This is a genomic window from Candidatus Jidaibacter acanthamoeba (assembly GCF_000815465.1).
Lineage (GTDB): Bacteria > Pseudomonadota > Alphaproteobacteria > Rickettsiales > Midichloriaceae > Jidaibacter > Jidaibacter acanthamoebae.
The window spans coordinates 57,672-115,342 of record NZ_JSWE01000124.1; the positions used below are offsets into that span (position 1 = coordinate 57,672).

Below are 57,671 nucleotides of genomic sequence, written 5' to 3' on the forward strand. Positions count from 1 at the left end.
GGGGAAATATGTACCTCCATAGAAAGGTTGCCCATTGGGAAATAAAAACATAGTAAGTGGCCATCCGCCGTGCTGCCCCATTAAATTTACTGCTTGCATATAAGTATGATCGATATCAGGGCGTTCTTCTCTATCAACCTTAATGTTAATAAACCAATTGTTCATCAGTCGGGCGGTTTCCTTATCCTCAAAACTTTCTCTTGCCATTACATGGCACCAATGACAGGCGGAATAGCCGACCGATAAAAGTATAGGTTTATTTTGTTGTTTAGCTAGATCTAAGGCTTCATCACACCAAGGCCACCAATTGACATAGTTATGTTTATGTTCTAAAAGATAAGGACTGGTTTCTTGCGCTAAACGGTTGCGGTTTTCGGATTCATTCATATAATTCAGTCCTCAAATAAATAAAAATAAACCAGCAAAGCTATTGCTATTGCTCCTAAGATAATATGGGTAATAATTAAAATTTTTGATCTGTTTAACCCTAAAAAGTCTTTATAGGTAACGATCATTCCTCCTATTGAGGTAATTACCAATATCGCGATAACAATTAAATAACTAAAGTGTTGATAAGTATATATTCCTAAAACCGCAATTCCTATTATTGAGAGTAGCCCGTGAAGTAAAACATAAGCTTTGGGGGTTTCTTTATCTTTATAGATATATGCGGTAATTACTAAACCTAAAATTGTTGCGGTAAGTAAAATAAATATTGTTGATATAAGCATTTTTTTTCACCTCTTTTAAGATATTATATTTGTTACTTCTAAACAAGGTGTGTTCTCGTATATATCCCATCCCATACTGCTAATAAGTTGAGATATTTCAAAGGATTAAACCTAGCTTGATTATCCAGCTTAGCAGAGGTAATACCCGTAATGCCGACTCCGATAATAAGCGTACCGACAATTATATCAGTATCAAAAGTGTTAAATTGAGTATTAACATTAGAATTAAAATCCCAAAGAGAGCTTTTGCTCATTATATTCCTCTCCATTATAATTTTCTCTATTAAGAAAATATTTCATTTTTTATTGTAAGCACTAAAATTACCTTTAATTTATGTTTTAATCTAACGTGAAATTAATATTATTTTAACTTTATTAAATATCTGACAATTTTTAAATTATACGATAAGGTATTGATCTATGTAGTTTAAAATTTCTCCCTCAATATCTTTCTCTGCCTCAGATAATTCATGTCCCGTATTTTTAAATAGTCTTAGTTTTTTTGGCTCATGAGCTAAAGTATAAGCATAAATTGAACAATTTTCAGGTAATATGGTATCTAAGGTTCCATGAATAAAAAGCGATGCAACGCCGGATTTAATATTAGAAATAACATCTGCGCCGTAGCTTTGTGTTGCAAGAGTAATTATGACTTTTACATGGGGCGAATTTGCTGCTGCTCTTATGATTACCGCGCCACCGAATGAGTGACCAACTAATGCAATATTACTAATTTTTTCTTGTTTAAGAAAAGATATACCTGCTTCCACATCTTTGACTGAGCTATCTAAAGAGTGAGTATCACAGAACTTTATTCGTAGTGCCGAGATAGCTTTAGAATTAAGGATGCTACATAGCCTTGGATAAAGCCCGCCACTGCACGGACTATCAAACCCACCTCCTATGCCGCCGACAAGAATAATACTGCAAGTTGCATTATCAGCCTTGTAATATTGCATTTCAACATTACCTCTTTCGGTGCTGACCGATAAGGATTGATAGCTACTCATTAAGATTCCTCTAATAAAGTAATTTTATTTTGCTTCATCTTTCATAGTATCTTTTTCCTGCTGAAATCTTTTGTGCATTTCTTGCGCTTCGGCTTGAGAAATATGATTCTTAGCTAGTATAAACATCTCCTTTTCTTCTTTCTCAATATGTTCAATAATACTTCTTCTTAATAAAGAAAATATTGTGTTTCGGTCATCTTTGTTTATGGCACTATTTATATATATAATAAAATACTTTTTCTTCAGCCTGATTATGCAATAACATTTCATTTTGCAGCTTATGCCAATGTTTTCAAATCTGAAGAACTTTTCTCTAACTGTGCTAAGAAGTCTCTGATTTCAGTGTGATCTTCTTGTAATGATGCATATATACCCGTCATAATATATTTCCAAATTTAGGTTTTGAGTCTGGCTGCTTATACTTAGCTATTTAAATTATATAACTGCACTATATTTAATCCTGACTTCTTTTCTTACCACCGACTTCTCCTCCTGCACCCGCAGGGAAAGGTGCCGTAGTATCAATACCGTTTAGCGGGTCTTCTTGGCCTCCCGCAGGTATTTGGTCATCTTCATTAGTATCTAGAAGTTGTGAGGAAAGCTGCATATCTTTATAAATGTCCATCTCTTTATTTTTCGCAAATTCCTGATAGAAAACTTTTCTTGGTTTTATGTTATTTTTTTTATCATTATTATGTTGGGTTTTGATTTTTTGATTACCGTTATTGGTGCTCATAACAAACCTTTCAATTAATTATTTGGAATACTTAATATAAACATAAACTCTTATAATCAGATTAGATAAGTGAAATTATTACCCATTTTTACTTTTTGCATATTAACAAATATTTGATACAAAATTACAAAATATAAGCTATATTTACCATGCATGGTAATAAATATTGCGCTTATATTCAAAATTAGATATTATTTATGTATAACCTTTAATCACAAAATGAAGTTATATGAAAAGAAAATATATAGTTATAATTGCAAGCATCACATTAATTTATACAGTCTTTTGGGGAGTGTGCGCAAATAATTTTAAGCACCATTTAGAAAGTGAATTAAAAAAGAATGATATTACATATGAATCGATTTCAATTACCGGTACGCCTATTTCCATCGGATCTAAAGTACATAAGCCAAGCATTGAAATTAATAAAAATCTTAGCTTGAAAAGTAATGATATAGCGACTGTTAAAGCCGATTTATTCGGGCAAAAATATACATTATTACTGCCTAAGCTAGTAGAGATTATTCATATCAAAAATGAAGAAATATCCAATAATTTAATCGACTTTAAAAATGCCGAGTTTACTATCGGGTTTAAAAATAAACCGATTAAAAATTATAAGGTAGATTACTTTGAACAATTTGAATTACCGGCAAGCAAAGAGTTTGAAGCGCTTAAACTAGTAGCTTTTAAAGCCGATGAGGTTGCGGTTTTTAATAATGAAAACAAACTACTACTGAAAAACCACGGGTTTTCTTTTAAAACTGATTTTGAAAAAATAAAGCTTCCTGTAATTAAAGCGGATACCGAGCTTACTTATAATGGCATAAAATATGAAGATGAATTTTTTTCTGTTGAAAATGATCCTAATATAAAAGATTTTTCTCAAATGGTTAAATTTATCTTAACCAGTAATTTATATGATAATTTAAAGTATAAACTCAACTTTAAAACTAATATTCTTCATGATGACAATATAGGTAAATATAAATATGGCTTTGATATTATAAGCAATACGAATATAAAAGATATAGCAAATAGTCAACAAACTTCTACTGTAAACATTAATGCTGAAAAAAACAAAGTAATAAATATCACTACTAACTATCACTTAACTTCTAACTATACTCCTAAATGGTTTGATGCATCTTTAGAATATAACAAGAAAATATATGATATAAATCCATATATAAAATCAATAAATATTAAGGATATTCACAATATAATTCCTAAGATGCATGAATTTAAATATATTAATTTTGATTTAAATACAGAGTTTAGTTTCTTATTGAATTCTACCGATCTTGCCCCTACGGTTAAAATAAATAAACTTGGTTTTGAGACAGAGCAGTATGCAGCTTATGTAGAAGGGATAATAGCCGAAGCAACCGATAAACCGGTGGAGATGTTTTTATATATAAATAATTATAATCAACTTTTTAATGATTATATTAATTACGGAAATAAAATATTGGAAGCTATGCAAGTTAAGGATATTGACATAGATTCGAGGAAAGCCATAGTTATAGATACTTTAATAGGCATAGCCGAAGAAAAAGACAATAGCAAAATGAAAATTAGAGTTTCTTATGATAAAACTAATAATGAATTACTTATAGGGGGAAAAAATTTGTTTGAAATAGTTATGCTATTTGAGCCATGGAATAAGGACTTACCTTTATTATTTTGAATAATTATTCCAATTACAAAATGGAGCCTTAAGTTAAAATTCTGGGCTCATTTTTTTATTAATATTCTTAAGTACCTTAAGCATGCTTATAAACAAATAAAAAAAGTAACTCTCTATCATATTAACAACATATTAAGAATTTTACATTAAACCTTATTTTATGTTTGCTTTTTAAAGTTTTTTTAATTAGCTTAAATATTAGCTATTTCAGCATGTAGCTTTTTAGCATTTAGTTGTATTTTGCAAAAAATATTTCAACCTTTTTAATTTTTTTTAAATAAGGGAGGTCTAAATGGCACACATTTCTTTAATCGATAAAACAATGCATAAAACTTATTCATGGCTCTATGAGATTGAAGAACACATGGGCTGGGATGAAGGTAATGAAGGAAGAGCATTATCATTACTCAAATCCACACTCCATAGACTAAGAGATAATTTACTTATAAATGATTTAGCACATTTCGCCGCTCAGCTTCCCGTCTTAGTCAGAGGATTGTTATTTGAAGCCTGGAACCCTGATCATACTCCTGTCAAAGATAGAAAGCACGGAGAATTTTTGGCAGCTGTATTACACGGGTTACCGGAAACACATAAAAATATCGACATTGAAGAAGGAGTAAAAGCCATTTTCAAAACATTATATTATAAAATTGATCCTTTTGAGGTTGAAAAGTTAAAAAAAGTGCTCCCTGACAGTATCAAGGTCTTGTTTCCTTGAGACGCATGGTAAGAGCAAATTATTATAAGAATTAAAAAACTAATATTGAGGAAACTATGATTACAACAACTGATAAGGGATATAAACAAGATTTAAACAAAGATTTAACAAATGGTGAATTCGAAGCCGTAAAAAATGATAGTCATAGCGAAGATGAAATGTCTGAACATTTAAATAATATTGACGGCGGTTCTATACAAATTAATGAGCCGATCAATGATAACTTTCCCGGAGAATTAGACAACGGTTTTGCGACAACTAATGATAATAGCAGATCACCATATTATAGCCTTGGCGACGGGGGAGATTAATCGTTACCTAACTTAACCTTCATAATAAAAATATCTCATTTAATTAATTCGCGTCGTAAAAGTTTTAAAGGCGCGTTTTATAATTTCATCTTACCTTGCTTCTTAAGAACATATCCGTATTTAACAAGTTTATTTACTATGTTCATTATTACAACTTTTCAGCTAGCCGATAATATAAATTCAAATATATTAACTTTCTGTAAATATGATTAAAAATGAAATCCATAACCTTGCGAGAGGAATCATAGTTCAAGATAATCATATATTACTGGTTTCTCATCCTGAATATTGGGACGGAAATACATTTTATCTTCCGGGTGGTCATATAGAACATAGAGAAACTGCCGTTTCGGCATTAATAAGGGAATTACGTGAAGAAGTAGGGTATGAATTTGGAGTGGGGAGGTTTTTAGGTTGTCTGGAGCATATTTTTAACCCTACTATTGATATTACTGTTTGCCATTCACATGAATTTTATTTTCTCTTTTTAGCGCACTCGAGAAATATCCTGGATATTTCTCCTATTATTCAACAAGAAGCAAAAGTTAAATTAACTTGGGTCAATATGGATAATTTAAATAAAATTAACCTTCTTCCCAATCCTTTAATTAAGCTTATCCCTATATGGCTTAAATTAAATTTTAAAAACTCTTTCGTCGGTTGTTAATAATATTGCTATAATGTTAAAATTAAGTATAACATAATGATATTACTAATTTATATCGTGTAGCCACTATGACAGGGATACTAAGTAGAAGTCGAGAGGGAAATAGAGGGAACAATGCAAATTGTAATATAAATAAGATGATAGGAGAAGAGAGCAAGGAAGAATTATTAGGACTGACAAAGATTTATAATGCTCAAAATTTATCAAAAATCATAGATAAAAAACAAAGTTTTATAAATTATAAATTTATTGAAGAAGTAGCTTTGTCTATATGTTTATATTCACCGTTAATTGCAATCCCCTTTGCTTATCTTCCAATTACTTTTAATAATGTTACTTTAGTTTGTCTTTCAGCAATAGCATTAGCTGCTAATACTGTAATGGGCATAAATTTACTAAAAAAATATTTTTTACCGGCAAAGAGCTTTGTAGCCGAAATATCTGAAGAGAATAATAGTAGAGGCTTTCAAAAATTACTAAATCTCAGTAGTGATGAAAATGATTATACAGATGAAGAACCAACAACGCCTAGAATTTATGATATTAACGAAGAAAACCCAAACTCTAAAAGAGAAAATATCATATCAAGCCTTCGAAGAAACAGTAGTTTTAGTGAAACAGTTATTCACAGGAGCCTTGAAAAACGGTTAGTTTTTGAACTTTAATTTAGTTATGGAAAATCTTTCCTTCTAAAGGTCTATTTTCCTTGCTTATAATAAATAAACTAATATATTGATAATAAAAAAACTTATCAAATTATGAGTATTTTAATTTCCACCGAACTTAAGAGTATAGTTAAGGATTGGATCAGTTATCTTTCTAATATAAAGAAGTATTCTAAGCACACGTGTAATGCATATGTTACGGATCTCTTTTACTTTATTTCATTTATTTCAAGCTATAACGGCGGGGAACAAGTAGATTTAAAGCTAATTTCAGCCCTTGAAGTACAAGATTTTCGTGCATGGCTTGCCGGCAGAAAAAATAAAGATTTAAAAGCTACCTCAAATGCTCGCGCACTCTCAACCTTAAGAGCATTTTATAAATATTTAAGTAACCAAAAAATTATTGATAATAAAAATATATTTAATATAAAAATTAACAAGGTGAATAAGCCGCTTCCTAAAGCCCTACTCCCTAAATCCGCCGTTGAAGCAACTAAAATAATTGAAATTTTAGCCAAAAAAGATTGGGTAGGAGCAAGAGATACTGCTATTTTACTTCTCTTATATGGCGCCGGGCTTAGAATCAGCGAAGTATTATCACTCAAGCTTTGTAATATACCTAAAAATTCAAATGAAATGCTTTTTATTAAAGGTAAAGGTAAAAAAGAACGGCTTGTCCCCCTACTCCCTAAAATTTTAGATGCAATAAACCATTATATAAAACATTGCCCGTATGACACATCGGAAAATGAGATTTTCAGAGGGGCAAACGGTGGGGTATTAAACCCTGATGTCTTCAGAGAAACAATCAGAAGCTTAAAAAACACCTTAGGTCTACCACACTATACCAGCCCACATGCATTCAGGCATAGTTTTGCCACACATTTACTGGGGAGCGGCGGCGACTTAAGAACAATCCAGGAACTGCTCGGCCATCAAAGTTTATCAACTACCCAAAGATATACTAAAGTTGATGCTGAAAATATGATAAACGCCTATAAAATGTTCCATCCCAGAAGTAAAGAAGTCAAGGGCAGTTAGCCCTTTTTTCTATAACTCGTCGGTGTGTTGAGAAGATGTTGCATTAAATAACTCGTTTATTATTTCTTCCCCATTAGTTTGTAATTTTGCTTCTTCTACAAGATTTTGAACTAAATTATGCTGCTCAAGATCTGAAGCACTACTAAATATTTTATTAAAAAGCTCTTTATCATTATTATTTTTTTCTAACATTACATCTATAGCTTTTTCAATTTTAGGATAATATTCTTCATTTAAGCATCCATTATTTTTAAAATATTTATTATAAGCATTTATTTTATTATCTTCTGAATCTGCTTTTAGACATACACTACTGAAAATATTATAAATATAAGGCACCTCTTTACCTTCATCAATTTTCTCAAAAAAGGTATCTAAAATCTTCTCAATTTTAGAGTAGTATATTTTATCAAAGTATCCTTCTTTTTTAAAATTTTCCCCACATAATTGCAGTGTATCAAACTCAAATCTTTCTTCTGTAAAAGCTGATTCTATACACATACCTTTTAAAATATCATAATAATTAATTTTATTTGAAACTTCTTTACATGTATCAACTTTTTCTTGTAGAGAAATTTTATATTTATACACAGAAGTTTTTTCCTCAGCTATATTTTGAAAGTAGGTAATAAAAGCTTCCTCTTCAATTTTACCAAAATTTTTACTTTGAGGTCTACAACTTATACTAATTTTTTCTTTAATAAGATTTATATCTTTCAATGTTAAAAAATTAATATCATTCTTGAGTAGTGGAAATGGTTGTTTAAGAGGATCATATTCCCCTAAATTTATGAGTAAGGCTTTAAATATAATATTGCCATATTTGTATATATTAGCATCTGACTCTGGATTTGTAGCAGCTACATTACAATTAAAATTATTTACCTTTTGAGAAAATTCATCATATAACATATCGATATTCTCAATTACCCTATCTAAACTTTTTTTGCAATTTAATATATCAATTTTGCTTATTAAACTTTCTTTTTTCATATACTTTACCATTAATATTTAGAAATTATAAATATATTAGTGCATGACAATGTTGACAATGTATAAAAATTTCATTTCAGTCAATTAGAAGCATATTAATAATCTGGTAATAACCGATAAGCAAATTTTTAATTATTAGAATATATAATTAACTACTTCTTACCAAACTTCTTCCCTCTCAGGCGCATTACATAGGTAATTACTTCCGCTACCGCCTTATAATGCTCAAACGGAACATACTGATCAATCTCGGTGGAGCTATAAAGTGCTCGAGCGAGTGGAGCATCTTCAATGACGGGAATCATATTTTCAATAGCAACTTCCTTAATTCTAAGTGCAATATTATCCTGCCCCTTAGCAATAACCTGTGGTGCCGGCATGTTATCCTGATCATATTTTAAAGCGACCGCAAAGTGGGTCGGGTTGGTGATTATCACATCAGCGCTCGGCACCGAGGCCATCATACGTTTCTGCGCCCTTTCCATTCTAATTGACTTCAACTTGGATTTAATTTCAGGGCTTCCTTCAGTTTGCTTATACTCCTCTTTTATCTCCTCTTTAGTCATCCTTAAGTTTTTATAAAACTCGTACCTTTGATAAAAATAATCGATGGCCGCAATTGCTCCCATTACAATGCAAACCGCTATCATCATTTTAGTTATAAACTTTAAAGTGAGTGCTAAAAACCCGTAAAAGCTTAAAGTATGAATCATAGGCAGAACCTTGAGCTCTGAAGAGATTGCCAGGTATATTGCCATTGAAATCGCGATCATTTTAAAGATCCCTTTAATAAGCTCAACAACCGACTTCATTGAAAAGATTCTTCCGAAACCCTTCATCGGGGAAATTTTACTTAGGTCAAACTTAAGCACCTCAGCAGACAACACAAAACCATGCTGTGCGAAATTACTGAATATAATTGTAATTACCGCAATTACTAAAGGGATAGATAATATAAAAAGAAAATCAAAGATCAACCTCTTAACAAGATGCATTATGCTTATCCAGTTATCACCTATAACCAGCTGATGAGCCGAATAAATATAAAAAGAAATTTTATTTTGAATCATTTTTAAGAGATAGGGGTAAACCCAACTTAGCAAAATGGTAAATGCAAGCAGAGTAATAAAATTATTTACTTCTTTAGAAGTGATCACCTGCCCTTTTTTAAATGCTTCATCTATCCGCCGCTGGGTAGGTTCTTCAGTTTTTTGATCCGTATCTTTATCATCCGACATATTTTAACTACCGTAAATTTGTGACAATTGCTCTTGGTAATAATCTACAAACCACATACTTAGGCTTGATAGTATAAATATAAATACCAAAACGTTTATTATAATTTGTATAGGGAAAATCAATGAAAATACTTGGAGTTGCGGTATCAGCTTTGCTAATATCCCCACCCCTAAAAAGAGCATCAAACTTACTACCAGAAAGGGTAATGACATTTTAACCCCTGTTATAAAAGCACTTGATGCGCTCCTGATAATCAGCTCGGAAAAACTCTCAAAATGTTGGGCGAATCCACCGATCGGTAAGTGTTTATAAGTATCGGCAAGGCCGGAAATTATTACTAAATGCAAATCAAGACTTAAAATAAGCATTATAGCAAGTATTGTAAAAAAATTACCGAATAAGCTACCTTGGGTAGCTTGAGCAGGATCAAAAAGCATGGCGGAAGCCAAGCCGGATTGGGTTGCCATCACTAACCCGAATACATGCACAGCACTAATAATAAATTTAGTTGTAAGCCCGATCATTATCCCGATACTTATTTCCCCGAACAGTAACGCTGCTATTGAAATTACCGAATCAGGGAATAAAATATTATTTGGCATTGACGAAAAAATTAGTAGACTTACAGCTCCGGCAAAGATTACTTTTACCATGGTAGGAACACTTGTTTCACCGATAGCCGGAATGAACATAAATGCTGACCCCACCCTACTGAAGACAAGAAAAACCGAAAACAACCCTGAATTGGAAAATTCAACTAATGTCATATAAAAAATTAAAATTTAACTCAATGATAACAAATAACAAATTGCATTTATTTGCAATATTAAGTTAACATAAACATTAAATAATATTAGCAGTTAAAAAAGTCTATATGTTATATTTAGTAAGAAAGCCAGAAGAATCCATTATTATAAATAATAATATTGAGATTAAAGTTATTGAAATAACAAGGAAACATGTAAAATTAGGGCTTAGTTTTCCAAATTCTTGTTCGGTTTTAAGAAAAGAAGTATATGATAGAATGCAAAAAGAGAACTTGGAAGCTCTTGTCGCTTTCGATGTTGAGCAAGATGACAGTAATGATGATAAAGTAAAATAACTATGAAAGAAAAATTAAAAGAAATATTACTAAGTAAAAAATTTCAGGTTGCAGCCGTAATAACTTTAGCAATTGTATTAACTGCCGTAATTACCTATCTCATCAGTTATACTTCACTTACCCGACATGCAAAAGATGTGGTTTTAGTTGAAACTAAGTATGAGTTCCCACTGCTCGTAAACAGTCATGATGAATATCAGGGCAAAGCTCTTATTGAGCACGGCACATACAAAGAACATTTGACGCCTATTATTAAGAAGATAGTTAAAAATGACGGCACATGTATTGATATAGGTGCAGGCTACGGGTATCATACCGTTTTAATGTCTAAACTTGCAGCAGATGGAGAAGTTTATAGCTTTGAAGCTATTCCTAATGTGTATAAACTGCTTCGTTATTCGGTTAATATGAATGAAATAAAAAACACTAAAGTATTTAATAATTTACTTTCTTCGGAAAATACTAAAAGTTTCTTAGAAACTTATCCGGAATACCCTACGCTTTCTTCAACCATAGTAAGCTCTAAAGCAACCCATATTAAAAAAGATCATTATATTGAAAAGAATGCAGAAGCACTTGATTATTTACTTCCTGATTTAAGTGATGTTTCCTTAATTAAAATAGATACCAACGGAAGCGAACTTGCAATCATTAAAGGAGCTAAAGGAATTATAAGCAGATCTCCTAAATTAAATATTATATTACGTTGGAACTATAAAAAGTTTGCCTATTATGGAGATATTTACCCAAGATTAATTGATAATTTTGTTAATGCAAAATTTGAATTCTGGATAATTAACCAAGATGGAAGCATGAAGTTGATTACTAAAGACCAATTGCTTATCTTAGAAAATGCCGATGTATTAATCACTAAAGACTATATCGGTTAAGAAGATTTAGATAAAACAAGAAAAATAACTACAAAGTTATATTTAACTTTTTATGGTATTTTATTGAATTATAAGTTAAATTAAAAAGAATATGAGCTTTTATATTTTGAGGGGATTATGAAATTCGGGGATAAAAACAGCACCGGTGCAAAAAGCAAGTTAAAAATCGGGAGTAAGGAATATACTTATTTTAATCTGAATAAAGCAGCTCAAAGCTTAAATATTGATGCTAAACGACTCCCTATTTCGATGAAAATTATTTTAGAAAATCTTTTAAGATTTGAAGATAACCGAGTTGTTAAAAGAAAAGATCTTGAAGCTGTTGCTGAATGGTTAAAAACCAAAAAATCCGATCATGAAATAGCCTTTTTGCCGGCTAGAGTTCTAATGCAGGATTTCACCGGAGTTCCAGCTGTGGTTGATCTTGCTGCCATGCGTGATGCAATAAATAAATTGGGCGGGGATGCGAACAAAGTTAATCCTCTAATTCCCGTTGATCTGGTAATTGACCACTCTGTGCAGGTAGATAAATACGCCACACCTGATTCTTTAAAAGTGAATGTAAAATATGAAATGGAAAGGAACCTGGAAAGATATGAATTCCTAAGGTGGGGTCAGGACGCTTTCAACAACTTCAGAGTTGTGCCTCCGGGCACCGGGATATGCCACCAGGTGAATTTAGAGTATTTAGCTCAAGTAGTTTGGACAATGTCGATGAGAGGTGAAACTTTCGCCTACCCTGATACTTTAGTCGGGACGGATAGCCACACAACCATGATTAACGGTTTATCAGTTCTTGGTTGGGGAGTCGGAGGTATTGAAGCAGAAGCTGCAATGCTCGGGCAGCCTATTTCAATGTTACTGCCGGAAGTAATCGGGTTTAAAATGACCGGCAACTTAAGAGAAGGAGTAACAGCGACCGACTTAGTGTTAACGGTTACTAATATGCTTCGTAAAAAAGGGGTGGTGGGTAAATTTGTCGAGTTTTACGGCGAAGGTTTAAAACATTTACCGCTGGCAGATCGTTCCACAATTGCTAATATGGCACCGGAATATGGTGCAACGTGCGGATTCTTCCCAATTGACGAAGAAACTGTAAAATATCTAGAGTTGTCGGCAAGACCTAAAGAGGTGATTGATTTAGTTGAAACGTATGCTAAAGAACAAGGTTTATGGCGTGATGACTCAATGAGCATGGAATTTACCGATACCTTAGAGTTAAACTTAAGCGAAGTAGAACCAAGTTTAGCTGGTCCGAAAAGACCGCAAGATAAAATAAATCTTTCTGCAATACCTCAAAATTTTCAAAAAGAGTTACCAAGCTTAAATAAAGATAGCTCTAATACGGATAAAGAATTTCATGTTCAGGGCAAAAGCTTTACACTAGGCAACGGTAATGTAGTTATTGCTGCAATCACAAGTTGTACTAATACCTCAAACCCAAGCGTAATGATCGGTGCAGGATTATTAGCTAAAAAAGCTATAGAAAAAGGCTTAAATGTTAAACCATGGGTCAAAACTTCACTTGCGCCGGGATCAAAAGTTGTTAGCGAGTATTTGAGTAAATCCGGATTGCAATACTATCTTGATGAATTGGGGTTTTATCTGGTCGGTTACGGGTGCACTACATGCATAGGTAACTCAGGGCCTTTACTTGAAGAAATTGAAAAAACTATAGTGGATAACAACCTGGTAGTTGCAGCCGTTCTTTCAGGGAATAGAAACTTTGAAGGAAGAGTACACCCTTATGTAAGAGCTAACTATCTTGCTTCGCCACCGCTTTGTGTAGCTTATGCGATTGCAGGAACGATGGAAATCAATCTAAGCTCCGAGCCGATCGGTAAAGACAAGCATGGGAACAACGTTTTCTTAAAAGATATTTGGCCGAGTAATGAAGAGATTAGAGAAGTCATGAGCAGTGTAATTACGCCTCAGATGTTTGCGAGCAAATATGCCGAAGTTTTTGAAGGCGAAGAAGAATGGAAACAAATTACCATTTCAACCGGGCTGAATTATACATGGAATGATAAGAGTACTTATATCAAACAACCACCATACTTTGAAAATATGAGCATTAATCCGAGCGGAACGGATGATATATCAAATGCTCGAATACTTGCTCTTCTTAGCGACAGCATTACAACCGATCATATCAGCCCGGCGGGAAATATTGCTAAAACCAGTCCGGCTGCTAAATACTTACTTAGCCATAATATTCCCGTCGATGAATTTAACTCTTACGGGTCAAGACGCGGGAATCATGAAGTTATGATGCGTGGAACTTTTGCCAATACCAGAATTAAAAACGAGATGGCCGGCGGAGCTGAAGGCGGCTTAACCAGATATATGGATGAAGGTGAGGTTGAAAGCATTTATGATGCTGCAATGAAATACAGAGAAGAAAATATTCCGCTGGTAATTTTTGCCGGTAAGGAATACGGAACTGGTTCATCCAGAGACTGGGCAGCTAAAGGAACTAATCTTTTAGGGGTAAAAGCGGTTATTGCTGAAAGCTTTGAAAGGATCCATAGATCAAACTTAGTCGGAATGGGAGTTATGCCTTTAGTATTCCAAAACGGTTTAACCTGGAAAGATTTAAAGCTTTCCGGCAAGGAAACTGTGAGTATTACAGGTTTGGAAAATATTACCCCGCTTAAACCGGTTAAATGTACTATTTCATTAGACGGTATGATTATTAATGAAATTACTTTAACTCTAAGAGTTGATACTGAAGTTGAAGTGGAATATGTGAATAATGGCGGTATTTTACAATATGTGCTTAGAAAATTAGTTTAATTATTTAATTAATATTTGCTTGAAAGAGCAGACGAAGAAAGATACAAAAGGTTCTATGAAGTAACCACAATAACAAAGTAGAACCTTATGTCTTTACCTCCCGTTGCGAAAAAAATTCCTTATATATTTGAGATCCATAGTGAAAAACTAACCGATGATTATGCTTGGTTAAGAGATAAAAACTGGCCGGATGTTAAAGATGAAGAAGTTCTAAATTACCTTAAGGAAGAAAATAAATACTTTGAAAGTATTATGGCTTCTCAAAAAGATATGGAAGAGGCCATATATAAGGAGCTTAAGAACCGTATAAAGCTCACTGATACCACCTACCCTATAAAGCGCAATGAATATTATTATTACTCCAGAACAACTGAACATTCCAATTACCAGATTTTTTGCAGGAAGAAAAATTCCTTGGATAATCCTGAAGAAATTATTCTTGACTGTGATGAGCTTGGAAAAGATCTTTGCTTTTTTGATTTAGGTGCAATTGCAATAAGCCCTGATCACTCTATGTTAGCATATTCTACTGATACTACGGGCGGTGAAAGATATAATATATACGTTAAAAACTTAAATAGTAACGCATTATTAAGAGATGAGATTAGTGATAGTATAGGAAGCATAGTTTGGCATAAGAACGGAAAAGGGTTCTTTTATACTAAACTAAATGAATTTTGGAGAACGGATAAAGTTTATTACCATGAACTCGGCACTTCAAGCGAGCAAGATAAGTTGATATTCAAGGAAAATGACCAAATATTCAGGGTCAGCATTAGCAAATCAAAGAGCGAACAATTCTTAATTATTGATTCTGAAAGTAAAGATTATAATGAAATTTTGGTGCTGGATTTTAACTCCGATAACTTGGAACCAAAGTTAATTGAGCCAAGGAAAGATAATCATCTTTATTACATTGAACACAGAGATGGATATTTTTATATAAAAACTAATTCAGGCGGCAAAAATTTTAGGTTGGTAAAAGCTCCCCTAACTAGTCCTGAATCGGCTAATTGGCAGGAAGTTATCCCGCATAGCAATGAAAATTACTTAACTGATTTCTTTACTTTTAAAGATACCATAGTGGTGCAGTCTCAGCATAAAGGCTTAAGTTGTTTAAAAGTATATGATTATGATTTTAAAAACTTCCATAAAATAAATTTTCCCGACCCCAGCTATTTTATTTCACCGATCTTCACAACTTTTGATGATGTGAATATTCGGTTTTCTTATTCCTCATTAAACTCCCCTGAGATGATTATGGAAAATAGCTTCTTTGACAACCATATAGAAACCTTGAAAACTAAGGAAGTATTAGGTGGGTATGATAAATCTTACTATGCTTCGGAAAGAATATTTGCTAAAGGTAAGGATGGTGTAGAAATACCGATTTCTTTAGTTTACAGGAAAGATAGATTTAAGCATGACGGCTCCAATCCGTTATACCTTTACGGATACGGTTCATATGGCTATCCTACCCATGCAAGATTCCGTTCTGACATAGTTTCCCTACTGGATAGAGGGTTTGTATATGCGATAGCTCATATTAGAGGCGGTGATGAAATGGGACAAGAATGGTATCTGGATGGTAAGTTATTAAATAAAAAAAATACTTTTGATGATTTTATTGTTTGTGCGGAATACTTAATTGCTAATAATTATACTCGTAAACAAAATATTGTAATAGTCGGCGGCAGTGCAGGAGGTTTGCTGGTTGGGGTTTGCGTGAATGAAAGGCCTGATTTATTTAAAATGGCCGTTGCGGATGTTCCTTATGTCGATGCACTAAACACTATGCTTGACGAAAGTTTACCTTTAACTCCGGGGGAATATTCCGAATGGGGTAATCCTAAAAATGAAGAATATTACCGCTATATTAAATCTTATTCACCTTATGATAATATAAAGAGACAAGATTACCCGGCATTATATGTAACTGCCGGATTAACCGATCCGAGAGTAACTTATTGGGAACCGGCAAAATGGGTAGCAAAACTTAGAGATTATAAAACGGATAATAATCTGCTTGTGCTTAAAACTAATATGGATGCCGGCCACTGCGGAGCTTCAGGCAGGTTCGAATACTTGAAGGATAGCGCACAGGAATATAGCTTTATACTTAAAATATTCGGGGTTTAATTAATCTCAAACCCTAAAAGTTTAATATTTATAAACTTGAATTACGCGGTAGAATTTTATTTAGCGTGAATTCTCCAATTATTCTTTCTGCCCATGGCTTAACTTCAAATTTATTTAAAAAACTCACAACAGCAGCTTTTCCTTCGGAAAATGCACAATCCGCCGGAGTTTCACCTCGCTTATTTTTTAAATTAGTTTTCAATCCTTTTTTTATAAGAAACTTAGCCGTATGAAGTTGCCCGCCGCGTGCGGCAAAATGCATAGCTGTTTCTCCATCCTCAGCCACAGCATTAATATCTGCTCCTTTGTCTACAAGAAGCTCAATTATATGGTTATGCCCGTCTTGTGCTGCATAATGGAGCGGGGTTTCACCTTCCTCTGTTCTTGTATCTACTTCAAGCCCATTATTTATAAGAAATTCTATAGTATTTTGATACCCGCCTTCAGCGGCAAAATGCATAGCCGTTTCATAGTCTATGGTTACAGCATTAATATTGGCACCGAATCTTTGAAGAAACTCAATTATATGGTTACACCCTTTTTGTGCAGCATAGTGAATCGGGGTTTTACCCTCTTCCGTTCTAGCATTAACTTCGAGTCCTTTTTTTAATAAAAATTCAACTGTATCTTGATGTCCGCTTTCAGCGGCAAAATGCATAGCCGTTTCACAGTCTTTAGTCTTTACATGAATATCAGCCCCGTTTTTTATTAGTTCATCTACCCTTTTTAAATTTCCTGCCTTTACCGCTTCTATGAATTGCTCATTAATTTTATCTTTCATTCTAATTTTCCTTTAATAATATTTCTTTTGTACTGTACTAACTTAGTAATTAATTATTATACTTAGTACACACAGTAACCACAAAGTTATTTAATAAATAATTATTACAAGGAATCTATATAGCAATAAACAAAAGAATATACAAAGGGTGTTTAAGTATGATTTATAATAAATGTTCAAGGAATGTATTCGGATATTGCAGCCGAAAAACCCAAAATCACCAGAAGGGTTAATCCTCTTTAATATCCCAATTATACCGCTTAGTTTTGCCCGGCTGATAAAAAACAGGTAACATCTTCAATGAAGTCCTGAAAGTCCTAGTTTTCTTCAACCAGCCTATTTACATTATCCCAATCAATTTCAATACGCTCTTTAGCAGGAATTAATACCTGACTCTCTACAGGAGTTTTATTATCAAACAAGATAAAGCCGGGTTCCATGTAGTGCAGAAAAAATCAGCAATTCACGCTTGATGTCGGAACCTTCCAATTCCGCCGCTACCAAATAGCCATAGTTAGCCCAGAAAGAATTAGATACCGCCTGAAAGGATACTCGGCGAACATTTGAACGGTTGATGAGCAGCTTAAACTTCAAATAACCACAATTTGTTTTTTTATCTGAATATTGCCGGACACAATTTCTTACTTTCTGATCCCAATCAGCCGTTAAATCTTCCATGGCAACAAGATCAGGGTAAAACCATTTATTGCAGTTTGTACCGTGATTGTTTAATTAGCGTTTCTCATCAATGCGTTTACTGTAAATGCTATATTCAGCTCAAAGAAAACTTGAAAGCATCAGGTAAAGATCATGTTCCGATAAACGTGCCGCATCCCTTTGAGTTATTGATGCAGAGAGGAGACCAGACTCTGCTTCTTCTATTTCGGCCTGATCGCTTTGAGTCGTGTAGTAATATTTGTGGGGTCGCTCTTCCGTGGTTTTCAGTTTTGTGTTTCGTTTCTGCAAGTGCTTACGCCGCGCCCCAATTTCTGCGATAATTTGCTGAACTAATGCTTGATCATTATCAAGCTTATTAGCAGTTGCTTTACTGCATTCCCGTTTGGCCTCGCACTCATCAGGGTAGATTTCAAATATCCACTCTGCGATCTCGCGGGCAGTAAACTTCTGCCCAGGGCGCTTCGATAGGTATTCGATAATTTTTTTACTTAAATCCAGATTTATATTCTTACTTTTTAGGGTTCAAGGACAAGTGATCCTACCAATTTATCAAAAACTAACAATAGAAAGCAAAAGTTTATGCGTCATATCACACAAAATGGTATGAATCTGATTTGATGTTACCCTCTAGCTTATTCGGTCGGCAGAGCTTTTCGGCATGAGCATGAAACTAAACCGGTAATTGTATAAATGATATTCACTATATTTAATTCTGATTCAAAATCGACTTTAATAAAAATCTTAACATTAAAATTTAAGGATAGAAGCCAAGTAGACCAATGTAATCTTATTTAAATGCATAGAATATACTTATTGTAGTTTTTTACACTTAAGATTAGCACTAATAAATCTCTGAATTTTACATATATCGCTGAAAGCCGGATTCTATGTGGTGGAGACAAACGGATTCGAACCGATGACCCCCTGCTTGCAAAGCAGGTGCTCTACCAACTGAGCTATGTCCCCATATGCTTTAAACTGCTTACTTGCTTATAAATATATTTTTATAAAAAAGCAAGCACTAAATGGAGCGGGAGAAGGGATTCGAACCCTCGACCCCAACCTTGGCAAGGTTGTGCTCTACCCCTGAGCTACACCCGCATGTTTTAAGCAAATGCCAATATAATTGTAAAATTAATAATTGCAATACTATTTTTAAAATTTCTCATCCTGAATTGTTTCTCCGGGAGCTATAGCTTAAGAACCGCTAAAAAAGTTAGGGTTTCTAAATATAAATTCAGATTTATTAATCTCAGTATTAGTTTTTATATTACTAAATATAATTTCTATCTCCTGCCCGCTTTCATCAACGACATCAACTTCAGCTAACTTTATTTTATGATTATCATCACGTTCAAACTTAAGTGTCAACCCGGCTATAGCTGATTTTTCATAATCTCTGTTCTTCTCGGAGATAACAAGTTCGGAATAATGTTTGCCTGCTATATATTTCTCAACAAGCACATCTTTTGCAAGGTTGATTTTTTCTTTACTTAAAAAGTGAGCAAGTACGGCTTTGGTTGAAATATAACTAGCCTCCTCCAGTTCATAATCATAATATACTATATTTTTTCCGTTACTGATAACAAGCGCTTTTTTTGGCTTTAAGTATTCCCATTTCATCTTGCCGGGCTTTGATAATAAAAACTTACCTTCTTTAATTGTACCGTCACTGCTATATTGCTTAAAATCAGCGCTAAGCGTTGTAATTGAGTTTAAATAGTTTTCAACTTCAATAACAGAATCAGCAGCTGCAAACATTATATTCGGGATTAGCAAAAAAAAGATAAAAAGTAGTGATTTATTATACATATAATTTTCCTTATATTTCTTATATTTTAAGACGTTAAAAATTTATTATTTTATGTTATAGTAGTATAATAAGTGAACCCAACTCAAATATTCAAGTGCTTATTAGGGCTTTTAAGATATTAAGTAAAATTATTTTCAGCTTAGTTGCTTTAGCGGCAATATTGTTGTTTTCAATTTATATTTGGCTTGCAACCGGTTCAAAATCCATACCATTCGCTGCAAAATATGTTTCCAATCAAGCGACCGAACTAGTACCTAATGCAAAATTTAACATAAAAGAGTTAAAAGCCGGCCTTAATAAAAAAGATTATAGCATATATTTTGATATTAATAATCTAAACATTACCCTATCAAATTATGACCCTTTAATTTTAACTAATACAAAGATAAAATTTTATCCGGCCGGTTTAATCCCCTTCACCAAGCAACCCCTGGTGAATTTAGAACTTTCACTTGATAAAATTAACTTTGCTCCTTTAAAGGGCGGTAATCGGGAGTTAACTAAGGATATACCGGTAGACTTAATTGATAACTTTATTTTAAAAAATAAGAAGAGATTAAAAAGATTTAATTTCATACTTCTTAATACCAGCTTTACATTTATAAAAAATAATAACCCGATTACATTCAAGGTTGAAAAAGCTTCATTTAGTCCGGTAAAAAGTGGTAACACTCTATTACTTAGAGCAAAAGTACAAGCAAAAATAAATGAGGAAAATATTACCATTAATTCTGTATTTAATACTTCTTCTAAAAAAGAACTTGTTATTTCAGGGGTGGTTAAAGGGATAAGTTATAAATCTCTTAATGAGCTTGGCTTTGGTACAAAGATACTTAATAATGCAGATATTAAATTAGACTTAAATTTTAAAGCAATAACTACAAAGTTTAATACCTTTGATCAGCTCAACTTTAATATTAATAGCACTAGAGGTTTAATCAACCCTAATCAGGATTTTACCACACCGGTAATAATAGATAATTTAACAATCTTAGGAAAGTGTTTAAACGGTTGCAGCACTATTGAATTTGAAAGGCTTAAGATTCTCTTCCAAGGCAATCAGATTTTAATAAGCGGGAAATTTACAGATAACATATTAAGTATAAATGCAAGCACCAGTAAAATTAACTTAGAACAAATATTAAAACTCTGGCCGAGAACCTTATCTCCTAAGTCATATACTTGGATAAACGAGTACTTAAAAGCGGCAGAAATAAAGGGAGTTAGCGCACACTTACATTTTAACCTCGAGGATTTGGCAAGCGGAAAGGATTTAAAAGATGATAGTTTATATGTAACATTTCCGATTGAAAATGCAGCTTTACAATACCCTAAAAATTCACCCTTAATAAGCAATATTAATGGCATAATAGATATTTATCCTAATAAAATTAATATAAAAATTAAGAATGGAAAAATACTTTCCTCTGAACTTAAAGATTTTGATATTAATATTAATGATCTTATCGGCAAAAATACTATGCTTAATATTAAAGGTAAATTAATCGGTTCAGTTCAGGATTCTATTGATCTAGCTTATATATACTCTGAAAAACAAAACTTAGAGTTTAAGAGTTTACAAGGCAATACAGCTTCTGAATTAGAGATATCAGTCCCGCTTACAGGAGAAGAAAATAATAAAAATTTCAACCTTAACGTGGCTTCTCAAATATCCGATCTTAAAACTGAGGTATTTAATAAATACCCGATCTCTAACGGGTCATTAAAAGTAAATTTAAAAGATAATATTTTACTTATAAACGGCACAGCAAATTTTGTTGAGAATCTTCCGCTTACAATCAATCACGAAGAATTTTTAAGCCCGGAAGATACTAACAAATATATTAGTAAAACTAAGGTAGAGCTGGCACTAACTAAGGATTTTATTAATAAACAGGGACATAGTATCGGTAATATTATTGTAAGCAATAATAAAATTCCTGCTAATTTAGTTATCACTAAGGATTTAAACCAGGAAACCGGCATAGAAATTGAAATCAATTTAAAAAATAACAGCTTAAATATTAGTAAAATAGGAGTTAAGAAAGGAATCGGAGAACCCGGCTTTTTAAAATTAAAATTGGATAACGTAAATGGCGAATATAAAATTAAAGATTACAAACTGAGTATTCCGAACCTTACTAGTGAAGGGACAATTGAAACTGACCAAAACCTTAACATTGCAAGCGTAAATTCCAATAAAACAATTGTAAAAGGCAGCTCATTCGGCTTTACCTATAAAAGCTCGGCAAAATCCGATTACTTACTTTTAAGAGGTAATGAGGTAAATTTAAGCACCTTAGATTTTTCTAAACTTTCCGAAACATCAAACACTAAGCGAGATAAACCATTTGTATTTGAAAGTAAAATAAAGAGGTTGGTGCTTAAAAACGGAGTGGTTATTAATTCTCCGGTATTGAATGCAAAATGCAACCAAAGCAGCTGTAACTTCTTTAGTCTCAACGGAAGCTTAGGAAATAATGAAACAATAGAAGCAAGCCTCAATTATCCCACTCTTAATATACAAACCTCTAATGCGGGTAAAATTATTGCTGCTTTCGGTATTTCACCTAATATAGAACGAGGTTTATTGAAATTAACCGGAACTTATTCACAAAAAGATAACCTTACGGGTAGTTTGAATATAACTGATTTTAATTTAAAAAATGCTCCTATTTTTACTAAACTACTTTCAATATCCTCACTTACGACCGCATCAGGAATTATTAATATGATGCAAGGTAAAGGCGTATCTTTTGATAAGCTAAGCTGCCCGTTTACCTTTAAATCCGGGATTATAACCATAAATAATTGCGTTCAGAAAGGTGCGGTCTTAACTATTGTTACTGATGGCACTATAGACTTAAATAAAAAATATATTGATATTTCAGGCACATTAGTTCCTGCAAATATTATTAACTCTATTGTTGATAACATTCCACTAATCGGTAGTACCATCTCAGGCGGCAAAAACTCAGGAATTATTGGCACTAAATTTGCTTTAAAGGGTAGTTTAGAGGGTGAAGGCCCCTCTCCTTCCGTAAATCCGCTTTCTATATTAACTCCCGGATTTTTAAGAAATATATTTTAAAATTTGCACTTTAATTATTGATTTAACATGATATATTGCTTACGCGAAAATAAAATATATGAGTAATTCATGAAAAATAATAAACTGAGTGATGACAGGAAAAACAAAGCTATAAATGAAGCGCTTTATGCAATGGCACCTTTGCATAGAGATGTACAAGAAAAATATGAAGTTTCTACTGCACTTATCTCTCAGGCTATCCTGACATCTGTAGATGATATACTCACAGTTATTTCAAACCAGGTTAGCTTAACTTCAAGCTTTGTTAATAGTTTTGTACTTAATTCAGCTGATCTATTAAGCGGGATTAGTAAATAAATGATACTATAAAATTTTAAAATGCTGCTTAAAATTTATTTAAAAAACTAAGCAGCATATCACAACTACTCATTAGTCTTTTGTTCTAAGCTTTTAGCCTCTTCCTGATACTTCTTTAGTTCCTTTAAATTTTGAGGCATTGGCGGCACATCTTTTAAATCAGGATTAATCTTTTTATTTTCTTCCATATCCTGGTCGGTAATTATCGGAGTGTTTAACTTACTTAGCTCATTAATTTCATCATTGGAATCAGCTTTATTATCTTCAATTTCGGCTGCATTTGCTTCATTGAATTTAAAAATGCCTGATGCTTTCTTAGCATACTTTTTAAAAAATCCTTTAAATGAAGAAGTTGGCTTATTTTGCTGCAAGCAATACTCATCAAATTCAGTCTTTTCCGGGTGTGGATAAAATATCACCTCTCTGTCATCTATTCCTTTATTAATAGGAACCTCTCTGGTTTCTTTATATCCGACATTATTAATAGTTACATCATTATTAACAACTTTAGGTTTTCTAAACTCTGAGCTAGAGACATTAGGTTTTGTTGTTACTGCGGCAGCAGGAGGGGTCGGCAAATCATCCGCAAAGTCATAATAGCTATAACCCAAACTCGAGCTACCTCCCTGCTCCGTTATATTTAAATCATCATCGGGTAATGATTGATTGCTTGTATCATAATTTCCCTTCGGTACTCTCTTAATTTCCGTTGGTGCTTGCTCTATAGCATTTTGCTGTGAAGAGGGGCTATTATCTTCACCGCTAAAAAAGCTTTTTGTTTTTCCTACCCCGCCCTTAAAGAAGCTCATAATAGAAGATTCCTCACCTTTCTTCTTAGTTTCTGTATTTCGGTGCTGTATAACCTCGTTATTTCTTTCTACCTCAGCACTATAGGATCCGCCTAGAGGATTCTTATATACCCCGGTAGTTTTATTAATAGGCTTAATTCCGGGATTAGTGGAATAAAATCCGTTTGCTCCGATATCAGTAGTAAAAGGATTGTTTTTGGATTTTTTAGATAAGCCGCCGTTTTCAACAAACATATTATCCCTAACCGGATGGCGTTTTATAAATGATTGTTTTCTTTGCGGGTGCTTATTATTATACCATGGATTAATCGCGCTAGAGCAACCCAAAAGCGAAAGTGTGCATGATAGCACTACCAACTTCGGCAACAACTTTATTATAGCGTGACTCATAGTAAAAACCCCTGTAACAAATGATAACAAATAATATCCAAGATACTAATATGATTTATTTCTGTTATCAATTAATTTTACTTTAATACTTACTTATAAATAATTGACTAATGGTTGCTTAACGCTTATATGTAATAAAACTTCTTATATAAGTATATATTTCTAATATTTAAGAGTAATTCTATGGCTTTAATGCAAGTTATAAAAGAACCAGATCCTTTACTAAGAAAAGTTTCAAAACCCGTCCAAAAATTTGATGCGGAGCTTACAAATTTTATTGATGATTTAATTGAAACTATGTATGAGGAAAAAGGCATGGGAATTGCGGCAATTCAGGTAGGCAAGCCAATAAGAGCATTAGTTGTAGATATCCCGATTAAAGAAGAAAAGAACCCTCTTGTTATAATAAATCCTAAGATTAAATTTTTTTCAAATGAAACGGTAATTTTAGATGAAGGGTGCTTATCAGTAAAAAGCGACAATGGTACTTTAGTGAACGGTAAAGTTGAAAGACCTATCAGTATAACGATCGAATACCGGGATATACAAGGTAACTTTAAAGAGCTGTCAATCGACGGCACAAAATCAGAATATGACTTATGGTTTGCAAGGTGCTTGCAGCATGAGCTCGATCATCTGGACGGCATTTTGTTTATAGATAAGCTTTGTACCATGCAGGATATTAATACGATAAATAAAAAAGAATGCATGAAATCTTAAGAATTATGCGGATTATTAAACCTCTTAAGCCGATTGCGCTTGAATAAATAGAAGTTTTAAAATACTATGCAAACAAAAAAGTAGTTTATGTCATTTAGTGAAAAGTTAGATAAAATTATTGGCCGCTTTGATGAATTGAATCAAAGATTCTTAAACCCGGATGCTATTCCGTCTGCTGAATTTTCTAAAATAGCTAAAGAGCGATCTGATCTTGAGCAGATCGTTCCCTTAGCACAAAAATACAGAAAAACCGAGGATGCAAAGCAGGAGCTCGAGCAAATGCTCAAAGATCCTAATCTTGACCCTGATTTTAAAGAAGTTGTTCAACAGGAAATCAAAGATAGCGCTAAACAAATCGAAGATCTTACGCAAGAACTTAAAGTTGCTTTGATTCCGAAAGATGAATACGATGAGAAAAATGCTATTATAGAAATTAGAGCAGGAACCGGTGGGGATGAAGCTGCACTTTTTGCAGCAGTACTTTTTAGAATGTATCAAAGATATGCTGAAAAAAACCGATGGAAAGTTGAGATATTATCAGCATCGGAAACCGGTTTAGACGGATATAAAGAGATCTCCGTTTCTATTACCGGTCGAGGCGTATTTGCAAGACTTAAGTTTGAATCAGGCGTGCATAGGGTGCAGAGGGTTCCGGAAACCGAGTCAAGCGGAAGAATTCATACTTCAGCTGCAACAGTTGCCGTTTTACCTGAAGCCGAAGAGGTTGATATTCATATCGAAGAAAAAGATTTAAAAATTGACGTCTTTAGAGCAAGCGGTGCAGGCGGACAGCATGTAAACACAACCGATAGCGCAGTCAGGATCACCCATATACCTACCGGGGTAGTCGTTACTCAACAAGATGAAAAATCTCAACATAAAAACAAAGCAAGAGCCTTAAAAATACTAAGATCAAGGCTATTTGAAGCACAAAGGGAAAAAATCGAAGCTGAACGTTCAGCACTTAGAAAGGGGCAAGTGGGAAGCGGAGACAGGTCGGAAAGAATCAGAACTTATAATTACCCGCAAAGCAGAGTAACAGACCACAGAATAAATATTACTTTATATGATCTGAATAAAGTTACCAATGAAGGGTTTATAGATCCGTTTATAGATGCATTAAATGCTGAAGACCAAGCTGAAAAACTCTCTGCCTCTGAGGATTAAAAAATGACTAAGGAATTTAATACTGCAAATGGTCATAAATTCCTTAACATTAGTTGGAAACTATTATTAATTACGTTTTCCATCTCTTTAGTCGGAGTTGCATTGTTATATTCTGCCGCTAACGGCAAAATGGAACCCTGGGCAATTAAACAACTTTATACAATTTTGTTTACTCTTCCGTTAATTATTCTTTTATGCTTAGTTGATACATATTTAATTTTTAAATATGCATATGTCTTTTATTTCATTTGTCTCTTTTTGTTGGTTTTAGCTGAGGTTCTCGGGCATAAGGCAATGGGAGCACAGAGATGGTTAAAACTAGGTTCTTTAAATATACAACCTTCCGAATTTGTTAAACTTGCTATCATATTATCATTGGCACGCTACTTTCATACCTTGCATTCAAACCAGGTAAGCAACTTTAAATCTCTTATAATTCCTATAATAATTTTTTTACTTCCGGTAATTCTTATTTTAAAACAACCTAATCTCGGTACTGCGGCAATAATTATTATGATTTCTGCTGCGATTTTTTTTGTTTCCGGAGTGAAAATTTGGAAATTTGCCTTAGTTATTATAGCGGGTTTAGGTATTCTGCCGGTTATTTGGCAATTTATGCATGATTACCAAAAACAGCGTGTACTCACTTTCCTTGACCCGGAACGTGATCCTTTAGGCGCAGGATATAACATTATTCAATCGAAGATCGCAATCGGATCGGGCGGAGTATTAGGCAAAGGTTTCTTACAAGGCTCACAAAATCAACTTAGCTTCTTACCTGAAAACCAAACTGATTTTATATTTACTTTACTTGCCGAAGAGTTCGGCTTGGTTGGCGTTGCTATATTACTTATTATGTATTTTATAGTTAGCTTATATTGTTATTACATATCATTTAATTGTGACAGCCATTTTTGCAGGCTTGCTTCAGTCGGAGTTGCAACCATGCTATTTATTCATGTGTTTATTAACATAGGAATGATTTCGGGTATGTTACCTGTAGTCGGAACTCCCCTGCCCTTTCTTTCTTACGGAGGGTCAAATTTGATTGCTTCATTTTTGGGTATCGGGATTGTGCTTAATTCCCAAAGTCATAAAAGTTTAAAGCTTACTAAGTCGTTGTAATATTTCTTATATTTTAATATGTAAAATCTTATTGCAATGTTATTTTAACTAAGTACGCTAATATACTTATTGTTAACGGGGGAGGCTAACAATGAGTAAAATTTTCCAAAGGGAATCTATTGTAGATTTACCAACCGATGAATCTTTACACCGTATAAGCATAATAAGAAAGCTAATCGGTTCTCTAAACGTTATTAAACTTGATAAAGATTTACTGGAATTTAAAAATTCATTCCAAAGGTTAGATATTTTACTTGAGCATTACAATGTCCAAGATCTAATCGAAGAAACGATTAATTTCGAAGCAAATTTCCATGACGGCTCAATGGAAAGAAAGTATGAATGTATTGATTATTTAGTTTTAAAGGGCGCAAATTTAAATGAATTAAAATATATTTTTGACAACTTAAATATCTATGAAATCCAGCTCTTACTTGATAGAGGATATTCTCAAAATTTAGCATTTAAAAGTATATTAGAAATATTAAATCAACAGGATAGCCAGGAAGAAATCTTATATAAAGCGAAATTGTTAATAGACCACCTTATACAAGATAATAAAGAAATAATTAATGAGCTGGATTACAAATCATTACCGGACAACCTACCGAATGAGTTTATTCACTTTCTTATCGAAAAAGGACTCGATTTAAAAGTAATATTTGCTAAAGCACTGTTTAGTAATCCTGAAAATGGCTTGAAAATACATGGGATACAAAAAAAGTACTTTGATATTGTGTTTAAGCATAAACCGGATATTGATAATATCTTCTATGATTTAAGTTTATTCAATCTTACAAATATTAATATTGCTGCTGTTAAATATTTGCTTAGCAATGGGCTATCACCCGATGCGCTTACTAAAACAATAATTAATTGTTTAACTATAGAAAATTATCTTAGCTATGATTTGGGCTTACAAAAAGATTTTGTAAAAGAGTTACTTGAGCTTGCTTTAAATGAAGGCGTGGAGACTAATTATACAAAAAAGAATAATTCTTTAATTAATAAATTTGCAGGACTGGGTGAGTATGAGCTTCTTGACTTAGTTCTTTCCGGAGGCACGGATAATGTACTTTCTATCTCTGCTTATATTGAAAGCTGCTATTCAATTACGGCTTGCATGGAAATACAAAAAAGGTTCCCTGATACTTATTCCGAAAAAGAATTTTACCAATATTTACGAGCGGAAGGCAAATCAAATTCCGAAACCGGATTATTTTTAGATAAATATAACTTAACCAAAGATTATTTAAATTACCGAAATGGTTTCGAAAGCAACCTTAGCAATATAGAAATTGCTATAATTGAATCAGAAAATATTCCCGTACGCGAGGTAGTAGAAGCTAAACCGATTAATAAATACGGCTTTAATTTACTGCATATCGCTTTGTTAAACCGAGACTTCGCCCTAGCTAATAAACTAATAGAAATGGGGGTTGACCTTACTGAAGCTAATAATAATGAAGTATCCGGAATTCTAATGTTACCGAGAGCTTATGACTCCAGAGGAGTTGATGAGAAAGAGGTGGAAAAAATATATGAGATAATTATGGCTCAATATAAAGACATTGATATTGTACTTTCTAATGGCGAGAACGTTATAGATCATTACCTGAGCAACCAAACACACAAAGAACTGATAATAAATAAATCAAAAGACCCGTTATTTTATTTTTTTAAAGAGGATTCGGATCTGTTTTTACCTTCTCAACAAACTGATAAGACCCACATAGCAATTAGCCACGGTGAGCATTTTTGGTCAACCGGTATATACGCATTTGCAAGGCTGGTAATGAAAAAGCATTCCGATGTAATGTTCCATCTGGTTACTAAAGAGATGCTGGAAAGAGGCGGAGATGGATTTGTTAATCAATTTGACGGGTGGATAAACCCGGGCGCAGGAGACAGTTACCCGAAACATCTTAATGAGTTTAATATATCCGACTGGCAACCGCAGTATGAAATTGAAGAAACTTACCAATTAGCATTAGATAAAACCTCTTTGTACAATATTCCCTATATGGGCATGTGTGCAGGAGCACAGCATTTTATACTTTATAATAAAGGATATTTAAGCCCGTTGAATGATTATAACCATGGTCGACATGAAGTTTCATACCTCAAGGGAACGCTCGCGCACTTTCAGGCGATGACTTCATTAGAGCAGCAGCAAGCACTCTTAAGTTGCGAATTTCCGGAGATAAAATTTATGGGCGACACTGCTCACCACTTTGCGGGAGTTTTAAATAAGCTTGGAAACGATATTGAGCTCGGTGCAATTTCAGAAGATGAGATACCGATGTCATACGCTCATATTAACGGGTTAAGTTATGCTACGCAATTTCATCCCGAACATTATTATAATATGAATAACGATGAAGGAATTGTAAATTACCAAATGGTTTGGCTGGATAATTTTATAAATTTAAGCAAAATGCATCATCAGGCGATTTATAATAATGAAATTTATCCTGAAATTTATATGAGTCAAATTAAGCAAAGGCTTGAGGAATGTAATAATAAAAAAACAAATATTACTGAAAATGAACCACATGAACAACCATTTAATATTGAAAACACAGAGATTTTGCACTTAATAAGTTGGTAGAAAGTTATAATAAAAACAATATTAAAGCCGGTATTTTAATCTTACGTTAAAAAGATTTACTAAAATTAATATCGGCTTTTCGGTTCTTTTATATTGACTGGTTTATGTATATGCACTACTATAACAAAATTATTTTTACGCGAATCCACAAGCTCTTTTTTATATATTTGAAGCATGGAATTACGTAAGATTGTGCAACAAATTTATTAAAAGGACGCTACTTATGTCAACAGGAACAGTTAAATGGTTTAACGCTCAAAAGGGTTATGGCTTTATTGAATCGGAAGAAGGTGGGGACATTTTTGTTCACATTAGTGCGGTTGAACGCGCCGGTTTAAATTCACTTCGTGAAGGTCAAAAACTTACTTATGAAGTTAATAAAGGCAAAGACAATAAAGAATCTGCAGTTAATTTACAGCTTTTAAAAGGCTAATTAACCTAAACAATTTTCTAATAAAACTTCTTTTAAAGTTCCGTAAAAAAAAGCTTTCAAAACAAGTTTTATATATATCTAAAAGCTTAAAAGCTAGAAAATTATAAATCTATATTAAATGAGGAAGATATTTAAAACCTTCCTCATTTAGTTTTAATATGAGAGTTTTTTTTATGAGTAACTTTAATACAATGAATCTTTCTGATTCATTACTGAAATCTATTACCAGAATGGGTTATACAACCCCTACCCCAATTCAAGCGGAAACAATTCCTATTGCATTAACAGGTAAAGATATTATCGGGACTGCACAGACAGGCACCGGGAAAACAGCAGCTTTTCTTATCCCGCTTTTTTCAAAGTTAATGGCTTCCAGAGAAAGCCATGCTATAATTTTAGCTCCAACAAGAGAACTTGCACTGCAAATAATGCAGGTTGTTGAAAGCCTTATGCCTCAAGATGGAAGGTTTCCGACCGCACTATTAGTCGGCGGTGCCGATATAGGAAAACAATTAAGACAACTTAAGGCGAAACCACGTTTAGTTGTAGCAACACCGGGAAGAGTTAACGACCACATTAAGAGAAGAAGTATAAATCTTAAATTCTTTAACTTATTAGTTTTAGATGAGTTTGATAGAATGCTGGATATCGGTTTTACTCCGCAAATTGAAAAAGTTATAAGCTTTATGGGAGAGAATCGCCAAACTTTAATGTTCTCTGCTACCCTAACCCAGCAAGTAATTAAATTATCTAAAAAGTATTTAACGGATCCTGCAGTTATAAATGCCGGTACAGTTAATACTCCGGTTAAAAATATTGATCAGAAGATGGTTAACACTACTGAAAGAAATAAATATGATGACCTTTTATCCGAGCTAAGCAAGCGCGACGGCTCAATAATTATATTTGTTAGTACAAAAAGCGGTGCGGATAAATTAAGCTTAAAATTAAATAATGATAACCAAAACACCTCTCCTTTCCATGGGGATATTCCACATAGAAAGCGTGAGAGAGTGGTTAAAAACTTTAAATCTCAAGATTTTAGAATTTTAGTTGCAACTGATATTGCGGCACGCGGCCTTGATATTAATCACATTAGGCATGTAATTAATTATGACCTGCCAAGATGCCCAGAAGACTATATTCACCGTTTAGGAAGAACTGCACGTGCCGGCGCTAAAGGTTCGGCGGTTAGCTTCATAGTTCCTGCTGATGGTAAAAAGTGGACGGCGATTAAACGCATAATGAAGCAAGCATAATTTTCATTTAATTCTAAGTATTTAAAACTCCTTTGAGGCAACCCTTAAGGGAGTTTTTTTATATAAGAAGATTTTATAGAATGGTGTAATCAATATGAAATTATAAATAGTTTTTGCAATGAGTAAATTACTAAGAGGCAAATAACCGAATTACCCCTTTAAATAAAAATTTAACTATATTATAAAAATACCGTACTTAAATATACTTCGTGGCAAAGACATTCACATTTTTAACTTGTAATTCCAATAATTTATAACCCCTATACCTTTAAAATAATTGCATTTTACTTCTTTTGCATAAATTAAGATCAAGCTTAATAAAAATTTAACATCTTTTCTCATCCTCCTTAACATAACTTAAATATTAGTATGTTATAATTTCTATTAATTATAATGAGAAATAGATATAAATATGAGTAAATTTCTAAATGATCAGGATGACCGCATTGAGAATGACTACACAAAATTTGCAAATGAATATAATAAGCAATCTGAAATTATAGATAATTTAGAACACGATTTAATTAACTATAACAATGAATGAATTGTTAAGAGACCAACGCCCTTAATAAAAATAAGGACTTTATAATATTAAACAAATAAATTAAATGGTAAACAAGATGAATAGAGAACAAAGAGTAAAAGCCCTTTTACATTTAACAGCTAAAGATCCAGGCACACCAACAATATTAAAAGAGCAAATTATAAATCATGTTTTAAATCAACCATCTAAACAATATGATGTTGAAATTAAAAAAGAAATTATTAATATAGTTAGAACTAATGAAAACAAATTTTCCAAAGAATTCAGACAGGAAATTATTGCTAAATACGCACCTGAAACAGCTACACCAGAGCCAACCGTAGAAACTGAAACACCTAAAGCTGAACAAGCTTCTACTCCTAATGAAGAAGCTGAAACTTCACAACAACCACAAACTGAAGCTGGCGAAGATGTAACAGATGATAGTACGGAAGCTTCCTCAAATACTACTACTGATAAAACTCAGCAAAACCCAAAAGAAGGATTTTATAAAAATTTTACAAATTTTTTCGAAGAAGGGTTAAATACAACTAAGAAAGCATTCAATACTTTTACAGGTGCTGATAAATATGACGAAAATGGAGAGCCGATAAAGCAGCCGGAAGAAAACAAGGAAGAAAATTTAGGCGCAACTAATAATAATCAAGAAAATTCTACACCTTCTTCCAAATGGTATTCATTCATTTTTGGTAAAAAACTAAATAATAGTGCAACACCTGAAGCGAGTGCAACACCTGAAGCGAGTGCAACACCTGAAGCGAGTGCAACACCTGAAGCAAGCTCAACACCTGAAGCAACAAATTTAGCTAAAAATATGGCAAAAGGGTTTGAAGAAGTATTGGCTAGTATACCAGTAGTAAGTGAATCACCAACCCCTATTCCTTTTACCACACCACCATATGCAAGCCCTGAACCGATTTATTCGCCTGCACCTAATATAAATGGTTTCTTTAAATGCTTTAATGCTGATGGAAGTGTTTCAGGCGCAAATTTATATCTTCCTGAAGATCCTAATGGGCCTACGCTTATTTGCTCTACTCCGGATGTAACAGATTATACTTATTAACCTTAATCAGCTGCTATATTTTATTTGCCAAATTTAGCAGCTTTCTTTTAAAGTTAATTAAAAGGCAAAAAATATATTAATGTTAACTTAAAATTATATATTTTTCAGTGTATTTACGCAGTATAACCTTAACAACAACCGTTCAAGCGAACTACTGTTTAAAAAAAATTGTTTAGTTTAAATGTACTAAAATATATAATCATTTAATATGCAAAAAATAAAATTGAATAATTAAGGAAATAAATTTATGAATACTAAGATATTAACCGCTCTAACCGCCTTAGCTGTTATAACCCCGCTAAGTGCGCTCGCAAATTCATATGATGAGAAAAAAAATAGCTCTTCTTCAAACTTTTTTAATAATGATATTTTTAATGATACGTATGTTTCTATCGGGTATGGTAAGTCTTTGCCACAAGGGAAACTAAGTGGTCTTACAGTAGATGATTATTACGATAACCCAGAATATTATAGCAAAACTAAACTTAAAAATAGTAATGTTTTTAAAGCCTCTGTCGGAAAGAAAATTAATGATATGAAAATTGAGTTTGAGTTTTTACATAGTAATAAACACAAGTTCAATTTTGGCACTAAAAATGAAGAATTAGGAACCAATTATTTACATAAACTTCATACTTCTCATTATACATATTTTATAAATGGGTTATATGAAATTAGCAGCTTACATCATGTTATAAAACCGTATGTCGGATTAGGTATTGGTATATCACATAACAAAATTTCAGCTGAAGCAGTAACTATACCTTCAGGACTAAAACATTATGTTTCTAGTAAGAAGTATTCAAACTCGTTTGCTTGGAATGCAAGTTTAGGTATTACAGTAGATATTAGTGAACATTTATTCTTAGATTTTTCATATAAATATATTGATTTAGGAAAAGCTAAAGGATCTCCCTTCACTATTGATAGCGTAGTTGCTTCAGACAACAACAACATCAAGGGCAGATTTAGGAACAATGTGTTCTTAGTAAGCGCTGGGTTTAAGTTTTAATTAAGCTTAAATATTTTAAATATTTAAAAAAGGTATAAATAAAAATTATACCTCTTTTTATACTTCAACAAATAGTTATAAAAAAACTCACTGCTTTCATAAAATTTTTCAAATCAAGCAGTGAGTCTTTTAGCACTATAATTTAGAATAAGATAAAAGTTTAATTTAACCTTCATCTTTATTTATTTTTTTACCTGCATTAAAATCTTCATGAGCCATTTGCTCTTTTCTTGCTTCGCCGCCGATTTTCCCGCCCTTTTTACCCATAGCGGAATAATTATCATGCATTTTTTTCTGCTCTTCGCTACTTAAGTTAGAATTATCATTTTGAGATTGTCGGTTTTTATTTTCATTGTTATTTTGATTAACAGCCATAGCACTCTCCTATTATTTTTAGTTTTTTAACAATCACTTAAAAAAATAAGTAATTACACTAACTGTAGAAATTTACTGTCTTACAATACAGGTAAAAATTTATTTAATTTTACCTGTAAAACAAATAAAAATTTATCATCTTTTTATACCGGCACCACTATTTCCTGCTTTTATTATATAAAACTCGGTATCCAATGATTTTTTTATACCACTATATAAGAGATCATAAGTAGTAAAGTTTGAAGAAATTAGGGGCTGTAAGCTATTAGCTATATGTGCGGCAACAAAAGAATTATTAGCTCGGTTATAGGAATTAAAAAGATTTTCCTTAAAGTTATAAAAATAACCCTTTATCGATTGTGTGTATAGTAAGTCTGAAACCAAGTAAGCAACTAATACTACACAAAAGCATTGAAGATTATATATAAATAACCCGTTAGAGTAATTTTGAGGGGTTTTATCGCGGATTAATGGTGCTTCATATCTAGCAGGCATACAGGCTGCTTTTATGCCTTGAAAAAAAGTAAATTTTAGTGCATTCATTAAGCAGTAATTATTATAATTTTCATTATTATTCTTTGTAAATGAATTTTCATTATTACTAATAAATAAATTAGCTATCTGAGTATTTGAAATAATACCGAGCATGGGAATGAACCCGGTTGCCAATATTCTTTCTAAATAAGCTGAGCCTAATGTTTGAAAAAGTATACCTTTACAGTAATTAAAGGAAGCTGCGAAAATTAGTCCACCTGATGTATAATCAATTAAATCCTTTGTTTGCTCGGAGATATATTTTTTCTTATTTAGCAAAGAGGTAAATATTCTAACTGATATATCAAAAGTTATAATACCCATAAAATAATGCGGATCAGAAGCAAGAAATGTACCTGTTGAATACATAATAGCCATGCTTAAAGCTAAATCAATATTACCTTTTGATAACATAAGTAAAATCCCCCTTAAAACAGCCAAGGAGGTATTGCTCTTAAGCTTGTAGAGAACCTTAAGGCTAAATCTCTCCCCCTTTACCCGGACATTAATCATTATATAAGATTAAAAGCTTAAAGCAAAAAGGCAACTATGAAATTTAATGCCTTAAAATAATAATAAAATTTAAGTAAGGCTCTTGACTCTGCTGATATTAATTATCATTAGCAGATTTGTTAAGCTGCTTAACAAGTTCTTTACTTGGTCTAAAATAAAGGGAACCTTTATTTCCAACTTCAATTTTTTGATTAGTTTTAGGGTTTCTTGCAACTTTCTCCCCTCTTTTTCTCACCACCATCGAACCGAAGCCTCTAAGCTCAACTCTATCACCACAAACTAAAGCAGTAGCAATTTCACTAAAGAAAATATCTATTACTTCTTCCAGTTTATTAAGTGACATACCTTGATTATGTTTTTTTAACCAAGATACAAGATCTTTTTTACTAACTGCTTTACTCATATTTACAATAAATTATAATTTTTAAAGAATTATATCAGTATTGATGGCAATTGTCTATATTTATTGTAAAACCATTGTATTAGCTGTGTATTTAAGATTAGAAAGAATAGTAGCCGTAGAATCCAAAATCTTTTCCAGCCTGCTGGTTTGCTTAACTAAGCTAACATCAACAACTTCCAGGCCTTTTATATTTTTGTCTTTTGCAAGCCAGGCGATTGCTTCATCTTCTCCCCCTAAAGCATCAATTAAACCATATTCGAATGCTTGCCTTCCCGTATAAACTCTACCATTTGCAATCGTTTTTAATTTATCGCTTTCTATTTTTCTTCTTTCTTGAACCATATTAAAGAAAACCTCAAAGCTATCCTGAATGGTATCTTCAACTGCATTCTTTACTTCTAAAGGCATTTTTTCAAACGGATTAGGCGAAGCTTTGTAAATAGATGTTTTTAGTGTTTGTAACTTAACACCTAAACGTTCGGCAAGCTCAGTAATTTCAAAGGATTTTAATAATATTCCTATTGAACCGGTTAAAGTTCCTTCACGTGCTAAGATATGATCGGCTCCAATTGCAGACATATATCCTCCGGAAGCCGCTATTTCACCCATTACTGCCACCACCGGTTTTTTATCAGCAATTTTTCTTAAAGCATAATATACGTTTTGTCCACCGACAAATGATCCGCCCGGACTATTAATATGTACAATTAAAGCTTTAACGTTTTTATCATTTGCTAATTCCTTTAGGGTCAAATTTCTCTCATGATCATCCATTATGATCCCTTCGAGCTGCACCCTAGCTATATATCTTGAAGGAGAGGATATATTTGCTTTATTTCCAAACAAGCTCCAAAGTAATAAAATAAGAGCTAGTAATGCAAAAAACCGCCAATTAGCTATTTGTGTTTTAAGTTTATTTCTATCGAAAATCTGATCTGAGGTAAATGACATATTAAAATATTATTATTATTATCTTTTCTAAAAAGTTATATTAACCTAAAACTTTAATTAATCATCCTTTTTTTAGTAATTTTTTAATTGACCTATTGCTGAAATGAGACTACATAACCCTTAAAGTTAATTTTTTAAATATGATGCTGTTATTACTGATTTTATGCCTATTAGGATACTTTATATATTTTAAGAATAAATTTAATTTATCATATAGTGTTGCTATTCCCCTATCCTCTTCATTAATTGTTTCTCTTCTTTACATATCAGCTTTGCTTAGAATCTTAGATTTTACTGTATATTTTATTTATATTTTAGGAGCTGTACTTTTTATTTATTATATTATCAACAATTTTACAGATAAAAAATTATTAACTGAATTTTTTTCTTACGATCTCTTATTCCTACTTGTTGCAATCGGTATATATTATGTGAGAATAACACCTTCATACTACATTTCATGGGATGATTTCACTCATTGGGGAACCGCTGCTAAAGAGATTCACCTTTATAAAGGCTTGCACACGGTAAGTGACCTGACTTCTCTTTATCCGATCCATTTTAATTATACTAGAATACCTGCTCTTTTTTGTTACTTTATAACCAAGAGCATCGGATATACTGAAGGTAATAATATGTTTGCCATGGGTTTATTATGTATGCTATTCAGCTCAACGGTGTTAGTGCGCCGAAGCATGTTGCAAAGTGCATTATTATTCTTTTCAGTGCTCGCTGCTGCAATACTTTACACTCCGATTTTAAGATCTCTTTATATAGATGGTATAGTAGGTATAGCATTTGGAGCAGTAATAGCAATTTATATGCAAGAAAATAATAAAGATAAGGCTCTTCTCTGCTTATTACCTTTGTTATTTTTACTACCAAATATTAAAGAAGTAGGTTTTTGGTTAGCTTATGCTGCAGCTATTACAATTTCCACACATTTTGTGTCAAATTATAAACTTAAGAAGCATAATATTATACTTCTGCTGTTTTTATTTATTCTTCCATATATTAGCCATAAACTATGGGCAACCTATTTGCTAAATTTTGGTATAATATCTCCCCATTCAAGCTTTAGCTTAGCTAAGTATGCAGAAACCTTGCTCAATGTTTTTTCATCGGAACAAAATAAAGCTGTTTTGTTAATGTTCGGTAAATCAATCATAGGTTTTGCTCTGAAGGAAGGTAGCTTAGTGATATATACCTTACTTGCTTTATTGCTCTATTTGCAAAGAAAGTATAAAATTACTTTTTCTTATTTTCTTAATTTAAATATAGCTCTCCTGCTAACATTTGTTTTATACCTAAGCTTTAGATTATTTTTATATTTAAAAAGTTATACCATAGAAGAAGCCTTAAGAGCTGCTTCATATTTAAGGTATTATGCATCATTTGCAATTGTTTTCGCATTTGTTATAGCAACCTATATAAAAATGATCTTTGAGCAGCTTCCTCATAAGAAAACAAAGGATTTTAATAAGCTTATTATTATTCTAACTATAATTTTCTTCAGTACTATTTGTTCTAATTTATATAAAAGGCCGCCACATTATTTAAATAATGATAGGCAACTTACATCTTCTATTGCACAAGATCTTTCTATAATTAAACAAAAAGATAAAAATACTAAGATAATGACAATATATAATAACTTAACATTCTTTCATTGTGTTCAAATTACTTATGAATTATCTCCCCATAATCCTTATTCCGAATTACTTTCATGCGTGGAACAAACTGCACATTTCTGGCCAGATTCTTATAAATTAGATGAAAACTTTACAATTGATTTTGACATGTTCAATGATAAATCAAGTAATAAAAAAAATCCTGAAAAATATGATGTTTTATATATAACTTCATTAGATGATAATTCAGAGAGAATAATAGCTAAAGCCTTAGGTTTAAAAGAAGTTAAAGACAAAGCTTTTATTAAAATAAACGGTAAGTTTACTCCTTATAAGACAGAAAAATTGATAAGTTCGCCTTAATAAATAGCTTTTTTATTATAATATGTTTATTATTATAATTAAGGGTTATAAAAAATAAGAGGGAGCTTATGACTAAATCATATAAGGAAATTACCGGAGATATATCCGTATACTTAAGTAAAATGCATAAAGAAATTCCGGATGTAATGAATAGTTTAGGGGCTTTATCTAAAAGCGTTAGTAAAAACGGAGTTTTAGATAAAAAGACAAAAGAACTGATTGCTATGTCGCTTGGGGTTGCTGCTCGCTGTGATGGTTGCATTGGGTTCCACACTAAAACATTATGTGAACTGGGAACCACGCGTGAAGAATTATTGGAAGCGCTTTCTATGGCTATTTACATGGGCGGCGGGCCTTCTACAGCTTATGCGGCATATGCGCTTAAAGCTTTTGAAGAATTCAGTAATTTGTAATATTAAATAAAACGGGATAAAACGGGATAAAACGGGATAATACTTATTTACATTAATTTTATATGAAAGCATGAATTATTCCTTTTTATTACTTTTTTATCGGTATAAGTAATCCACCAGTATGGCAAAAGTGTTATGTAATATGTCTCTGGTACATATTTGTATGTTTTATTCTAATCCGTAGATAAGATTACCTTCACGTTATTTAAACAGCTTACCATTTCCCTTACAATTATATTTATTATTATATTTATTAAATATTTTTTAACATTAAAATTATTGCTCCAAATTATAAAAAGTTATTAATTTTTAATAATCTCTAATTTATATAAAATATAATTATGACAATCTTTACTCAACAAAATTTCACGTTAGTTGAAGTTTATTCTCAACCTTCGCCTTATAATAATTATATTTCGAATGATGAGGAAGAAATTATTTTTTCTGATAAGGATGATGAGCTTGAGCTAATAAAAATGCTTGAATCAAAGATAAAAAAATTGAATCATTAAAAAATTACGACATGAGTAATGATTTGTATCGTAATAAAGAGTTTACTGTTTTATATGTTGCCAGTAATTTCGGTGATACGGATAAAGTTAAAACATTATTGGAAAACGGTCATGATCCTAATGTCAGAGCAAGCGGATATAATCAAACACCTTTGCATACATGCGGTAATTCAAAAATAGCTGAAATGTTAATTTCATATGGTGCCGATCTTACTGCTAGAAATAAAGGCGGAAAAACGCCATATGAAGATATAAGTTTTCATTATTGTATTAGCGAAAAATATAAAGAAAATGATAATATTTAAAAATATACTGCAATATTAGATGTAATTACTGAAGCTATGGATGAACAGGGGATAGAATATTCTCCTTAGGATTGCAAAAGCATATTAGAATTAAATTAATAGAAGAAAGATCAGGATAAAAGCTAATTAATATATATGAATATAAAAAAACTTTATCTCATTACAATAAATTTATCTTCCAAATATTCTAAAATACCTGATCTTCCCCCTTCTCTACCGATACCGGATTCTTTAACCCCACCGAAAGAAGCAACTTCGCTTGATATGCCGACATCATTTATTGCAACCATACCATATTGCAACTCCTCGCTCACTCGCCAAGCTTTTCGCATATCTTCAGTATAAACATAAGCAGCAAGGCCGTAATTAGTTGCATTCGCCCTATCTATTACTTCATCCTCATTTTCAAACTTAAATAATGAAATTACCGGAGCAAAAATTTCTTCTTTTGCAATCAGAGTATTATCTGAATTATTACTAATAATTAGAGGCGCTAAAAAGCAAGGGGAAGACCTATCAATTTCCGCCTGATATAAAATTTCTCCGCCGTTTTGTAAAGCATTGCTCACTAATATATTTACCTTATTTACAGCTTTCTCGTTAATAAGTGCTCCAATGTTGTTAGTTTCATCAAGTCCGTTACCGACTTTTATGTTGTTAAATTCTGCTTTTAGTCGTTTTAAAAATTCTTCAAAAATATTTATATGGATATAAACTCGATTTACGCAAATACAACTTTGTCCTCCGTTCCTTAGCTTTGAAGCTAGCAATCCTTTAACGACTTCTTTAATGTTTGCATCCTCAAATACAATAAACGGTGCATTACCGCCCAGCTCAAGCGTAACTTTTTTAACGGTTTTACTGCATTTTTCCATTAATAATTTACCTACACTTGTTGAGCCGGTAAAAGTTAACATCCTAACCTCAGGGCTTAAAGTTAAAGCATCCCCGATTGCATTTGCATCTCCGAATATTATATTTAGCACACCATCAGGAAGCCCGGCTTCTTGAGCTAGCTTTGCCAAAAATAATGCGGAATAAGGAGTTTCCTCGGAAGGCTTAACTATGACGGTACATCCTGCTGCAAGCGCAGGGGCAATTTTTCTTGTAATCATAGCTGAAGGAAAGTTCCAAGGAGTTATAGCAGCTACCACCCCGACTGGCTCTTTAAAAGTAAATAATTTTTGCTCTGCTTTAAGTTTAGGCACAATATCACCGTAAATTCTTTTAGCTTCTTCGGCGAACCATTCAATGAATGAAGCTCCGTACTCAATTTCCGTTCTTGCTTCGGCAATAACTTTACCTTGTTCCATAACCATGATCTTTGCAAGTTGCTCTTTATTTGATATTATGAGCTCATAGAATTTGCGTAAAATTTTACTACGTTCTTTTCCGGTAGTTTTCTTCCATGGCAAAAATGCATCTCCGGCTGATTTAATTGCCAATTGTGCATCAATCGTCGAACAAAAAGGGACTGACCCGATAACTTCTCCGGTTGCAGGATTATACACGGAAAAAGTTTCTCCTGAAACTGCATCTACCCACTTTCCGTTAATAAAGCATTTATTTATAAATTCCATGGCGCCCCCGTTTTATATATTTAAAGGCGACACAATGTAACAAACTTTTATTGATAACCTCTATTTTAAAAGCGGCGACCAAGCAGGGTCTGAAGCATCACCTGGTGTTTCAATTATTCTTTCATGATAACCTGTAATATCAATTGCGTAAATATTACTTTTACCACCGGGCTTTTGTCTTTCGAACATAATAACCCTACCATTCGGAGACCAGGTTGGCCCTTCATCCAACCAACTCGAAGTAAGCAATCTTTCACCGCTGCCGTCAACTCTCATCACCCCGATATAAAATTTTCTATGCTGCATTTTAGTAAATGCTATATAATCACCCCTCGGCGACCATACGGGGGTTGCATAAGAACCTCCACCAAAACTAATTCTTTTTATATTCGAACCGTCACGATCCATAACATAAAGCTGCCTTGAACCACCTCTATCGGAATTAAAAGTAATTTTAGTCCCGTCAGGTGAATATGAAGGAGAGGTATTAATAACCGCACGATCGTAAGTTAACTGCTTAACGAAATTACTTCTTAAATCAATTTCAAAAATATTGGTTGTTCCGCTCTTTGCAACCGACATAATTGCATAATTACCGTCAGGGGAAAAGCGGGGTGCAAATGACATACCCGGAAAATCACCGACTAGTTTTTGTGTTCCCGTTTCCAAATCCAGCATATAAACTTTCGGTACTAAATTTTTATAGGACATAAAAATAGCTCTTTGGCTATTAGGGTCAAACCTTGGGGTAATAACCAGATCACTGCCATTACTCAGCAACTTTAAGTTTGCTCCGTCCTGATCCATTATAGCTAGTTTTTTTATGCGCTTGGTATATGTCCCGCTTTCAGCTATAAAGAGAATTCTGGTATCAAAGTACCCTTCTTCCCCGGTCAGCCTTTTGTAAATTACATCTGCAATTTTATGCGCTACTCTTCTCCAGGCGTTTTTGGAAACCGTGTAACTTCCTCCTTCAAGCTGAATCTCGTTATATGGATCCCACATTTTAAACTTAATATTAATATGGTTTGAATCTTTTATTTCAACCTGACCTGAAATTAATGAAGTAGCATTAATTTTTCGCCAATTGGAATATGTGGGTGCCTTGTCTAAAGTTATATTTTCTAAGAATGCATTTTTATTGATAGGTCTGAAAAGTCCTGAGTTTTCAAGATCATTACTGATGACTTGCTCAAGTTTTTCTCCGATTTCCTTACTAAAATCACCAGTTCCTTTGAATCTATCAACTGCAATTGGCATGGCCTCAACGTTTCCTCTGGTGATATCAATCTCAACTAACGCCTGAGCTATGTTAACCTGCAATAGTACTAATGAACAAAAAATAATAACTCTATTCAGCATTCCTTACCTCTTTTTATATTTTTCGTCGGTATCCTGCATTAATTTACCGCCGATAGCATAACCGTTGCCCGGCATTTCATTAATAATAATTTTCACTTTATGCGATTCGCATTTTAAAGATTCACAAACCGCGTTAGTAACATTTTCAACTAATGATCTTTTTTGATCATCAGTCCTTCCTTCCATCATATTAACTACTAGTACCGGCATATATTTTATCCTACTTAATAACTATTCCGTGATTAGAAGTGGAGCAGAATCACTGCTTCCATCAGCATTCACGTTACCGCTAACCGCCTCAGCTATAATTTCAGCTTCTTCTTCCGCTTCATATACTCTTGTCACAGAAATAACTTTCTCAGCTTCTTTAACATCAAATATTTTTACTCCCATGGCATTTCTGCCTGTGATTCTAATATCATGTACCCTGGTTCTAATTAATGTACCACGGTTTGTGATCAAAATAATTTGCTCATCTTCATGTACCGGGAAGCTTGCAACAACGGAGCCGTTACGTTTTGAGGTATTTATATTTAGTACACCCTGCCCGCCTCTATCCGTTATTCTATACTCATATGCCGAGGTACGTTTTCCATAACCGTTTTCGGTTATTGCCAGTATATATTCTTCATTCTTAGCCAACTCAACAGCTTCTTCTTTAGTTAATTTCTCGAAAGTATATCTGTTTAGTTTGTTTATTGCGCTCTGATCTTCCGGGTTCGCAGCAATCATCATTCTTATATTTTCACTTATTTTTAAGAATTCATCACGCTTCTCCATCCCTATTTCAGCCCCTTTTAAAACTGATAGTGAGATCACCGCATCTCCTTCTCTGGCAAGCCTAATACCTCTTACACCATCCGAAGATCTGCTCTTAAATACCCTTACCGAATCTACCGGGAAACGAATCGATTTACCCATTCTGGTTGAAAGCAGCATATGATCATGAGATTCGCAAACTGCAACACCGATAAGTTTATCATTATCATCAAGTTTGATGGCAATCTTACCGTTGGATTGAATATTTACAAAATCAAGTAAACTATTACGTCTTATATTACCGTTGGAAGTTGAGAACATAATATTTAATTGATCCCAGGTAGATTTATCTTCCGGGAAAGCCATAATATTATTAATTTTCTCACCATCGGAGAGCGGGAATAAGTTAACCAATGCCCTCCCCTTGGATTGAGGGGTACCCAGTGGTAATTGATAAACTTTTGTTTTATAAACTTTACCGATATCCGAAAAGAACAATAATGTCGTATGGGTGTTACTTGCAATTATGTCGGTCGTAAGGTCTTCATCATGCATTGAAAGCGCTGACCTACCTTTACCTCCGCGTTTTTGCGACCTATAAGCATTAAGTGGAACCCTTTTAACATATCCGGTTAAAGTAAGGGTTACCACCATTTCTTCTTTCTGAATTAAGTCTTCAATATCAACTTCGGCTTCATTCAATTCAAAATCAGTTTTTCGAGGAGTTGCAAATTGCTGTTTAACTTCCGCAAGCTCAGTAAGTATAATTGCATATAATTTTTCTCTTGAAGAAAGAATGCTTAAATACTCTTTAATCTCAGCTGCAAGTTCTTTCAGCTCATTTTCTATTTTTTCTTTTTCTAAACCGGTAAGCCTTTGTAGTCTCATTTCCAGTATGGCTTTTGCCTGCTCTTCAGTAAAATAGCAAGTGCCGTTAACCAGGTTGTTTCTATAATCATCAACTAAACTTAGTAATGATTCAACCATTTGCGCTTGCCAGGATCTCTCCATTAACCTTACTTTTGCCGCTGCCGCATCAGGTGAAGCTTTAATTAATGCAATCACTTCATCAATATTACTTACTGCTAAGTATAACCCGATTAATACGTGTGCTTTATCCCTGGCTTTAGATAAAAGGAAAGAAGTTCTGCGCGCCACTACTTCTTCTCTAAATTCAACAAATGCTGCAATTATGTCTCTGATTGACATAACTATCGGGATACCTTTATTAAGCGCAAGGGTATTATAAGCAAAAGAAGATTGAAGTTCGGTAAATTTATACAGCTGTTTTAATATTACGTTAGAGACAACATCTTTCTTAAGTTCGATTACGACCCTTACACCGAGCTTGTTTGATTCATCTCTTAGTTCATAGATACCTTCAATTATCTTTTCTTTAGTTAAGTGCTCAATATGTTTAACTAGCTCAGCTTTATTAACCTGATAAGGTATTTCGTTAATAATAATCGCTTGTCTGCCGCCGATTTCCTCAAATTCCGTTTTCCCTCTGACGATTACAGAGCCTCTGCCTGTCATAAGTGCTTTTTTAGCTTTCTCACGACCTAGAATTAACCCTCCCGTCGGGAAGTCAGGTCCCGGTACATAAGCGGTTAGTTCCTCAGCAGTAATTTCAGGATTTTCAATATAAGCACAACATGCATCAATAACTTCACCAAGATTATGGGTTGGAATATTTGTTGCCATTCCGACTGCAATACCGTTGGTACCATTTACTAATAGGTTTGGGAATCTAGTCGGAAGAACTCTCGGCTCTTTTTCCGAACCATCATAGTTATCTTGAAAATCAACCGTGCCTTTATCTATATCGTTAAGTATGGCTGAGGAGATTTTAGCAAGCCTAACCTCGGTATAACGCATTTGCGCCGGCGAATCTCCATCCATAGACCCGAAGTTACCCTGGCCGTCAATGAGGGGAATTCTAAGTGAGAAATCTTGTGCCATTCTTACTAATGCAAGATAAATCGAGTCATTCCCGTGCGGGTGATATTTACCTATTACATCCCCGACAATTCTTGCGGATTTTTTATAAGGTTTATCATGAAAGTTACTCATTTCATACATTGAGAATAATATTCTGCGATGCACCGGTTTTAAACCGTCTCTCGCATCTGGAAGCGCCCTACTTACGATTACGCTCATTGCATAATCAAGGTAAGACTTTCTCATCTCATCTTCAATTTTAACTGGTAATACGTTAAAAAATTCTAAATTTAAATTTTCACCTTTACTCAACTTTTTACGCCTTAATTAATTTTTTTAATTACGTGAATACTAGCTAAGTTCGGAATAAAAGGCAACGGGGTATTAAAAGTTTTATTACTAAGAGCGGCAAACTATAAAATGCTTGCAGTCGGATGAGATATTAAAGTATGTTGATATTATAATTTATATATAAGTTTTATTCTACATGGTCACAAGAATCATAACATTTTTTCTGCTTATCTTATTATCTCCGTTAATTTCTCACGCTGATAAACCTTTATTAAATTCAAATATACAAAATGCTAAACGCGGAATTGTAAGCATTAGTAATAAGCTGGTTACTTCACTTTATGCTTCGGATACCAGCAAAGAAATTTTCGGCACCGGTTTTGTGGTAGATAAAAAAGAAGGATTAATTATAACTAATGAGCATTTAGCTTCAAAACAAAGGATTAGTGATTATAAAGTCAGCTTTTTTAACGGCAGGGAAGCTGAGGCAAAATTTCTTTACAGTGACCCGTGGATAGATTTTGCATTATTGAAAGTAAACCCGAAAGATATTCCTCAAAATGTTGTGCAACTGGAGTTTAGTAATACACCTATTGAAAATGAAGGAAGTGTAACCATTATCGGCAATAATCAAGGTAATAACTTTTCCGTTCAAACCGGAGTTATCAGCAACCTATATGAGTCATGGGGAGCCTTCCCAAGTCAAAATATGATTATTAGCTTAAACACTAAAGGTGGATCAAGCGGTTCACCTATATTAAATAATAGAGGAAAAGTTATAGCTTTAAATTATGCTGCAGATCAAACTTACGCTGCTGCTATTCCGATTGCTTACATTAGGGATGCACTACAATACTTAAGCAAAAATAAAATACCTCCGAGAAGAGATATAGGAGCCATACTTGAATATTACTCACTTGATAAAGCAGCTACGTTTTCCAATTTCCCTAAAGGCATTATAGATAATTATATTAATAAATATCCGGGCTCTTTCAGCAAAGCACTAAAAGTGAGTACAGTGCTTGAAGAATCTCCAGCACACGGAATATTGCAACCCGGAGATATTATTTGGAAAGTAAATAACACTGAGATCGGGCCTAAGCTTTATGAATATCAAAAGCTTTTAAATATATCTTCAGATGATTCAGTTAATTTAGAGGTTTACAGAAACGGTAAGCTAATAAGTTTAAAAGTTCCATTATATAACTTATATGATTTAGAACCTTCTAAGTTTGTCATGTTCGGCGGAGCAACTTTTGTTGAGGTCGATAATTTTTTAAAGTTAACTACAGGAGCACCTAAAGGCAAAGTCTTTGTAACCAATGTTAATATAGGTTCAAGCTTTGATGTTTTACCTTGGATTAAAATTAACAACTACGGACTAGTCTATCTCATTAACGTGGTAAGTATAAATAATACTCCCATTAATAACTTAGATGATTTAATAAAAATAATTCCTGAACTTACTGAAACTAAAAACTTTAAAATTAATTTTAAAAATTATGCTTATTACCAAGGTTTCGACTCAGTTCCCTATACTAATAGAAATGAATTTGAATTAGAAATTAAATATAACTCGCCCGATTCCGAACCCACGCTGATGAAATTTGATAATAAAAAACTGGAATGGGTATCTCAAAAAATTCAGGAATTACAAAATAAATAGAGCTGAGGTAATCTTATCTATAATTAGAAGTGACTACCTTCTTTCTAACTATATTTAAAATTAATATATAAAAAAATTTTCTACACTAAGCGCATTTTCAAAAATATTAGCGAGTAGTAAAGAGCCAAAGTCATTGGTAGGGATAATAGCTATTTCATCTTTATAAATTATTTTAGAAATAATTTCATCTACTGAAAAATAAAGCTCTTTTGCAAAACCAAGTTTATCACCTTCAGAAGAATTAAAATCTATTATTGTAGTCAGCCAATCAGATTCAGCAACATAGATTATATCAGCACCACCCTTTCCAATAACAATATTAGCAGTGTTAGGCAGTAATTTTATTATATTATCTCTATCATCACCTTTTATTATATATGTAAGTCGGCCATCTTCTGTATCAAACGGATCAGGCTCAATTTCAATATTACTTGATAGTAGCTTATCTATATTTATTTGTTTATGAAATGCTGAACATACGTACCTTTCTGTCCCATACGGGTTATAGCCGCTATGTAAAAATATTTTTCCAAAATCATCTTCTATATGAGAGTTAGTCGGCATATAATGTTTATTTCCCTCGTCATTTAAAAATATTCCTCTTTTCTCAGGCTTGTGAGCTGAAAACATCTCAGCATTTTCATTAAATACAGCCTCATAATCATTACTATTTTTATTTATTTTACCGTATAATGCTAAATAATTATCAGGAATTATATTAGCAGGAATAACTACTTCCGGGCTATATTCCTGATAATATTGATCAAGCTGATCTAAATACTCATCTGCCGCTTGTATAAAGAGAGGCTCAGCGGTTATCCTATGTTTCAGCAAAGTTAATACACTATCGAGCCCGCTAATATCATGCCTAATTTGCATATTATTTTCATGCCTTTCAAGATATTGAGACAAAGTCATTTTAGAAGCTTCATAGGCAAAATAGTCAACCTTTCCTCGCAAACGGGAATTATAAACATATACTTCATCCGAGTTAACTTTTATTGCTATAAATGGACTATTTCGATCAATAAAACCTATTGTAGGCCAGAAATAAATATTTTCATGTTCATCAGAAAATATTCCCTTAACAGGTAGTTCCTTACGCATGCCTTCTTTAATTAATTGATTTTTTGACTTTAACCCAACTTCTAAACAATTGCTTAGAATCATATCCGCTAGCTCATATGCACTTAGATCAAATCTACCGATCTGGTGAAAAATTAAAACTTCCATAATGCAAATATATCTTATTAACAAATATATGTGCATTATAGCGTTTTATATAAACACATACAATAAAATACGTAAAATATGAAAAATATATAATTAAAGATATAAATTAAATATTTAATTGTTTACCCGAGTTCTTTATCCACCCAATCCTCACGAACTTTTACATATAAAAAAAGGTGAACCTTACGCTCTAAAATTTTTTGCAGCTCAAGCCTTGCTCTTCTGCCGACTTCTTTGATTTTTTGGCCGCCGGCTCCGACTACTATATTTTTATGGGTTGATCTAAGTATCACAATTGCTTGATGGAGTTTTAGACTGCCGTCTTTCTGATCTTCCCATTTTTCGGTTTCCACTTTTAAAGAATACGGCAGCTCTCTGTTAAGTAATAAAAACAACTGCTCACGAGTAATTTCTTCCGCCAAGCTTCTACTTGGGGTATCCGTATATAAATCTTCTTCATAGTACCAAGGAGAATTCGGCGCTTGGCTTACTAAATGGTTTACCACATCCTTAACGCCGTCATTTTTAAGCGCAGATATCATAAAGATTTCTTTAAATATATTTAATCTGTTTATATCTTCGGCTAATTTTAACAGCAGATCTTTCTTAATTAAATCCACCTTATTAATGGCTGCAATCAGCGGTTTATCTTTAATACTTACAATAATTCTATTTAGCTCAGGGGTTAAACCTCTTTTCGCGTCAATCAGTACACAGATTAAATCTGATTCGTCAATTCCTGCTCTAGCATTATTGACAATGTATTTTTCTAAAGTTTTGCTTGGCTTAAAAATCCCCGGGGTATCAATAAAAACAAGCTGAGTACTCCCAACATTTAGAATGCCTCTGGTCAGAGTTCTAGTAGTTTGGACTTTTGGGCTCACAATCGAGATTTTTTCACCGATAAGTTGGTTGATAAGAGTTGATTTACCGGCATTCGGCTCGCCAATCAAACCGACTTTTAAACATTTTGTAATTTTATCAGACATTATTTTTTTCCATTATTTTTAACATTAGAGCAGCTGCTGCTACTTCAGCTTGTTTTTTTGATTTCCCTTCGCCGATTGCGCTCCCTATATTTTCCACAACAACCTTTACTTTAAAGTGGGGAGAATGATCTAAACCCGTTTTTTCAACAATTTCATAAACCGGAATTACAAGTCCCATATGCTGCACATCTTCCTGCAACCTGGATTTAATATTTTTTTCGGTCAGCAGCGCTTTATTACTGAGGTGCTTACCCCATAAATTTTCAACTATGCTCAGTATGGTAGCATAACCTCCATCCAGATAAATAGCTGCAATCACCGCTTCCATAGCATCTTCCAGGTTCCCGGGATTTTCTCTACCTCCGTTGGTATCCTCTCCGCTATCTAAAATTAAATCTTCTCCGAGATTTATGCTTTCGGCAATTTCCGAGACTATATCTTTACTAACAAGTTTTGCATGCATAGTTGAAAGCTCCCCTTCATCTGCATCCGGGAATTTCTTATATATTGCTTCAGCAATTACCAACCCTAAAACACTATCCCCTAAGAATTCCAGTCGCTCGTAGGTTGCATTTTTAGTATCTGAGTTTTTAGCAACACTCGGATGCGTTAAGGCAAGTTTAAGTAATTGCAGGTCTTTAAATTTATAATTAATCTGCATATTTAAAACTTTGAAAAGCTCTGCCGGCATTACGTTCCGTTATTAATTTCCATAATGAAAAATCTGAAGTAAATACTAAGAATGCCGCTCTTCCGACCAGATTTTCTACCGGAACATACCCCACTTTATTAAGGAATCTACTATCAAGCGAATGGTCACGGTTATCACCCATAAAGAAATAATGCCCTTCAGGAACTTTATACAGCGGTGTATTATTCTGAAAATTATATATACTAATTCTTTTATCTCTTAAAATTTTATAGGTTAAGCCATTAGGTAAAGTTTCTTCAAAAGCCTCGCAATATATGGTTTTACCATCCTTATCTTTAAAGTCAAAATTGCCGATTTTATCTCTAATTACCGGCTTACCGTTTATATATAATAACCCTTTTTTCATTTGAATTTCATCACCCGGTAACCCGATTAATCTTTTTATATAATTAGTGCTACTATCTATGGGTAACTTAAAAACTATTATATCACCTCTTTCAGGGGATTTAAAAAAAATTCTTTTTTCAAAAAGCGGGATAGGGAAAGGGGAGAAAGAATATTTACTGTAACCATAATTATATTTTGATATAAATAGATGATCCCCTTCTCTAAGCTCCGGAATCATTGAACCCGAAGGAATTTTATAAAATTCGAAAAGAAATGACCTGAACAACATTGCAAGTACGAGGGCATACAGAAAGGACTTAGAAATATCCATCCAATCATAGCTTTTTATATTTCTTATAAAATTAGAAGAATTCAATTTTCAACCTATAAATAAACTTAAGCAGTGAGTAGTATTATCTATTTATACATTTTTTTCAACAAAGGCTTGTAATATTACTCAACTTTTTTTCATATCATATGTGAGCAACAAGCCCCCATCCTTAGTTAAAATATTAGCGGAAGCATTATATACAAGCGGATAATTATGATATCCGTGTCCGAAATACTTTGTTTTAAAAACCGGGATATCTACAGAATTTGCAAACCTGATTAATGCATCATTAACTGTTGAGTTCGCCCCTTCTTTTTCAAGAAAATCACCGAATATAATAGCTTTCGCCCCCTTAAGCACACCTGACTGTTTTAAGTGTTCAAGCATCCTATCAACTTTATAGCCTTCTTCATTTATATCTTCTAAGAAGATAATCTTATCTTTACTTTCTAACTCCCATTTTGTACCAATACTATTTTGTATAATCGCCAAATTCCCACCACTTAACTTACCTTTTAAATTAGAAAATTTAATTTTATTAAGTTGGAAATCAATAGGAATTTTAACCTCATATCCTTCTGTCTTAATCAAGCCTAAAAGAATTTCCAAATTTTTCGGATCTAATTTTTCAGTTATCTCTTTAGCTACAGAGCCGTGAATAGTATACCACCCCCATTTTTGGCTTAAAAAGAGGTGTAAGACCGTTATATCGCTGTATCCGATAAATATTTTTTCTTTTGAGGGCTTCTCTAAGTCATAAAGTTTTGATATGATTCGCATAGAACCATAACCTCCTCTTAGAGCCCAAATGATTTTTTGCTGTTCATCTTTTAAGCTTTTTATGAGATGATTTGCTCTATATTCATCCGTATTAGAGCAGAACAAAGTTTCCTTAAGTAAATCTTTAGGCATATCGATTTCAAATCCTAAGCTTCCGAATTTTTTAAGCATGGATTGTATGGTAGCTTTATTTACTTTGCCGCTTGCAGGGGCAATAATATTTATATTATTTAATTTCCGCAGAGAAGACGATCTATCCTCATCAACATGAGAAGCAAATGAGTTCACTGAAAAACTACCCACTATAAAAAATGAAATAAAAAATATACTTTTCATATTAACACAGCCGCAAGCACCAAACAAATTATTCTACTTTTTAGTTTTAATTAATTGCTAAAAAGCAACTTATTACAAGTTATTCTTCAAGTCAAAAGCCTTATAAAATACTTAAATATTAAAGTTTTATTAAAATCAGCTTGATTAATATGTTATTTGTTAATATAATTCACTTAATTCAATAATAAGGTAATAATATATGAGATATAATATAGATAAGGAGTTATTAACTATTGATATATTTAACGATCAACCTATCTCAGAAACGAATCCTGAAATCAAAAAATATATAAGAGTTTGGAGAAGTGTAATTTTTCAAGCAATAGTTGATGCAACAAATTGTTCTAAAAAGAAAAAGAATAAGATACTTAAAATAAAAGCTTTACAATGGTTAAACGGTAATTCACAGGATTTTATAGAAATTTGTTCTTATGCGGAACTTGACCCGGATTACGTTAGAAATAAGGTTATGCCTTGGATCCGAAACCACCGGAGAAACACTTTACCATACCATGAAAAAAGGGCAATAGACCTTAAGATTCATTAAAAACGCATCTCCGATTTTTTGCGCAATTTATTGACATATTGCTAAATTGCATTTAATAAACTAACTAAAATAATTAATTATTACTTGGTATACATGACTAAACCGTTAATGCCTAAAGCGACTGCTATTTGGCTTATTGAAAATACAACTTTGACATTTGGACAAATTGCAGAATTCTGCGGGCTACACCCGCTTGAAGTGCAAGGAATTGCCGACGGTGATGTAGCAAAAGGTATTATAGGGATTGATCCGGTAACCTCAGGTCAAATCACCAAAGAAGAAATAACCAGATGTGAAACTAACCCGAAACTTTATTTAACTCTTTCTGCCAATGCTCAAAAGCTGATGAAAGAACAAGCCAGGCAAAAGAAAAGCGCGAAATATACTCCCGTTGCCAGAAGGCAGGATAAGCCTGATGCAGTTGCATGGATAATTAAAAATTGCCCTGAACTTAATGATTCTCAAATCATGAAGTTAATCGGAACAACAAAAACAACCATTAATGCCGTTCGTGATAAATCCCATTGGAATTCTCCTAATATTAGGCCGCGTGACCCTGTATTACTCGGGCTTTGTACCCAGACTGAACTGGATAGAATCTATGATTTAGCTAAACAAAAATCTGTGCAAAAAGCACAGGAAGAAAAATCCGAAGCTATGAGAAAATTAGAAGAATAAATGTTTTCCAATCAATACATGCAGCAGGCATATGCGCTTGCATGTAAGGCTAATGATTCAGGTGAAGTTCCGGTTGGAGCAGTAGTTGTGTATAAGGAAAAGATTATCGGAGCAGCATATAATCAAGTGGAAGTTGCAAAAAACCCGCTCGCGCATGCGGAAATTTTAGCACTTGAGCAGGCTTTAGCTTTTACCTGTACAAAATATATTGAGCAATGCGAGCTATATGTTACATTAGAGCCCTGTCCTATGTGTGCACATGCTATATCTCTTGCCAAAATAAAGCGAATTTATTTCGGGGCATATGATGAAAAAGGCGGAGGCGTTGTTCATGGAGCAAAAATTTATAATTCGAGCTCATGTCATCATCATCCTGAAATTATAAGCGGCATAATGGAAGATGAATGCAGCAGGCTTCTAAAAAACTTCTTCAACAACTTAAGAAGATAAGAATAAATACTCCTTTTTTTAATTTAGTGCGTTATATTTTTTAAATTTTAAACTTGAATTATGGTTTAATACTACTATACCTTATCAAAATTGAAGTTATAAGGATTTTATATATGTTTAGTAAATTCGCCCCTAAAAAAAAGATGTTTCTGATTTTTATCCTAGGTTTTTCTTGTGGGCTACCTTTACCGTTAACTCTTTCTACTCTTTCAGCTTATTTATATGAGTATGGCTTTTCTCTTTCATCTATCGGGTTATTTGGACTTTCTCAACTCCCCTACTCATTAAAACCTTTTTGGTCACCGCTCCTTGATAATTTAAATCCCCCTTTTCTTTCATTCCTGGGCAAGCGACGCGGCTGGCTTATAATAATACAGGTATTCCTTTTTATTTTTATTTTATTGCTTGGGCAGTTTAACCCAAAAGAAAATATCTACCTGCTTGCAATGATAACTTTAGGAATGGCCTTTTTCTCTGCCAGTCAAGATATTATTGTTGATGCATTAAGGGTAGAGAGCTTAGAAGACGATGAGCAAGGTATGGGGGTTGCTTACTACACTTTCGGCTATAGAGCAGCAATGTTTATTGCTACTGCAGGAGCTTTATATTTAGCTGACATATTTAGTTGGTCATATGCTTTTTTTGTTTTATCTATACTATCCGCGTTCGGAATTATCTCCGCACTTCTTATGGATGAACCAAAACATCAAATTAGAGTGAATAACAATGCAAGCGGATGGTTTTATAACTCTTTTATAGTTCCTTTTTTAGATTTTACCAATCATCGAAACTGGTATTTAATTTTATTATTTGTAGCGCTATATAAATTATCCGATGCTTACCTCGGCGCTATGACTTCCCCGTTTTTACTTGAACAGAAGTTTTCAAAAATGGAAATTGCTGAAATCGTAAAATTTTATGGTGTATTTGCTACACTTTTAGGAACTTTTGCAGGAGGGTATTTAGTTAAATACATTAATATTTATGTTGCCTTATTTTGGGGTGGAATTATCTCCTCTGTCTCTAATTTAGCCTTTATATTATTATGCGGTACCGAACATGATATTCCAAGATTAATAGTAGTAATTACAATAGAAAACTTTGCAAGTGGATTAAGCTCAGCTACATTTGTTGCCTATATGGGAACTTTATGTAATCGCCAATTTACTGCCAGCCAATTTGCACTTCTTAGCTCACTCGCCTCTGTGGGAAGAACCACTCTTTCTTCAACATCAGGTTTTTTAGCTCAACAGATCGGATGGGTTGATTTCTTTATTTTCTCTGCCATACTGTGTTTACCGGCATTAATACTTTTAAAGTTTATTAATAATAGTAAAAAGGATAGCACATGGAATTCAAATACAAAACTCACGGAGACACAAGAGAATCAAATATAGTTTTTTTAGTCAGCGAAGAACTTAATTTACCGCAAGCGATAAACGACATTGATAAAAACGGATTAGTAAAAAATGCTTTATTAGCGGATAAAAGTTTTTCGGGAAAATTCGGCCAATTTTTAAGGATATTTGTTTCATCCGAAAATAAAACAAGTATGGTTATTTTAGTCGGAATAGGTAAAGCTGAAAAGCTTGATGAAAACAACCTGCTCAGCTTAGGAGGCAAGATTTCAGACCTGGCTAACCAGCTGAAACTTGAAAATTTAGAAATTTTCTTTGATAAAATTAGTAATCTGGCTTTAAAAGAAGCAGTGCTTGCTAACCAATTAATGCTTGGTATTAAACTTAAAAATTATAACTTCAATAAACATTTTGTTGCTAAAAAAGATGAGCATGTTCAATACCTAAAAAATATCTCTCTAAGTTTAACAGAAAGCACGGAAGCAGAGCAGTTAGCAAATTCTTATTCCAAAATTGCAGAAGGCGTTCATTTGACTCGTGATCTGGTTTCCGAGCCGCCTAATGTTATTTACCCGGCCTCTTTCGCTAAAAAGTGCGAAGAGTTAAAAAACCTTGGTGTTAAGATTACCGTCTTGGATAAAGCTGAAATGAAAAAGCTCGGCATGAACCTGCTTCTTGCCGTTGGCCAAGGAAGCGAGAATGACCCGTATACCGTAATTATGGAATGGAACGGCGATTTCGGATCTAAGGATGCACCGCTGGCATTCATCGGTAAAGGGGTTACTTTTGATAGCGGAGGGATTAATATTAAACCCTCAAGTGGGATTGCCGATATGAAATATGATATGGCAGGTGCCGGAGTAGTTACGGGACTTATGCATACGCTTGCGGCCAGGAAAGCTAAAGTTAATGTAATCGGGGCAATAGGTCTTGCGGAAAACATGCCATCCGGATCGGCGCAAAGGCCAAGTGATGTGGTTACTTCTATGTCAGGCCAAACGGTAGAGGTGGATAATACTGATGCCGAGGGAAGATTGGTTTTAGCAGATGTGCTTTGTTATGTTGAGCAAAAATATAAGCCAAGATTCATGGTTAACCTTGCTACCCTCACGGGCGCAATTGTAGTTGCTTTAGGTGACGGCCATGCCGGATTATTTTCTAATAATGATGCTCTTGCGGAGCAAATTTCAAAAGCCGGTAAAAAAACCGGTGAATTGGTTTGGAGAATGCCAATGTCCGAGCATTATGACAAACAAATTAATTCCGATATTGCAGATATTAAAAACACAGGCAGCGGAAACGGTGCAGGAAGTATTACTGCCGCTCATTTCCTACAGCGTTTTGTTAATAAATGCGCTTGGGCTCACCTCGATATAGCCGGAGTAACTTGGAATAAAAAAGGCACGGATATATCACCAAAAGGCGCCACAGGCTTTGGAGTAAGGCTACTTAACCAAATGATTGCGGATAATTTCGAGTGATATTTTAGTAAATCTGATTTTATAAAAGACGCGTCATTTACTTTTTAAATTGGCGCGTTTTATTTTTTTAGTAAGCATGCTTTGTATAACTCTGTTTTTAATTTTCCTTATCTATTAAAAATATATTGCAAGGTAACAAGTTATAACGTAAGTATTTCAAAAAATAGCACAACGGTATAGTGAAAGAATTATTAAATACTATTACGCAAGAAAAAGAAAACGATGCATTTGTTAATTGGGCTGTTAGTTTAAGCGTGCCATGCGGGATTGTCAGCGTTACTTTTATACCTTTTGCAATATTT

General features: G+C 33.3%; 58 protein-coding genes and 2 tRNA genes (2 of these 60 cut by a window edge). 32 read left to right on the forward strand and 28 right to left on the reverse strand.

Annotated elements, in window-relative coordinates; genetic code table 11:
• The 6 genes from NF27_RS05810 to NF27_RS05835 all read right to left on the reverse strand — a co-directional run.
• Nucleotides 1-387: the start of a thioredoxin domain-containing protein gene (locus NF27_RS05810; RefSeq protein WP_039456948.1), read on the reverse strand. 1,623 nt of this gene lie to the left of the window's left edge; only the first 387 of its 2,010 coding nucleotides appear in the window; it begins with the start codon at nucleotides 385-387; its stop codon lies off the left edge, out of view.
• A gap of 5 nt (nucleotides 388-392) precedes the next feature.
• Nucleotides 393-731: a hypothetical protein gene (locus NF27_RS05815; RefSeq protein ID WP_039456950.1), complete on the reverse strand. Its 339-nt coding sequence runs from the start codon at nucleotides 729-731 to the stop codon at nucleotides 393-395.
• 38 nt (nucleotides 732-769) lie between these two features.
• Nucleotides 770-985, reverse strand: coding sequence for a hypothetical protein (locus tag NF27_RS05820; protein ID WP_039456952.1), 216 nt, complete (start codon nucleotides 983-985; stop codon nucleotides 770-772).
• Nucleotides 986-1,129: 144 nt separating this feature from the next.
• Nucleotides 1,130-1,741 (reverse strand): alpha/beta hydrolase family protein, encoded by a 612-nt coding sequence (locus NF27_RS05825; protein WP_053332625.1) that lies wholly within the window; start codon nucleotides 1,739-1,741, stop codon nucleotides 1,130-1,132.
• A 24-nt stretch (nucleotides 1,742-1,765) separates the two neighbouring features.
• The gene (locus tag NF27_RS05830) at nucleotides 1,766-2,011 is read right to left on the reverse strand and encodes a hypothetical protein (RefSeq protein WP_039456958.1); all 246 of its coding nucleotides are present in this window, start codon (nucleotides 2,009-2,011) and stop codon (nucleotides 1,766-1,768) included.
• 184 nt (nucleotides 2,012-2,195) lie between these two features.
• Nucleotides 2,196-2,477, reverse strand: coding sequence for a hypothetical protein (locus NF27_RS05835; protein WP_039456960.1), 282 nt, complete (start codon nucleotides 2,475-2,477; stop codon nucleotides 2,196-2,198).
• A 229-nt stretch (nucleotides 2,478-2,706) separates the two neighbouring features.
• Between NF27_RS05835 and NF27_RS05840 the strand changes: the two genes are divergently transcribed.
• The 6 genes from NF27_RS05840 (at nucleotide 2,707) to NF27_RS05865 (ending at nucleotide 7,572) form a co-directional block, all read left to right on the forward strand.
• Nucleotides 2,707-4,167: a hypothetical protein gene (locus NF27_RS05840; protein WP_039456963.1), complete on the forward strand. Its 1,461-nt coding sequence runs from the start codon at nucleotides 2,707-2,709 to the stop codon at nucleotides 4,165-4,167.
• 292 nt (nucleotides 4,168-4,459) lie between these two features.
• Entirely contained in the window at nucleotides 4,460-4,888 is a 429-nt protein-coding gene (locus NF27_RS05845) for a DUF2267 domain-containing protein (protein WP_039456966.1), read from the forward strand.
• Between the two features lie 56 nt (nucleotides 4,889-4,944).
• Nucleotides 4,945-5,199: a hypothetical protein gene (locus tag NF27_RS05850; protein ID WP_039456969.1), complete on the forward strand. Its 255-nt coding sequence runs from the start codon at nucleotides 4,945-4,947 to the stop codon at nucleotides 5,197-5,199.
• A gap of 205 nt (nucleotides 5,200-5,404) precedes the next feature.
• Nucleotides 5,405-5,866, forward strand: a complete 462-nt coding sequence (locus tag NF27_RS05855) for an NUDIX domain-containing protein (RefSeq protein WP_053332626.1) — start codon at nucleotides 5,405-5,407, stop codon at nucleotides 5,864-5,866.
• Nucleotides 5,867-5,934: 68 nt separating this feature from the next.
• Nucleotides 5,935-6,531 carry a hypothetical protein gene (locus NF27_RS05860; RefSeq protein WP_152606856.1) on the forward strand — a complete coding sequence of 199 codons (597 nt, stop codon included), beginning with the start codon at nucleotides 5,935-5,937 and terminating at the stop codon, nucleotides 6,529-6,531.
• Between the two features lie 93 nt (nucleotides 6,532-6,624).
• A complete protein-coding gene (locus NF27_RS05865) occupies nucleotides 6,625-7,572 on the forward strand; it encodes a tyrosine recombinase XerC (RefSeq protein ID WP_039456973.1) in 948 nt (315 codons plus the stop codon).
• 9 nt (nucleotides 7,573-7,581) lie between these two features.
• On the opposite strand, the gene NF27_RS05870 is transcribed toward NF27_RS05865, so the two are convergent.
• From NF27_RS05870 to fliR, 3 genes are all read right to left on the reverse strand, one after another.
• Complete coding sequence (locus NF27_RS05870; RefSeq protein ID WP_039456976.1) at nucleotides 7,582-8,565, reverse strand: hypothetical protein; 984 nt, start codon at nucleotides 8,563-8,565, stop codon at nucleotides 7,582-7,584.
• A 152-nt stretch (nucleotides 8,566-8,717) separates the two neighbouring features.
• Entirely contained in the window at nucleotides 8,718-9,803 is a 1,086-nt protein-coding gene (flhB, locus tag NF27_RS05875; protein ID WP_039456978.1) for a flagellar biosynthesis protein FlhB, read from the reverse strand.
• A 3-nt stretch (nucleotides 9,804-9,806) separates the two neighbouring features.
• Nucleotides 9,807-10,571 carry a flagellar biosynthetic protein FliR gene (gene fliR / locus NF27_RS11840; protein WP_084212830.1) on the reverse strand — a complete coding sequence of 255 codons (765 nt, stop codon included), beginning with the start codon at nucleotides 10,569-10,571 and terminating at the stop codon, nucleotides 9,807-9,809.
• A 107-nt stretch (nucleotides 10,572-10,678) separates the two neighbouring features.
• On the opposite strand from fliR, the gene NF27_RS05890 reads away from it, so the two are divergent.
• The 4 genes from NF27_RS05890 to NF27_RS05905 all read left to right on the forward strand — a co-directional run bounded on the left by NF27_RS05890 (nucleotide 10,679) and on the right by NF27_RS05905 (nucleotide 16,731).
• Nucleotides 10,679-10,906, forward strand: a complete 228-nt coding sequence (locus NF27_RS05890) for a carbon storage regulator (RefSeq protein ID WP_039456985.1) — start codon at nucleotides 10,679-10,681, stop codon at nucleotides 10,904-10,906.
• Between the two features lie 2 nt (nucleotides 10,907-10,908).
• The gene (locus NF27_RS05895; RefSeq protein ID WP_039456988.1) at nucleotides 10,909-11,796 is read left to right on the forward strand and encodes an FkbM family methyltransferase; all 888 of its coding nucleotides are present in this window, start codon (nucleotides 10,909-10,911) and stop codon (nucleotides 11,794-11,796) included.
• Nucleotides 11,797-11,913: 117 nt separating this feature from the next.
• Complete coding sequence (gene acnA / locus NF27_RS05900) at nucleotides 11,914-14,592, forward strand: aconitate hydratase AcnA (protein WP_039456991.1); 2,679 nt, start codon at nucleotides 11,914-11,916, stop codon at nucleotides 14,590-14,592.
• Between the two features lie 87 nt (nucleotides 14,593-14,679).
• On the forward strand, nucleotides 14,680-16,731 hold the full coding sequence (locus NF27_RS05905; RefSeq protein ID WP_039456994.1) for a S9 family peptidase: 2,052 nt from the start codon (nucleotides 14,680-14,682) through the stop codon (nucleotides 16,729-16,731).
• Nucleotides 16,732-16,759: 28 nt separating this feature from the next.
• Here the strand turns inward: NF27_RS05905 and NF27_RS05910 are convergent, their stop codons facing one another.
• The 5 genes from NF27_RS05910 to NF27_RS05930 all read right to left on the reverse strand — a co-directional run bounded on the left by NF27_RS05910 (nucleotide 16,760) and on the right by NF27_RS05930 (nucleotide 20,002).
• Nucleotides 16,760-17,512, reverse strand: a complete 753-nt coding sequence (locus NF27_RS05910) for an ankyrin repeat domain-containing protein (RefSeq protein WP_053332627.1) — start codon at nucleotides 17,510-17,512, stop codon at nucleotides 16,760-16,762.
• Between the two features lie 414 nt (nucleotides 17,513-17,926).
• Nucleotides 17,927-18,190, reverse strand: a complete 264-nt coding sequence (locus NF27_RS12795) for a hypothetical protein (RefSeq protein ID WP_204367870.1) — start codon at nucleotides 18,188-18,190, stop codon at nucleotides 17,927-17,929.
• 890 nt (nucleotides 18,191-19,080) lie between these two features.
• Nucleotides 19,081-19,156: transfer RNA gene (locus tag NF27_RS05920), tRNA-Ala, on the reverse strand.
• Between the two features lie 60 nt (nucleotides 19,157-19,216).
• A tRNA-Gly gene (locus tag NF27_RS05925) sits at nucleotides 19,217-19,291 on the reverse strand.
• Between the two features lie 96 nt (nucleotides 19,292-19,387).
• Complete coding sequence (locus tag NF27_RS05930; protein ID WP_039456997.1) at nucleotides 19,388-20,002, reverse strand: LolA family protein; 615 nt, start codon at nucleotides 20,000-20,002, stop codon at nucleotides 19,388-19,390.
• 95 nt (nucleotides 20,003-20,097) lie between these two features.
• On the opposite strand from NF27_RS05930, the gene NF27_RS05935 reads away from it, so the two are divergent.
• Both NF27_RS05935 and NF27_RS05940 read left to right on the forward strand, forming a co-directional pair.
• Nucleotides 20,098-23,094 carry a YhdP family protein gene (locus NF27_RS05935; RefSeq protein WP_039457000.1) on the forward strand — a complete coding sequence of 999 codons (2,997 nt, stop codon included), beginning with the start codon at nucleotides 20,098-20,100 and terminating at the stop codon, nucleotides 23,092-23,094.
• A gap of 69 nt (nucleotides 23,095-23,163) precedes the next feature.
• Complete coding sequence (locus NF27_RS05940; protein ID WP_039457002.1) at nucleotides 23,164-23,412, forward strand: hypothetical protein; 249 nt, start codon at nucleotides 23,164-23,166, stop codon at nucleotides 23,410-23,412.
• A gap of 65 nt (nucleotides 23,413-23,477) precedes the next feature.
• On the opposite strand, the gene NF27_RS05945 is transcribed toward NF27_RS05940, so the two are convergent.
• Nucleotides 23,478-24,611 (reverse strand): hypothetical protein, encoded by a 1,134-nt coding sequence (locus NF27_RS05945; RefSeq protein ID WP_039457005.1) that lies wholly within the window; start codon nucleotides 24,609-24,611, stop codon nucleotides 23,478-23,480.
• A gap of 183 nt (nucleotides 24,612-24,794) precedes the next feature.
• On the opposite strand from NF27_RS05945, the gene def reads away from it, so the two are divergent.
• The 9 genes from def (at nucleotide 24,795) to NF27_RS05985 (ending at nucleotide 34,548) form a co-directional block, all read left to right on the forward strand.
• On the forward strand, nucleotides 24,795-25,331 hold the full coding sequence (gene def / locus NF27_RS05950; RefSeq protein WP_039457008.1) for a peptide deformylase: 537 nt from the start codon (nucleotides 24,795-24,797) through the stop codon (nucleotides 25,329-25,331).
• An 87-nt stretch (nucleotides 25,332-25,418) separates the two neighbouring features.
• Nucleotides 25,419-26,498, forward strand: coding sequence for a peptide chain release factor 1 (prfA, locus tag NF27_RS05955; protein WP_053332628.1), 1,080 nt, complete (start codon nucleotides 25,419-25,421; stop codon nucleotides 26,496-26,498).
• Between the two features lie 3 nt (nucleotides 26,499-26,501).
• On the forward strand, nucleotides 26,502-27,623 hold the full coding sequence (gene rodA, locus NF27_RS05960; RefSeq protein ID WP_053332629.1) for a rod shape-determining protein RodA: 1,122 nt from the start codon (nucleotides 26,502-26,504) through the stop codon (nucleotides 27,621-27,623).
• Nucleotides 27,624-27,714: 91 nt separating this feature from the next.
• Nucleotides 27,715-30,234, forward strand: coding sequence for a glutamine amidotransferase-related protein (locus NF27_RS05965; protein WP_039457011.1), 2,520 nt, complete (start codon nucleotides 27,715-27,717; stop codon nucleotides 30,232-30,234).
• 223 nt (nucleotides 30,235-30,457) lie between these two features.
• The gene (locus tag NF27_RS05970) at nucleotides 30,458-30,667 is read left to right on the forward strand and encodes a cold-shock protein (RefSeq protein ID WP_039457014.1); all 210 of its coding nucleotides are present in this window, start codon (nucleotides 30,458-30,460) and stop codon (nucleotides 30,665-30,667) included.
• Nucleotides 30,668-30,840: 173 nt separating this feature from the next.
• On the forward strand, nucleotides 30,841-31,926 hold the full coding sequence (locus NF27_RS05975; protein ID WP_161791818.1) for a DEAD/DEAH box helicase: 1,086 nt from the start codon (nucleotides 30,841-30,843) through the stop codon (nucleotides 31,924-31,926).
• Between the two features lie 412 nt (nucleotides 31,927-32,338).
• Entirely contained in the window at nucleotides 32,339-32,470 is a 132-nt protein-coding gene (locus tag NF27_RS13165) for a hypothetical protein (protein ID WP_275574612.1), read from the forward strand.
• 76 nt (nucleotides 32,471-32,546) lie between these two features.
• Nucleotides 32,547-33,536: a hypothetical protein gene (locus tag NF27_RS05980; protein ID WP_039457017.1), complete on the forward strand. Its 990-nt coding sequence runs from the start codon at nucleotides 32,547-32,549 to the stop codon at nucleotides 33,534-33,536.
• A gap of 247 nt (nucleotides 33,537-33,783) precedes the next feature.
• Nucleotides 33,784-34,548: an outer membrane protein gene (locus NF27_RS05985; protein WP_039457020.1), complete on the forward strand. Its 765-nt coding sequence runs from the start codon at nucleotides 33,784-33,786 to the stop codon at nucleotides 34,546-34,548.
• A 165-nt stretch (nucleotides 34,549-34,713) separates the two neighbouring features.
• Here the strand turns inward: NF27_RS05985 and NF27_RS05990 are convergent, their stop codons facing one another.
• From NF27_RS05990 to sppA, 4 genes are all read right to left on the reverse strand, one after another.
• Nucleotides 34,714-34,923, reverse strand: coding sequence for a hypothetical protein (locus NF27_RS05990; RefSeq protein ID WP_039457023.1), 210 nt, complete (start codon nucleotides 34,921-34,923; stop codon nucleotides 34,714-34,716).
• Nucleotides 34,924-35,058: 135 nt separating this feature from the next.
• The gene (locus tag NF27_RS05995) at nucleotides 35,059-35,871 is read right to left on the reverse strand and encodes a hypothetical protein (protein WP_039457026.1); all 813 of its coding nucleotides are present in this window, start codon (nucleotides 35,869-35,871) and stop codon (nucleotides 35,059-35,061) included.
• Between the two features lie 196 nt (nucleotides 35,872-36,067).
• Nucleotides 36,068-36,373 (reverse strand): HU family DNA-binding protein, encoded by a 306-nt coding sequence (locus tag NF27_RS06000; protein WP_038537979.1) that lies wholly within the window; start codon nucleotides 36,371-36,373, stop codon nucleotides 36,068-36,070.
• 60 nt (nucleotides 36,374-36,433) lie between these two features.
• Complete coding sequence (gene sppA / locus NF27_RS06005; RefSeq protein ID WP_039457030.1) at nucleotides 36,434-37,324, reverse strand: signal peptide peptidase SppA; 891 nt, start codon at nucleotides 37,322-37,324, stop codon at nucleotides 36,434-36,436.
• A 431-nt stretch (nucleotides 37,325-37,755) separates the two neighbouring features.
• Between sppA and NF27_RS06010 the strand changes: the two genes are divergently transcribed.
• The 4 genes from NF27_RS06010 to NF27_RS06020 all read left to right on the forward strand — a co-directional run bounded on the left by NF27_RS06010 (nucleotide 37,756) and on the right by NF27_RS06020 (nucleotide 40,548).
• Complete coding sequence (locus NF27_RS06010; protein ID WP_152606858.1) at nucleotides 37,756-39,318, forward strand: hypothetical protein; 1,563 nt, start codon at nucleotides 37,756-37,758, stop codon at nucleotides 39,316-39,318.
• Between the two features lie 68 nt (nucleotides 39,319-39,386).
• Nucleotides 39,387-39,731, forward strand: coding sequence for a carboxymuconolactone decarboxylase family protein (locus NF27_RS06015; RefSeq protein WP_039457037.1), 345 nt, complete (start codon nucleotides 39,387-39,389; stop codon nucleotides 39,729-39,731).
• Nucleotides 39,732-40,072: 341 nt separating this feature from the next.
• A complete protein-coding gene (locus NF27_RS12470; RefSeq protein WP_161791819.1) occupies nucleotides 40,073-40,243 on the forward strand; it encodes a hypothetical protein in 171 nt (56 codons plus the stop codon).
• Between the two features lie 11 nt (nucleotides 40,244-40,254).
• Nucleotides 40,255-40,548, forward strand: a complete 294-nt coding sequence (locus tag NF27_RS06020; protein ID WP_053332631.1) for an ankyrin repeat domain-containing protein — start codon at nucleotides 40,255-40,257, stop codon at nucleotides 40,546-40,548.
• A 152-nt stretch (nucleotides 40,549-40,700) separates the two neighbouring features.
• Here NF27_RS06020 and NF27_RS06025 read toward each other — a convergent pair whose 3' ends face one another.
• The 4 genes from NF27_RS06025 to gyrA are packed head-to-tail and all read right to left on the reverse strand — an operon-like array spanning nucleotide 40,701 to nucleotide 46,502.
• The gene (locus NF27_RS06025; RefSeq protein ID WP_039457040.1) at nucleotides 40,701-42,128 is read right to left on the reverse strand and encodes an NAD-dependent succinate-semialdehyde dehydrogenase; all 1,428 of its coding nucleotides are present in this window, start codon (nucleotides 42,126-42,128) and stop codon (nucleotides 40,701-40,703) included.
• Nucleotides 42,129-42,188: 60 nt separating this feature from the next.
• A complete protein-coding gene (tolB, locus tag NF27_RS06030; RefSeq protein WP_039457043.1) occupies nucleotides 42,189-43,490 on the reverse strand; it encodes a Tol-Pal system beta propeller repeat protein TolB in 1,302 nt (433 codons plus the stop codon).
• Between the two features lie 3 nt (nucleotides 43,491-43,493).
• Nucleotides 43,494-43,700, reverse strand: coding sequence for a 2-hydroxymuconate tautomerase (locus NF27_RS06035; protein WP_039457046.1), 207 nt, complete (start codon nucleotides 43,698-43,700; stop codon nucleotides 43,494-43,496).
• Nucleotides 43,701-43,721: 21 nt separating this feature from the next.
• Nucleotides 43,722-46,502, reverse strand: a complete 2,781-nt coding sequence (gene gyrA / locus NF27_RS06040; RefSeq protein WP_275574613.1) for a DNA gyrase subunit A — start codon at nucleotides 46,500-46,502, stop codon at nucleotides 43,722-43,724.
• A gap of 175 nt (nucleotides 46,503-46,677) precedes the next feature.
• Between gyrA and NF27_RS06045 the strand changes: the two genes are divergently transcribed.
• Nucleotides 46,678-48,147: a trypsin-like peptidase domain-containing protein gene (locus tag NF27_RS06045; RefSeq protein ID WP_039457048.1), complete on the forward strand. Its 1,470-nt coding sequence runs from the start codon at nucleotides 46,678-46,680 to the stop codon at nucleotides 48,145-48,147.
• A 60-nt stretch (nucleotides 48,148-48,207) separates the two neighbouring features.
• On the opposite strand, the gene NF27_RS06050 is transcribed toward NF27_RS06045, so the two are convergent.
• The 5 genes from NF27_RS06050 to NF27_RS06070 form a co-directional block, all read right to left on the reverse strand.
• Complete coding sequence (locus NF27_RS06050; RefSeq protein ID WP_039457050.1) at nucleotides 48,208-49,380, reverse strand: hypothetical protein; 1,173 nt, start codon at nucleotides 49,378-49,380, stop codon at nucleotides 48,208-48,210.
• Between the two features lie 122 nt (nucleotides 49,381-49,502).
• Nucleotides 49,503-50,369: a GTPase Era gene (gene era / locus NF27_RS06055; protein WP_039457052.1), complete on the reverse strand. Its 867-nt coding sequence runs from the start codon at nucleotides 50,367-50,369 to the stop codon at nucleotides 49,503-49,505.
• Nucleotides 50,362-51,030, reverse strand: a complete 669-nt coding sequence (gene rnc, locus NF27_RS06060) for a ribonuclease III (protein WP_204367871.1) — start codon at nucleotides 51,028-51,030, stop codon at nucleotides 50,362-50,364. The genes era and rnc overlap by 8 nt, the downstream gene beginning before the upstream one ends.
• Nucleotides 51,020-51,784, reverse strand: coding sequence for a signal peptidase I (lepB, locus tag NF27_RS06065; RefSeq protein WP_239647825.1), 765 nt, complete (start codon nucleotides 51,782-51,784; stop codon nucleotides 51,020-51,022). Before lepB ends, rnc begins: the two co-directional genes overlap by 11 nt.
• Nucleotides 51,785-51,865: 81 nt before the next feature.
• On the reverse strand, nucleotides 51,866-52,855 hold the full coding sequence (locus NF27_RS06070; protein ID WP_039457058.1) for a S66 peptidase family protein: 990 nt from the start codon (nucleotides 52,853-52,855) through the stop codon (nucleotides 51,866-51,868).
• Nucleotides 52,856-53,054: 199 nt separating this feature from the next.
• Here NF27_RS06070 and NF27_RS06075 point away from each other — a divergent pair, with 199 nt between their 5' ends.
• The 6 genes from NF27_RS06075 to NF27_RS06100 all read left to right on the forward strand — a co-directional run.
• Entirely contained in the window at nucleotides 53,055-53,402 is a 348-nt protein-coding gene (locus NF27_RS06075; protein ID WP_053332632.1) for a hypothetical protein, read from the forward strand.
• A 93-nt stretch (nucleotides 53,403-53,495) separates the two neighbouring features.
• Nucleotides 53,496-54,080, forward strand: a complete 585-nt coding sequence (locus NF27_RS06080) for a DUF1013 domain-containing protein (RefSeq protein WP_038538028.1) — start codon at nucleotides 53,496-53,498, stop codon at nucleotides 54,078-54,080.
• Nucleotides 54,081-54,530, forward strand: coding sequence for a nucleoside deaminase (locus NF27_RS06085; RefSeq protein WP_039457061.1), 450 nt, complete (start codon nucleotides 54,081-54,083; stop codon nucleotides 54,528-54,530).
• A 113-nt stretch (nucleotides 54,531-54,643) separates the two neighbouring features.
• A complete protein-coding gene (locus NF27_RS06090) occupies nucleotides 54,644-55,927 on the forward strand; it encodes an AmpG family muropeptide MFS transporter (RefSeq protein ID WP_053332633.1) in 1,284 nt (427 codons plus the stop codon).
• Nucleotides 55,879-57,369, forward strand: coding sequence for a leucyl aminopeptidase (locus NF27_RS06095; RefSeq protein WP_039457064.1), 1,491 nt, complete (start codon nucleotides 55,879-55,881; stop codon nucleotides 57,367-57,369). Before NF27_RS06090 ends, NF27_RS06095 begins: the two co-directional genes overlap by 49 nt.
• 179 nt (nucleotides 57,370-57,548) lie before the next feature.
• Nucleotides 57,549-57,671: the beginning of a hypothetical protein gene (locus tag NF27_RS06100; RefSeq protein WP_039457067.1), read on the forward strand. The gene runs 216 nt beyond the window's last position; 123 of the gene's 339 nt are visible here — the first part of the coding sequence; the start codon lies at nucleotides 57,549-57,551; the stop codon falls past the right edge of the window.

What these genes read in the sequence shown, in the direction of transcription:
- NF27_RS05815 (WP_039456950.1), bottom strand. Translation starts at nt 731, where the DNA reads ATGCTTATATCAACAATATTTATTTTACTTACCGCAACAATTTTAGGT.
- NF27_RS05820 (WP_039456952.1), bottom strand. Translation starts at nt 985, where the DNA reads ATGAGCAAAAGCTCTCTTTGGGATTTTAATTCTAATGTTAATACTCAA.
- NF27_RS05825 (WP_053332625.1), bottom strand. Translation starts at nt 1,741, where the DNA reads ATGAGTAGCTATCAATCCTTATCGGTCAGCACCGAAAGAGGTAATGTT.
- NF27_RS05830 (WP_039456958.1), bottom strand. Translation starts at nt 2,011, where the DNA reads ATGAAATGTTATTGCATAATCAGGCTGAAGAAAAAGTATTTTATTATA.
- NF27_RS05835 (WP_039456960.1), bottom strand. Translation starts at nt 2,477, where the DNA reads ATGAGCACCAATAACGGTAATCAAAAAATCAAAACCCAACATAATAAT.
- NF27_RS05840 (WP_039456963.1), top strand. Translation starts at nt 2,707, where the DNA reads ATGAAAAGAAAATATATAGTTATAATTGCAAGCATCACATTAATTTAT.
- NF27_RS05845 (WP_039456966.1), top strand. Translation starts at nt 4,460, where the DNA reads ATGGCACACATTTCTTTAATCGATAAAACAATGCATAAAACTTATTCA.
- NF27_RS05850 (WP_039456969.1), top strand. Translation starts at nt 4,945, where the DNA reads ATGATTACAACAACTGATAAGGGATATAAACAAGATTTAAACAAAGAT.
- NF27_RS05855 (WP_053332626.1), top strand. Translation starts at nt 5,405, where the DNA reads ATGATTAAAAATGAAATCCATAACCTTGCGAGAGGAATCATAGTTCAA.
- NF27_RS05860 (WP_152606856.1), top strand. Translation starts at nt 5,935, where the DNA reads ATGACAGGGATACTAAGTAGAAGTCGAGAGGGAAATAGAGGGAACAAT.
- NF27_RS05865 (WP_039456973.1), top strand. Translation starts at nt 6,625, where the DNA reads ATGAGTATTTTAATTTCCACCGAACTTAAGAGTATAGTTAAGGATTGG.
- NF27_RS05870 (WP_039456976.1), bottom strand. Translation starts at nt 8,565, where the DNA reads ATGAAAAAAGAAAGTTTAATAAGCAAAATTGATATATTAAATTGCAAA.
- flhB (WP_039456978.1), bottom strand. Translation starts at nt 9,803, where the DNA reads ATGTCGGATGATAAAGATACGGATCAAAAAACTGAAGAACCTACCCAG.
- fliR (WP_084212830.1), bottom strand. Translation starts at nt 10,571, where the DNA reads ATGACATTAGTTGAATTTTCCAATTCAGGGTTGTTTTCGGTTTTTCTT.
- NF27_RS05890 (WP_039456985.1), top strand. Translation starts at nt 10,679, where the DNA reads ATGTTATATTTAGTAAGAAAGCCAGAAGAATCCATTATTATAAATAAT.
- NF27_RS05895 (WP_039456988.1), top strand. Translation starts at nt 10,909, where the DNA reads ATGAAAGAAAAATTAAAAGAAATATTACTAAGTAAAAAATTTCAGGTT.
- acnA (WP_039456991.1), top strand. Translation starts at nt 11,914, where the DNA reads ATGAAATTCGGGGATAAAAACAGCACCGGTGCAAAAAGCAAGTTAAAA.
- NF27_RS05905 (WP_039456994.1), top strand. Translation starts at nt 14,680, where the DNA reads ATGTCTTTACCTCCCGTTGCGAAAAAAATTCCTTATATATTTGAGATC.
- NF27_RS05910 (WP_053332627.1), bottom strand. Translation starts at nt 17,512, where the DNA reads ATGAAAGATAAAATTAATGAGCAATTCATAGAAGCGGTAAAGGCAGGA.
- NF27_RS12795 (WP_204367870.1), bottom strand. Translation starts at nt 18,190, where the DNA reads ATGGAAGATTTAACGGCTGATTGGGATCAGAAAGTAAGAAATTGTGTC.
- NF27_RS05930 (WP_039456997.1), bottom strand. Translation starts at nt 20,002, where the DNA reads ATGTATAATAAATCACTACTTTTTATCTTTTTTTTGCTAATCCCGAAT.
- NF27_RS05940 (WP_039457002.1), top strand. Translation starts at nt 23,164, where the DNA reads ATGAAAAATAATAAACTGAGTGATGACAGGAAAAACAAAGCTATAAAT.
- NF27_RS05945 (WP_039457005.1), bottom strand. Translation starts at nt 24,611, where the DNA reads ATGAGTCACGCTATAATAAAGTTGTTGCCGAAGTTGGTAGTGCTATCA.
- def (WP_039457008.1), top strand. Translation starts at nt 24,795, where the DNA reads ATGGCTTTAATGCAAGTTATAAAAGAACCAGATCCTTTACTAAGAAAA.
- prfA (WP_053332628.1), top strand. Translation starts at nt 25,419, where the DNA reads ATGTCATTTAGTGAAAAGTTAGATAAAATTATTGGCCGCTTTGATGAA.
- rodA (WP_053332629.1), top strand. Translation starts at nt 26,502, where the DNA reads ATGACTAAGGAATTTAATACTGCAAATGGTCATAAATTCCTTAACATT.
- NF27_RS05965 (WP_039457011.1), top strand. Translation starts at nt 27,715, where the DNA reads ATGAGTAAAATTTTCCAAAGGGAATCTATTGTAGATTTACCAACCGAT.
- NF27_RS05970 (WP_039457014.1), top strand. Translation starts at nt 30,458, where the DNA reads ATGTCAACAGGAACAGTTAAATGGTTTAACGCTCAAAAGGGTTATGGC.
- NF27_RS05975 (WP_161791818.1), top strand. Translation starts at nt 30,841, where the DNA reads ATGAGTAACTTTAATACAATGAATCTTTCTGATTCATTACTGAAATCT.
- NF27_RS13165 (WP_275574612.1), top strand. Translation starts at nt 32,339, where the DNA reads ATGAGTAAATTTCTAAATGATCAGGATGACCGCATTGAGAATGACTAC.
- NF27_RS05980 (WP_039457017.1), top strand. Translation starts at nt 32,547, where the DNA reads ATGAATAGAGAACAAAGAGTAAAAGCCCTTTTACATTTAACAGCTAAA.
- NF27_RS05985 (WP_039457020.1), top strand. Translation starts at nt 33,784, where the DNA reads ATGAATACTAAGATATTAACCGCTCTAACCGCCTTAGCTGTTATAACC.
- NF27_RS05990 (WP_039457023.1), bottom strand. Translation starts at nt 34,923, where the DNA reads ATGGCTGTTAATCAAAATAACAATGAAAATAAAAACCGACAATCTCAA.
- NF27_RS05995 (WP_039457026.1), bottom strand. Translation starts at nt 35,871, where the DNA reads ATGTTATCAAAAGGTAATATTGATTTAGCTTTAAGCATGGCTATTATG.
- NF27_RS06000 (WP_038537979.1), bottom strand. Translation starts at nt 36,373, where the DNA reads ATGAGTAAAGCAGTTAGTAAAAAAGATCTTGTATCTTGGTTAAAAAAA.
- sppA (WP_039457030.1), bottom strand. Translation starts at nt 37,324, where the DNA reads ATGTCATTTACCTCAGATCAGATTTTCGATAGAAATAAACTTAAAACA.
- NF27_RS06015 (WP_039457037.1), top strand. Translation starts at nt 39,387, where the DNA reads ATGACTAAATCATATAAGGAAATTACCGGAGATATATCCGTATACTTA.
- NF27_RS12470 (WP_161791819.1), top strand. Translation starts at nt 40,073, where the DNA reads ATGACAATCTTTACTCAACAAAATTTCACGTTAGTTGAAGTTTATTCT.
- NF27_RS06020 (WP_053332631.1), top strand. Translation starts at nt 40,255, where the DNA reads ATGAGTAATGATTTGTATCGTAATAAAGAGTTTACTGTTTTATATGTT.
- NF27_RS06025 (WP_039457040.1), bottom strand. Translation starts at nt 42,128, where the DNA reads ATGGAATTTATAAATAAATGCTTTATTAACGGAAAGTGGGTAGATGCA.
- tolB (WP_039457043.1), bottom strand. Translation starts at nt 43,490, where the DNA reads ATGCTGAATAGAGTTATTATTTTTTGTTCATTAGTACTATTGCAGGTT.
- NF27_RS06035 (WP_039457046.1), bottom strand. Translation starts at nt 43,700, where the DNA reads ATGCCGGTACTAGTAGTTAATATGATGGAAGGAAGGACTGATGATCAA.
- NF27_RS06045 (WP_039457048.1), top strand. Translation starts at nt 46,678, where the DNA reads ATGGTCACAAGAATCATAACATTTTTTCTGCTTATCTTATTATCTCCG.
- NF27_RS06050 (WP_039457050.1), bottom strand. Translation starts at nt 49,380, where the DNA reads ATGGAAGTTTTAATTTTTCACCAGATCGGTAGATTTGATCTAAGTGCA.
- era (WP_039457052.1), bottom strand. Translation starts at nt 50,369, where the DNA reads ATGTCTGATAAAATTACAAAATGTTTAAAAGTCGGTTTGATTGGCGAG.
- rnc (WP_204367871.1), bottom strand. Translation starts at nt 51,030, where the DNA reads ATGCAGATTAATTATAAATTTAAAGACCTGCAATTACTTAAACTTGCC.
- NF27_RS06070 (WP_039457058.1), bottom strand. Translation starts at nt 52,855, where the DNA reads ATGAAAAGTATATTTTTTATTTCATTTTTTATAGTGGGTAGTTTTTCA.
- NF27_RS06075 (WP_053332632.1), top strand. Translation starts at nt 53,055, where the DNA reads ATGAGATATAATATAGATAAGGAGTTATTAACTATTGATATATTTAAC.
- NF27_RS06080 (WP_038538028.1), top strand. Translation starts at nt 53,496, where the DNA reads ATGACTAAACCGTTAATGCCTAAAGCGACTGCTATTTGGCTTATTGAA.
- NF27_RS06085 (WP_039457061.1), top strand. Translation starts at nt 54,081, where the DNA reads ATGTTTTCCAATCAATACATGCAGCAGGCATATGCGCTTGCATGTAAG.
- NF27_RS06090 (WP_053332633.1), top strand. Translation starts at nt 54,644, where the DNA reads ATGTTTAGTAAATTCGCCCCTAAAAAAAAGATGTTTCTGATTTTTATC.
- NF27_RS06095 (WP_039457064.1), top strand. Translation starts at nt 55,879, where the DNA reads ATGGAATTCAAATACAAAACTCACGGAGACACAAGAGAATCAAATATA.